The sequence below is a fragment of the Rufibacter sp. XAAS-G3-1 genome (assembly GCF_013623775.1).
Classification (GTDB): Bacteria; Bacteroidota; Bacteroidia; order Cytophagales; family Hymenobacteraceae; genus Nibribacter.
The window spans coordinates 403,701-461,371 of the sequence record NZ_JABFAM010000005.1; the positions used below are offsets into that span (position 1 = coordinate 403,701).

Annotated in this window: 40 protein-coding genes (1 of these 40 only partly in view); 21 read left to right on the top strand and 19 right to left on the bottom strand. The window is 52.7% G+C overall.

The window, feature by feature from the left end; all coding sequences use genetic code 11:
• Window positions 1–431 carry the 3' portion of a 2-C-methyl-D-erythritol 4-phosphate cytidylyltransferase gene (locus HHO50_RS06035; protein WP_181305092.1) on the top strand. It extends 268 nt beyond the left edge of the window, so 431 of the gene's 699 nt are visible here — the last part of the coding sequence; its start codon lies off the left edge, out of view; it ends in the stop codon at window positions 429–431.
• Between the two features lie 180 nt (window positions 432–611).
• On the opposite strand, the gene HHO50_RS06040 is transcribed toward HHO50_RS06035, so the two are convergent.
• The 4 genes from HHO50_RS06040 to HHO50_RS06055 form a co-directional block, all read right to left on the bottom strand.
• Entirely contained in the window at window positions 612–1,337 is a 726-nt protein-coding gene (locus tag HHO50_RS06040; protein ID WP_181305093.1) for an ABC transporter ATP-binding protein, read from the bottom strand.
• Window positions 1,338–1,416: 79 nt separating this feature from the next.
• On the bottom strand, window positions 1,417–1,638 hold the full coding sequence (locus HHO50_RS06045; RefSeq protein ID WP_022821757.1) for a DUF2795 domain-containing protein: 222 nt from the start codon (window positions 1,636–1,638) through the stop codon (window positions 1,417–1,419).
• Window positions 1,639–1,806: 168 nt separating this feature from the next.
• Window positions 1,807–2,595 carry an outer membrane beta-barrel protein gene (locus HHO50_RS06050; protein WP_181305094.1) on the bottom strand — a complete coding sequence of 263 codons (789 nt, stop codon included), beginning with the start codon at window positions 2,593–2,595 and terminating at the stop codon, window positions 1,807–1,809.
• A gap of 49 nt (window positions 2,596–2,644) precedes the next feature.
• A complete protein-coding gene (locus tag HHO50_RS06055) occupies window positions 2,645–3,961 on the bottom strand; it encodes a DUF349 domain-containing protein (RefSeq protein ID WP_181305095.1) in 1,317 nt (438 codons plus the stop codon).
• Between the two features lie 252 nt (window positions 3,962–4,213).
• Between HHO50_RS06055 and ettA the strand changes: the two genes are divergently transcribed.
• A complete protein-coding gene (gene ettA, locus HHO50_RS06060; protein ID WP_181305096.1) occupies window positions 4,214–5,881 on the top strand; it encodes an energy-dependent translational throttle protein EttA in 1,668 nt (555 codons plus the stop codon).
• Between the two features lie 182 nt (window positions 5,882–6,063).
• On the opposite strand, the gene HHO50_RS21220 is transcribed toward ettA, so the two are convergent.
• A complete protein-coding gene (locus tag HHO50_RS21220; RefSeq protein ID WP_255478614.1) occupies window positions 6,064–6,216 on the bottom strand; it encodes a hypothetical protein in 153 nt (50 codons plus the stop codon).
• Between the two features lie 1,364 nt (window positions 6,217–7,580).
• The gene (gene fabF / locus HHO50_RS06070) at window positions 7,581–8,825 is read right to left on the bottom strand and encodes a beta-ketoacyl-ACP synthase II (RefSeq protein ID WP_181305097.1); all 1,245 of its coding nucleotides are present in this window, start codon (window positions 8,823–8,825) and stop codon (window positions 7,581–7,583) included.
• 210 nt (window positions 8,826–9,035) lie between these two features.
• On the opposite strand from fabF, the gene HHO50_RS06075 reads away from it, so the two are divergent.
• Complete coding sequence (locus tag HHO50_RS06075; protein WP_181305098.1) at window positions 9,036–9,944, top strand: S9 family peptidase; 909 nt, start codon at window positions 9,036–9,038, stop codon at window positions 9,942–9,944.
• A 223-nt stretch (window positions 9,945–10,167) separates the two neighbouring features.
• Complete coding sequence (locus HHO50_RS06080) at window positions 10,168–10,803, top strand: hypothetical protein (RefSeq protein WP_255478615.1); 636 nt, start codon at window positions 10,168–10,170, stop codon at window positions 10,801–10,803.
• Window positions 10,804–11,003: 200 nt separating this feature from the next.
• Here the strand turns inward: HHO50_RS06080 and HHO50_RS06085 are convergent, their stop codons facing one another.
• Both HHO50_RS06085 and HHO50_RS06090 read right to left on the bottom strand, forming a co-directional pair.
• The gene (locus HHO50_RS06085) at window positions 11,004–11,708 is read right to left on the bottom strand and encodes a YceI family protein (RefSeq protein WP_181305100.1); all 705 of its coding nucleotides are present in this window, start codon (window positions 11,706–11,708) and stop codon (window positions 11,004–11,006) included.
• Between the two features lie 508 nt (window positions 11,709–12,216).
• A complete protein-coding gene (locus HHO50_RS06090) occupies window positions 12,217–14,820 on the bottom strand; it encodes a M1 family metallopeptidase (protein ID WP_370457529.1) in 2,604 nt (867 codons plus the stop codon).
• A 198-nt stretch (window positions 14,821–15,018) separates the two neighbouring features.
• Between HHO50_RS06090 and yjjX the strand changes: the two genes are divergently transcribed.
• From yjjX to HHO50_RS06115, 5 genes are read left to right on the top strand one after another with little or no spacing between them, the layout of a single operon-like run.
• Window positions 15,019–15,585 (top strand): inosine/xanthosine triphosphatase, encoded by a 567-nt coding sequence (gene yjjX / locus HHO50_RS06095; protein ID WP_181305101.1) that lies wholly within the window; start codon window positions 15,019–15,021, stop codon window positions 15,583–15,585.
• Window positions 15,586–15,642: 57 nt separating this feature from the next.
• On the top strand, window positions 15,643–16,374 hold the full coding sequence (pxpB, locus tag HHO50_RS06100; RefSeq protein WP_181305102.1) for a 5-oxoprolinase subunit PxpB: 732 nt from the start codon (window positions 15,643–15,645) through the stop codon (window positions 16,372–16,374).
• Complete coding sequence (locus tag HHO50_RS06105; protein WP_181305103.1) at window positions 16,364–17,365, top strand: biotin-dependent carboxyltransferase family protein; 1,002 nt, start codon at window positions 16,364–16,366, stop codon at window positions 17,363–17,365. The genes pxpB and HHO50_RS06105 overlap by 11 nt, the downstream gene beginning before the upstream one ends.
• Entirely contained in the window at window positions 17,362–18,132 is a 771-nt protein-coding gene (locus tag HHO50_RS06110; RefSeq protein WP_181305104.1) for a LamB/YcsF family protein, read from the top strand. Before HHO50_RS06105 ends, HHO50_RS06110 begins: the two co-directional genes overlap by 4 nt.
• 4 nt (window positions 18,133–18,136) lie before the next feature.
• Window positions 18,137–19,327, top strand: a complete 1,191-nt coding sequence (locus tag HHO50_RS06115) for an NRAMP family divalent metal transporter (protein ID WP_181305105.1) — start codon at window positions 18,137–18,139, stop codon at window positions 19,325–19,327.
• Window positions 19,328–19,917: 590 nt separating this feature from the next.
• Here HHO50_RS06115 and HHO50_RS06120 read toward each other — a convergent pair.
• Window positions 19,918–22,803: a M16 family metallopeptidase gene (locus HHO50_RS06120; RefSeq protein WP_370457533.1), complete on the bottom strand. Its 2,886-nt coding sequence runs from the start codon at window positions 22,801–22,803 to the stop codon at window positions 19,918–19,920.
• Window positions 22,804–23,827: 1,024 nt separating this feature from the next.
• Between HHO50_RS06120 and HHO50_RS06125 the strand changes: the two genes are divergently transcribed.
• Together HHO50_RS06125 and HHO50_RS06130 are read left to right on the top strand one after the other, a co-directional pair.
• Entirely contained in the window at window positions 23,828–26,623 is a 2,796-nt protein-coding gene (locus HHO50_RS06125; RefSeq protein WP_181305107.1) for an outer membrane beta-barrel protein, read from the top strand.
• A gap of 273 nt (window positions 26,624–26,896) precedes the next feature.
• The gene (locus tag HHO50_RS06130) at window positions 26,897–29,017 is read left to right on the top strand and encodes an ATP-binding protein (RefSeq protein WP_255478616.1); all 2,121 of its coding nucleotides are present in this window, start codon (window positions 26,897–26,899) and stop codon (window positions 29,015–29,017) included.
• Window positions 29,018–29,034: 17 nt separating this feature from the next.
• Here HHO50_RS06130 and HHO50_RS06135 read toward each other — a convergent pair whose 3' ends face one another.
• On the bottom strand, window positions 29,035–29,490 hold the full coding sequence (locus HHO50_RS06135) for a DUF1801 domain-containing protein (protein ID WP_181305108.1): 456 nt from the start codon (window positions 29,488–29,490) through the stop codon (window positions 29,035–29,037).
• Between the two features lie 285 nt (window positions 29,491–29,775).
• Here HHO50_RS06135 and HHO50_RS06140 point away from each other — a divergent pair, with 285 nt between their 5' ends.
• Window positions 29,776–30,696: a zinc-dependent peptidase gene (locus HHO50_RS06140; RefSeq protein ID WP_181305109.1), complete on the top strand. Its 921-nt coding sequence runs from the start codon at window positions 29,776–29,778 to the stop codon at window positions 30,694–30,696.
• A gap of 313 nt (window positions 30,697–31,009) precedes the next feature.
• Here the strand turns inward: HHO50_RS06140 and HHO50_RS06145 are convergent, their stop codons facing one another.
• From HHO50_RS06145 to HHO50_RS06165, 5 genes are all read right to left on the bottom strand, one after another.
• A complete protein-coding gene (locus HHO50_RS06145; protein ID WP_181305110.1) occupies window positions 31,010–32,404 on the bottom strand; it encodes an MATE family efflux transporter in 1,395 nt (464 codons plus the stop codon).
• A gap of 273 nt (window positions 32,405–32,677) precedes the next feature.
• The gene (locus tag HHO50_RS06150) at window positions 32,678–33,859 is read right to left on the bottom strand and encodes a serine hydrolase (RefSeq protein WP_181305111.1); all 1,182 of its coding nucleotides are present in this window, start codon (window positions 33,857–33,859) and stop codon (window positions 32,678–32,680) included.
• A gap of 83 nt (window positions 33,860–33,942) precedes the next feature.
• Window positions 33,943–34,329 (bottom strand): hypothetical protein, encoded by a 387-nt coding sequence (locus HHO50_RS06155; RefSeq protein ID WP_181305112.1) that lies wholly within the window; start codon window positions 34,327–34,329, stop codon window positions 33,943–33,945.
• 377 nt (window positions 34,330–34,706) lie between these two features.
• On the bottom strand, window positions 34,707–35,093 hold the full coding sequence (locus HHO50_RS06160) for a hypothetical protein (protein WP_181305113.1): 387 nt from the start codon (window positions 35,091–35,093) through the stop codon (window positions 34,707–34,709).
• Window positions 35,090–35,302, bottom strand: a complete 213-nt coding sequence (locus tag HHO50_RS06165) for a hypothetical protein (protein ID WP_181305114.1) — start codon at window positions 35,300–35,302, stop codon at window positions 35,090–35,092. Before HHO50_RS06165 ends, HHO50_RS06160 begins: the two co-directional genes overlap by 4 nt.
• Window positions 35,303–35,626: 324 nt before the next feature.
• Between HHO50_RS06165 and HHO50_RS06170 the strand changes: the two genes are divergently transcribed.
• Window positions 35,627–37,435, top strand: a complete 1,809-nt coding sequence (locus HHO50_RS06170; RefSeq protein ID WP_181305115.1) for a glycoside hydrolase family 15 protein — start codon at window positions 35,627–35,629, stop codon at window positions 37,433–37,435.
• A 30-nt stretch (window positions 37,436–37,465) separates the two neighbouring features.
• On the top strand, window positions 37,466–38,266 hold the full coding sequence (locus HHO50_RS06175; protein WP_181305116.1) for an SDR family oxidoreductase: 801 nt from the start codon (window positions 37,466–37,468) through the stop codon (window positions 38,264–38,266).
• 234 nt (window positions 38,267–38,500) lie between these two features.
• Here the strand turns inward: HHO50_RS06175 and HHO50_RS06180 are convergent, their stop codons facing one another.
• Complete coding sequence (locus HHO50_RS06180; RefSeq protein WP_181305117.1) at window positions 38,501–39,508, bottom strand: YhcG family protein; 1,008 nt, start codon at window positions 39,506–39,508, stop codon at window positions 38,501–38,503.
• A 468-nt stretch (window positions 39,509–39,976) separates the two neighbouring features.
• Between HHO50_RS06180 and HHO50_RS06185 the strand changes: the two genes are divergently transcribed.
• The 3 genes from HHO50_RS06185 (at window position 39,977) to HHO50_RS06195 (ending at window position 47,908) form a co-directional block, all read left to right on the top strand.
• Window positions 39,977–42,610 carry a glycoside hydrolase family 3 protein gene (locus HHO50_RS06185; RefSeq protein ID WP_181305118.1) on the top strand — a complete coding sequence of 878 codons (2,634 nt, stop codon included), beginning with the start codon at window positions 39,977–39,979 and terminating at the stop codon, window positions 42,608–42,610.
• 440 nt (window positions 42,611–43,050) lie between these two features.
• Window positions 43,051–45,066: a cation:proton antiporter gene (locus HHO50_RS06190; RefSeq protein WP_181305119.1), complete on the top strand. Its 2,016-nt coding sequence runs from the start codon at window positions 43,051–43,053 to the stop codon at window positions 45,064–45,066.
• A gap of 577 nt (window positions 45,067–45,643) precedes the next feature.
• The gene (locus tag HHO50_RS06195) at window positions 45,644–47,908 is read left to right on the top strand and encodes a TonB-dependent receptor (protein ID WP_181305120.1); all 2,265 of its coding nucleotides are present in this window, start codon (window positions 45,644–45,646) and stop codon (window positions 47,906–47,908) included.
• An 820-nt stretch (window positions 47,909–48,728) separates the two neighbouring features.
• Here HHO50_RS06195 and HHO50_RS06200 read toward each other — a convergent pair.
• Both HHO50_RS06200 and HHO50_RS06205 read right to left on the bottom strand, forming a co-directional pair.
• A complete protein-coding gene (locus tag HHO50_RS06200) occupies window positions 48,729–51,713 on the bottom strand; it encodes a pitrilysin family protein (RefSeq protein WP_181305121.1) in 2,985 nt (994 codons plus the stop codon).
• Window positions 51,714–52,134: 421 nt separating this feature from the next.
• Window positions 52,135–53,718 (bottom strand): serine hydrolase, encoded by a 1,584-nt coding sequence (locus HHO50_RS06205; RefSeq protein ID WP_255478617.1) that lies wholly within the window; start codon window positions 53,716–53,718, stop codon window positions 52,135–52,137.
• 310 nt (window positions 53,719–54,028) lie between these two features.
• Between HHO50_RS06205 and ruvX the strand changes: the two genes are divergently transcribed.
• The 3 genes from ruvX (at window position 54,029) to HHO50_RS06220 (ending at window position 56,269) form a co-directional block, all read left to right on the top strand.
• Complete coding sequence (gene ruvX / locus HHO50_RS06210) at window positions 54,029–54,451, top strand: Holliday junction resolvase RuvX (RefSeq protein ID WP_181305122.1); 423 nt, start codon at window positions 54,029–54,031, stop codon at window positions 54,449–54,451.
• Window positions 54,448–55,014, top strand: a complete 567-nt coding sequence (gene def, locus HHO50_RS06215) for a peptide deformylase (protein ID WP_181305123.1) — start codon at window positions 54,448–54,450, stop codon at window positions 55,012–55,014. Before ruvX ends, def begins: the two co-directional genes overlap by 4 nt.
• A gap of 742 nt (window positions 55,015–55,756) precedes the next feature.
• A complete protein-coding gene (locus HHO50_RS06220; protein WP_181305124.1) occupies window positions 55,757–56,269 on the top strand; it encodes a hypothetical protein in 513 nt (170 codons plus the stop codon).
• 7 nt (window positions 56,270–56,276) lie between these two features.
• Here the strand turns inward: HHO50_RS06220 and HHO50_RS06225 are convergent, their stop codons facing one another.
• Entirely contained in the window at window positions 56,277–56,519 is a 243-nt protein-coding gene (locus HHO50_RS06225) for a hypothetical protein (protein ID WP_181305125.1), read from the bottom strand.
• Between the two features lie 56 nt (window positions 56,520–56,575).
• On the opposite strand from HHO50_RS06225, the gene HHO50_RS06230 reads away from it, so the two are divergent.
• Complete coding sequence (locus HHO50_RS06230; RefSeq protein ID WP_181305126.1) at window positions 56,576–57,529, top strand: zinc dependent phospholipase C family protein; 954 nt, start codon at window positions 56,576–56,578, stop codon at window positions 57,527–57,529.
• Window positions 57,530–57,671: the final 142 nt, after the last annotated feature.

Sequence of the window (57,671 nt, forward strand, 5' to 3'; positions counted from 1 at the left end):
AGTCGGTGAAGAACGGGTTGGCGGCGTTAGATCAGGAAGAGGAAGGGGTAGTGGCAGTGCATGACGGGGTGCGGCCTTTTCTTGATAATGCTATTTTAACCACCGCCTACACCACCGCCGCCCAGAAAGGAACAGCCGTAGTAGCCGTGACCCTGAAGGAATCCATTAGGCGGGTGCGCGGCAGCCATTCCAAGGCCGTAGACCGAACAGCCTACCGACTGGTGCAGACACCGCAGTGCTTCAGGTTGCCCTTGTTGCGCCGCGCCTACGCCCAGCCAGAAATCTCCCTCTTCACCGATGACGCCTCGGTGGTAGAGAAGTTCGGGCACAAAATAGAGCTGGTGGAAGGAAGTTACCGCAACATAAAGCTCACCACCCCAGAAGACTTGATCCTAGCCGAAGCATTTTTGCGGCAGGAAGCCACGCAGTAAGGGCATTTAATGGAATATTTAGGAACAGAACCTTCCTAAATAATTATCATCTTCTTCTCTCCTTATCCTCCTGCAAGGATCTCGGTGGCGAACGGCAATGGCGTTTATTCCCAACTTTTCTAGTTCGCCCACAAGATCCTTTCAGGAAAACAAAATAGATAGTTTAACTTGCCCTGCTACTTAATAGGTGCTTACTGCTTTTTCCTCCAGAAAACGCTGTTGAGCCAATACTGTTTGGGGGGAGAGTTTTTCCAGGGTTGGCTGGGGTTGGGAGATGTTCAGGAGATAGCCTTCCAGCGGAAGCAAGTTCAGCAGGTCATGGGTAATGCAGAGCACGGTTTTCTGTTCTTCACGCACCCAGCTGGCCATCAAATCAAAGACTCTTTTCTTGTGGTAGACATCCAACTGCTGGGTGGGTTCGTCCAGTAAGGCGATGGGCGCATCTTGCAGCATGAGTTGTGCGAGCCACACCAGCTGTTGCTCTCCCCCAGATAAATCTGTAAAGGTGCGTTGGCCCAGGTGTGAAATGTGTAGACGCTCCAGCATGGCCTCGGCACGGGTGTAGTCAGAAGTAGTATAATGTTCCAGCAGACGCTTCTGCCGGAATAAGCCCATGACTACCAGCTCGCGTACCTTGATGGGGAAGGCCACGTTGTTTTTCTGCGGAAGGTAGGAGAGCGCGCGGGCAATGGCCCCGGCCCGCGCCACCAGTGGGCTGCCCTGTACCAGAATCTGCCCCTGGTAAGGAACCTGCCCGGTAAGGGTTTTCAGGAGGGTAGATTTGCCGCTGCCGTTATGCCCAATAATAGCCACCAAGGCAGGGGCTGGCACCAAAAAAGAAAGGTTGCGGAGAAGTACGCGCTCGTCGTATCCCGCAACCAGATTTTTTATTTCTAAAACAGCCAAGTTAATTAAGAATTAGGAATTGAGAATTAGGAATCAAAAAAGGCTGAGCCAATTCCTAATTCTCAATTCCTAATTAATATTAGTATTCGTCTTCGTTGAACATGAAGTCCTCTTTGGTAGGATAATCCGGCCAAACCTCTTCAATGCTCTCGTAGGGTTGACCATCGTCTTCCAGAGCCTGTAGGTTTTCTACCACTTCCATGGGGGCACCAGAGCGGATAGAATAATCAATTAATTCATCTTTGGTAGCGGGCCAAGGCGCATCTTCCAAATAAGAGGCAAGTTCAAGTGTCCAATACATAGTAAATTCGCTTTTAAAGTATAGCTATACAAACAAGTTGCAGAGGTAAACGAGCCGCAAAAATAAGATTTTGATTGAGAATTCAAATTTATCTTATGATTACAGTTCTCTTGCAATGCTAAAACACAACGCGCATTCCGGTAAAATGTTTAGTTGCGCCCTTATTTTTTACTCGCGGCGGGCGCGGCTGGTGCCGTCGCCGGTGTTGAAAAGGTAGTTTAGGCCTAGTTGCACTCCGGCTACCATGTTCTGGCGCAACACATAATAATCTGAGTCGCGGGATAGGTCTTCAATGTGCTCTTCTTTGCGGATGTTTACAAAATTGTAGCTGTACCTAAGGTTCGCCGTTAAAATCAAGTTGGTGCTGAGGCTGTATTCCACGCCGGTTCCCAATAAAACGCCCAGGTCATATTGGTTAAACTCGCCTACGTTGGAGTTGCTGCGGTCACTGTCCTGGGTGCTGGCCAGCAGGTAGTTTCCTTGGGGTACAGAGAACGTTCTCTCTTTGATCTGGTACGTGGCGGCGCGCGAAAAGCTGTTGTGCTCAGTGCCCTTCTGCAAGATGCCCAGTTGCGGCCCTACCTGAAAGTTGAACCGGACTTTGCCCGTGGTGGTGTACTTGAAGAGGAGCGGGATGTTGTAATAGACCAGGTCAATTTCCTTTTCGCCAGATTTACCACCATTTATGTCTATGAGGTCGAATTTCTGACCTTGGTGCGACCGGTAGATTTCTGCCTGTACGTTGTGGTTCTCGTTGAATTTATAGCCGGCTACAAACCCGTAAGGTGCCCACTTGGTGGTGGAGCGGTGTTTGTAGTTGACATCTTCGTACTGCTCGTCATTGATAACCCAGGTATTCTGGAATTGGGTAGTAACGCCCACGTAAGGGCCTTTGATGTTCTGGGACTGGGCCAGGAAAGGAAGGGAAAGGAAAAGGAGTAGAACGTATTTTCTCATCGCGTAAGCCGTTAGAATTTAGGACAATTTCTAACGGCTTACGCAGGATTTAGGCAATTTTGTTGCTCTGCACGCCAGACTTTTTGCGCAGGAGCTCTATTAATTCGTTTTTAGTCCTAATCTTACGGTTGAAGTTCTTGATCTTGCCTTCCAACATGGCCCTGAAGGTTTCATTGCCCGGATTTGGGTTTAACCTATCCAGGTTGTTTTCCAGCACTTCCAGTTCCTGCCTGTCATACTTGATGAAGTCGCGCAGGGCGTTAATGCGGGCGTGCAACTGATCATTCTCTGAGTTTTTGCCTTCGGGCAGCGGCCGCTTGCGCATGAAATGCTCCAGGCTGCTCAGTTCAAAAATCTTGTCGCAGGCTACCAGAAAGCTTTCCCACACAATGTCAGATTCTTCCTGTTTTACCGGGCCTACTTTTTTCCAGGCGGCCTGCAGTTCTTTGGCTTTGGGCACGGCCTGTTGCACGGGTTCGTCTAGCAAAGCCTCGGCCTGGGCCACCAGAGAGCGTTTCTTCTCCAGGTTGTCTTCCAGGTATTTGTCCTTAGATTCGTTTTTCTGGCTGTTGATGTGTTTTTTCAGGCGCTCAAAAAAGTGGTTATTGGCCGCCCTGAAGCTGTTCCAGAGGTCATTGGACATCTTGCGGGGCAGGGTGCCGCCAATCTCTTTCCACTGGTTTTGCAGGTCTTTCAGCTTTTTGCTGGTTTCTTCCCACACCTCAGAGTTTTTCAGGGCCTCAGACTGGGCAATAAGCGCTTTGTACTTGTCTACCGTGCGGGAGAGCATGTCTTTCTTGTCCTGGAAGAATTCCTTCTTGCGGGTGAAGAAAACCTCCACGGCCGTTTTAAAGCGCTCTTCCAGTTCGTCGGCCAGGGTTTTGTCTACCGGGCCGGTCTTGATCCAGTTCTGGCGCAGTTCCTTCAGTTTGTCGGTGGTTTCCTGCCAGTCAATGCTGGTTTGCAGGGCTTCGGCCTGTTGGATGAGCGTGATCTTGGTGGCCAGGTTTTTGTCGCGGTTGCGGGCAATGGCTTCCTTGATCTCCTCCTCAGCGGCAGAGAGACGCTGGTGCAAAGATTCAAAGTCGCCAATGGCGTCATACTTCTCAATCTGCTCCTTCAGGTGCAAGACCTTCATCAAGAAAGAACCCTTGTTCTCAGAGGTTTCTATCTTCTCCAGCAGGCTGTCTACCTTCTGTTTGAAGTTCTCGAATCGGTTTGCGAAGTAGTGCAATGATTCTTCGGGGACCTCCTTCACATCGCCTACCTGGCGCGCCGGAAAGTGCATAAATGGCTTCAACCACACCTGGTTACCCTCAATGTAGCCGTACTTATGGGCCTCCTCAGACAAATCTTTGGTTTCCATCAACTGGATAATTAACTGAAAAATTTAAAGTCTATTTTGGTACAAGTTTATGAATAAACGCCAATTTTCATAACCCCGCCGTGCCAAAATTTACGATATTTGTGCTTATTGGCAGAAAACGCGCGCACCCTGACCTTTGTTTGCATACTGATTTCAAGGCGCAAGGTTATCTGTGGCGTTTTGGGGCCGTTTTTCTGGAAACACCCCAAAAGGACGCAGGCCAGTACACAGACCAGAATCTATCCTATATTCATGAGCAACGAAACCATTATTTTCTCCATGGCGGGGGTAAGTAAGATTTACCCGCCGCAGAAACAAGTTCTCAAAAACATTTACCTCTCTTTCTTTTACGGCGCCAAAATTGGCGTGTTGGGTCTGAACGGCTCTGGTAAATCTTCCCTTTTAAAGGTGATTGCCGGGGTAGACAAGCAGTTCCAGGGCGAGGTGGCGTTCTCGCCGGGTTACAGCGTGGGTTACCTGGAACAGGAGCCGCAGTTAGACCCTGCCAAAACCGTGATGGAGATTGTGCAGGAAGGCGCCGCCGAAACGGTGGCGCTCCTGAAAGAGTACGAAGAAATCAACGAAGCCTTCGCAGATGAGAACGCTGATTTTGACAAGCTCATGGCCCGCCAGGGCGAAGTGCAGGAGAAGCTGGACCACTTGGGTGCCTGGGACCTGGACAGCAAACTGGAGCGCGCCATGGACGCCCTGCGCACACCGCCCGGCGAAGCCATTGTAGGCAACCTGTCTGGCGGTGAGAAGCGCCGTGTGGCCCTGTGCCGCCTGTTGCTGCAGGAGCCCGACGTGTTGCTGTTGGATGAGCCTACCAACCACTTAGACGCTGAGTCTGTACTGTGGCTGGAGCAACACTTGCAGCAATACAAAGGCACCGTGATTGCCGTCACCCACGACCGTTACTTCCTGGACAAAGTGGCCGGCTGGATTCTGGAACTGGATCGTGGCGAAGGCATTCCGTGGAAAGGCAATTACACCAGTTGGTTGGAGCAGAAAGCTGAGCGTCTGGCCAAAGAAGAGAAAACTGAAAGCAAGCGCCAGAAAACCCTGCAACGCGAGTTGGAGTGGGCCCGCATGAGCCCGAAAGCCCGCCAGGCCAAGAGCAAAGCCCGTTTAGGCAACTATGAGAAAATGGCCTCAGAAGACGCCAAGGAGAAAGAGCAGAAACTGGAGCTTTTCATCCCAGACGGTCCGCGCCTGGGCAACGTGGTGATTGAAGCCGAAGGCCTCACCAAAGCCTTCGGCGATAAATTGCTGTTTGAGAACCTGTCTTTCAGTTTGCCGCCTGCGGGCATTGTAGGCATTATTGGGCCAAACGGCGCGGGTAAATCTACGCTGTTCCGTCTGGTTACCGGCCGAGAAGCCGCCGATACCGGTAACATCACCGTTGGTCCAACGGTAGAAACTGCCTACGTAGACCAGCAGCACGAAAGCCTTGACCCCAATAAATCTGTTTTTGAAACCATCTCCGGCGGTACCGAGACCATGCTCTTAGCTGGCCGTCAGGTGAACGCCCGCGCCTACGTGAGCAAATTCAACTTCACGGGCGGTGACCAGGAGAAGAAAGTGGGCGTGCTCTCCGGCGGAGAGCGGAACCGCGTGCACCTGGCCATGACCCTAAAGCAAGGCGCTAACCTGTTGCTCCTGGATGAGCCCACCAACGACCTGGACGTAAACGCCATCCGGGCCCTGGAAGACGCGCTGGAGAACTTCGCCGGTTGCGCCGTGGTCATCTCCCACGACCGTTGGTTCCTGGATCGTATCGCCACGCACATCCTGGCCTTTGAGGGTGATTCGCAAGTAGTTTGGTTTGAAGGAAACTTCTCTGACTACGAAGAAGCCAAGAAGAAACGCCTGGGTGACGTAGAGCCCAAGCGCATCCGCTACAAGAAGCTGATGGACTAAGGCTGTTTTAGGCCTGGTTTTATGAAAAGAGCCCGGAAACGTACGTTTCCGGGCTCTTTTTGGTTTAAGGAGAATTGGATTGCAATTTGAGCCGCTTTAATAGGCTTGCTAACCAATTTGCCCCGCCGTTGTTGGTGTTCTCACCAACAACCCAAACTGCGGTTCTCTAGTCAAGGGGTTTCCTAGTCAAGATAGTGCGTTAAAAAGCCAAAGTCATCTTTGTTCTCCAAGTAAAACCTGGCGGAGGAATAATAATAGTCTTCCGGTAGCTCTGCCAGTTTCCACTTCTCCTGTGCCGGGTTTTGGTGGATGTAGTCCAACTTCTGCTCCGTCACAGCTACTGAGTAGCAAAGCACAGATAAAGGGGTTCCGCTCCCAAATCTGATACTGCCTGTCCTTTGCATCCACCCAGAACCGCTCTAAAACCGCCGGGTGGTTCTGTGCCAGATCAAACTTCAGCTGTTGTCCGGTGAACTTCATGAAATCCCGCTGCACGTCTTGGCGCCGATGCGGTTCTTCCATTTTCCAAAGCAGGTGCAAGTGGTTGGGCATAATCACGAATCCATAGACTTTCGCCCGCTTTTATTTCGCTAGAAACCGGAGGCTTTCTACAATTATACTCTTGTACTTATCAAGTTCCAGTAGGTATTTCCACTCCAGAATGGTGGCTGTGAAAATGACATGTGCCGATGCTCTTCCATGTTAAGTTGATTCCGGCTGTTATCCCTAAACGTTAAGGGAGTTTCAACCAGCTTTATACGAAAAGAGCCAGGAAACATTTGTTTCCTGGCTCTTTTCGGTTGGGGGATATGTGTCTCGTACAGTTGGTAGTAAACCAACAGAGGCAGTGGAATCTAGTATCTTATGCCCGGGTGCCCGGTAAGGGAATCAAATTCGAATGTTCCTAAAAAGTAGCCGTCCAGGACAAACCCATCTGTAAGGGGATTGCTCATAGAATCTACCGCATTACTGATAGAGGTTGCAGCGTAGTTTCTGGATGAAACAGAGATAATTTGGGACTTTTGCCCCCCAGGTTTCTTTGCAGTTGCCAAGCCAATGATAGATGGTGACTGTTGAGAAGTGCTATTTAGATGTAACCCGGTAGCGTTCATTTCCTTTTTCTCTTTATTATGATACAATATTACGGGGTATCTTGAGGAGAAAGTAGGAAACTAAGCCTTGGTTTATAACTATAACGTTTCTAATAAGCTGCATAATGAAAGGAAGTCGATGCGGTGCTAATGCTGCCGCAGGTGATCAAAACCGATATTCTCTATTTAAGAATGTGGGGTATAAAGTTAAAATCATATTAGTTGGGTAAATAAAATTTACGTGAGCGGTAATATCATTATTTTATAAAATACGTAAGGTGCTCATTCTACTGTGCTGGGCTTAGGTGTGCAGGAAGGAACTGCTGCCCAGTCATAGAAGCTCCTGTAACAGGGCGCAGGCAAAGGTTTTCGCTTCCGGTTAGGTGTTGCGTGTGCTGCGCTTCCATTCAAAATGAGGGCTGGTGAAAAGGTAATATGCCGTTGTTTTTCCATGTTTTGTTTGAGCCAGAATAGCAATGAAACATTTCCATAATATAAGAAGCAGTGATTGGGGTAAGGCCGTTTTAGGCTCCGTTTCATGAAAAGAGCCCGGAAACAACCTGTTTCCGGGCTCTTTTCATGAAAACGCATTAAAAACCAATCATGCCCTACGCGGTGAACTTCTTGAAGATAGCCGTGGCAATGTGGCCCCCAAACCCGAAGGTATTGCTCATGGCATACTTCACTTCCTTGGAAACCGCTCGGCCTAAGGTCAGGTCAAACTTCTGGCTGAGGGCAGGTTCTGGCTCATCTACGTTGATGGTAGGTGGAATGATGTTCTCCTGCACCGCCTTGATGCACGCAATGGCCTCAATGGCTCCGGCCGCACCCAGTAAATGGCCCGTCATAGATTTGGTGGCACTCAGGTGCAAGGTAGGGTTTAGGCCAAACACCCGCTCTACCGCAATCAGTTCGCTGGCGTCTCCTATAGAGGTAGAGGTGGCATGACAGTTCAGGTAGTCAATGTCAGCGGGGCTTAAATTGGCTTCCTCCAGGGCCTCCATCATGCCCAGGTACGCGCCCTCGCCTTCGGGGTGGGTGCCGGTGAGGTGGTACGCATCGGCGGCCATGCCTCCGCCCACTACCTCGGCCAGAATAACGGCGTTGCGCTGGATGGCGCTTTCGTAGCTTTCCAGGATGAGGGCTCCGGCACCTTCGCCCATCACAAATCCGTCCCGCTTCACGTCAAATGGGCGGCAGGCAACGGCTGGGTTCTCGTTGAAGGTAGACAGTGCCTTGAGCGCGCCAAAACCGCCTATGCCCGTTTCAGTGATAGAGGCCTCAGAGCCGCCGGTAATGATCATGTCGGCTTTGCCCCAGCGGATGTAGTTGAACGCCTCAATAATAGCCGAGTTGGAAGAAGCGCAGGCCGAGACAGTGGCGAAATTCACGCCCCGCAGTCCGTACTTCATGGAGATGACGCCTGCCGCAATGTCCACAATCATTTTGGGGATAAAGTACGGGTTAAACCGGGGCGTGCCATCGCCTTGGGCGAATTCTACGGCTTGATCCTGGAACGTGCCCATACCGCCGTGGCCGGTGCCCCAGATGACGCCAATCCGGTTGCGGTTCAGGTGCTCAAAGTTAATGTTGGCCATCTGCACCGCTTCGGCCACCGAGATAAGCGCGTATTGGGTGTAGAGGTCGTGCTTGCGGGCTTCGCTCTTGGGCATAAAGTCCAGCGGGTTGAAGTTCTTCAGTTCACAGGCAAACCGGGTTTTAAACTTAGTGGCATCAAACTTAGTGATAGGCGCCGCGCCGCTCACGCCATGTTTCAGCGCCTGCCAATATTCTGGTACTGTATTCCCTATGGGGGTTAACGCGCCCATGCCCGTAATGACTACTCGTTTCATCTTTAGTCTTTCGTAAATCTGTTTTGGAGGCGATTGGTGCCTCTTTTGCCTTGGTTTCTAGCTTCGTTCGGTTTTGCAACGGTGCTTTCCCGCTTGCCGCAGAAAGTAGCGGCAAGATACTCGTTCAAAAGTGAAAAGCCTCCCGTACCTTCATCCTCCCAAGTAGGGCCATTCCTGCTTTATCAACTTTAGAGCTTGTTTACTCCCAATATGAAGTTTTGTCTGTCTCTTCTGCTGCTTTGTTTTCTCTGCTGCACCAGCCCGCTCCAAGCGCAAGCTCCTCAACCCATCACCTGGCAAGACCTGCTGAAGCTGCCCGCCCCTGCCGCCGGAAAGCGCATTGCCTACGGCCCAGATTCTTTGCAGTTTGGGGAGTTGCGGGTGCCCGAGGGGAAAGGGCCTTTCCCCGTGGTGGTGGTCATCCATGGCGGCTGTTGGCTGAGCCAATTCAATTACCAGTACATGAACCACGTAAGTGCCGCGCTCACTAAAGCTGGTTATGCCACCTGGAACATCGAGTTCCGGCGGGTGGGGGATGTGGGTGGTGGCTACCCCGGCACGTTTCTAGATGTAGCCCAAGCCGTAGATTACGTGCGGGAGTTGGCCAAACAATACCCGGTATCCAGCCAAGAAGTGGTGGTGATGGGGCACTCGGCGGGCGGGCATTTGGCGTTGTGGGCGGCAGGCCGAAAAGAGCTGCCCCGCAGTAGTCCTTTGCATACCAAAAATCCGCTGAAAGTGAAAGGCGTGGTCTCCCTGGCGGGAATCCCAGATCTGGCCACGTACAGCACCCAGGAAGGAAGCTGTAATGCCGCCGTGGAAAAGCTGATGGGCGGTTTGCCCACGGCGGTGCCCCAGCGGTATGCCGAAGGAACGCCTTCGCCTACGCTGGCCTTGAAAATACCCGTTAGAATGGTGCAGGGCGGCCGCGATCCTATTGTGCCGGTAAGCCAGGCGCAGAATTTCGTCCATCATTCGCCAGGCGAAAAGACGAAGGCGCAACTGGTGCTGTTGCCGGAAGCCGGGCATTTTGATCTGGTGTCGCCTGCTTCGCCGGTGTGGCCGGCCATTGAAAAAGCCGTGCAGGAGGTACTGGAGAAGCGTAGTTCCGGAAAGTAATAACCGCGCAGCCGCGTTTCTGGCCTGTTTTTCATAAAAAGTGCCCAAAGCCAACTTTGGGCACTTTGGTATTATAAGCAGTGCCGTACATGGGGCATGTACAAAAAGCAGTACCTGATCTCAGAAAATAGCATCCATTTTCACAGCAATCCGTTTTCTAAAACAACTGTCCACTTGTTTTAAATAGACCATTATGAATATGTTGAGAGATTGTTTGAGAACTATGAAGTCACGGGTAGGATTGCTGTTCGTGTTGGCGGCGCTGGTGGGAGGGTGCGCGCCCGCCACCCAGATTACCGGTACCTGGAAAAGCCCCGAAGCCACCACTACTACGTTCAACCGGATAATTGTAGCGGCTTTGACAGATAACGCAGTGGCCCGGCAAACCATTGAGGCGCATTTGCAGACCCAGTTGCAGCAGCGCGGAATCACCGCTACCAAGAGCATTGACCTGTTTCCGCCGGCCCTCATGCGCGACGGCACCACCACCGGTGATGCCATCCTTGAAAAAGTCAAAGGCGACCGGCACGACGCCATCTTGACCGTAGCCTTGGTGAACACCGAAACCGAGACGCGCTATGTGCCCGGCAGCACTACCTACATGCCGGTGACCCGGTTTGGCTGGTACGGCACGTTTAGAGGGTATTATACCTACATGCGCCCCATGATGCTTGACCCAGGCTACTACCGTGAAGACAAGGTGTATTTCCTGGAGACCAACCTGTATGATGCTGCTTCTGAAAGGCTGCTCTGGTCTGCCCAATCAGAGTCTTACAACCCGGGCGGCTTACAGTCTTTCTCTGAGAAATTTGCGGAAATCACCGTGCAAAAAATGCAACAGGATAATCTGGTGAAGTAAGAAACCTGCTTAGAGTAGTTTAAAAGCTTATTTTCAGACTGATCCTCTGGCGCAAGCGTCCGCTTGTGTCCGCCCGCATTTCTGTTTTGCAGTGCATGCGGACGCTTGCGCCAGGAGACATCATTTCTGGCCTGTTTTTACCAAAAGAGCCCGAAAACGCATGCTCGTTTTCGGGCTCTTTTGGTAAAAACAGGCTCAATCTATTGAGCAGAGGCAGTAGCAGAGCCCTCTTGTCTTTTTGCTTCCAAATCCAGCTCTATGTTCACGGTTTCGGAGATGAACTTGTCGCCCAGGGTTTTATCATTGCCGTAGTTCATCTGCCACTGGCGGCGGTCAATGTTGAAGTTGGCTTCGGCCTCCAGGGTATTTTCATCCAGCTCAATGCGGGCCGGGAACGTGATATTCTTGGTCACGCCTTTCAGGGTGAAGTTTCCGCTCACGCTGAAGTTGGCGCCCGCTACCAAAGAGGTGTCTTTTCCGTCAGATTTGTAGGGCTCTACCTTCGTGATCTCAAAGGTGGCCGTCCCGAATTTCTCGGCGTCAAAAAAGTCACCGCTCAACAAGTGGGGCTTCAGCTTGGTCTCGAACATCTCTCCCTGTTCTTTCAGCGTCAGAGATTTGATGTTGATGGTAAACTCGCCGCCCGTAATCTGCTCATTGGCCACCGATACGGTGCCCGAAGTAAGTTGAAAGGTGCCCGGGTGGTTCTTGCCTACACCGTTACCGGTGAACTCTACCACGCTGGCCGCGGTATCTACCACAAAGGTTTGCCCCGTAGCACTAGCGGCCGACTTTTCATCGGTGATGGTGGCCTGGTCACCTTCTTTGGGAGCCTGGTTGCAGGAAGCCAAGGCCAACCCTGCTACCAAAGCCAGGCTAGCCGTATTCAAGATAGATTTTTTCATAGTTGTAAAAGTTGGTTAGGTTCCTGTAGATACATAAAGTATTCTTTGAACGCGGGAAGTCAGTATTTGTTCGCTGCGCGGAGTTTCTACCCATGCTGCCCCTGGTTCTTCCAAAGAAAGAACCAGGGGCAGCTGCCTGCATCAGTTTAGACCTCTGTTTTTAGGCTATTTCTTAAAAAGCAGTCTGAGAGCATGTTTAAAATTCATCTCAGGTTCTTGCTATGGCCAGTTGAGCTTGCCAATCCAAAATTTAAGCATGGAAGCCGTTTAGAGTTTTACGCCTGGTTTCATAAAAGTAGCCCAGAAACGGGGCTACAAGCAGATGCTTGCGGCAGTGCCGAATAAACCTCTTGTTTTTGGCCTGTTTTCGTAAAAGTAGCCTAAAATCGATGATACAAGCGGACGCTTGCCCTAGAGAAATTGCGATACAACTTGTTCATGAAGAACTCTAAACGGGTTCATGCTCTGAAAACAGAGGTGTCCAGAACATTATAGCCCGTTTTTAGGATTACTTCACCGGGTGCGCCAACTTCTCGGCTCTGAACACCCCATCTGCCGCTTGCAGAATCTTGCCTTTCAGCTTGGGGTTGTAGTCTGGGTGCGCCTGCAAGAAGGTGCGTACCGTATTGGCCGCTCCTGCGGTTTGGTAAGACCCCAAGGTGGCCGAAAGCCACGAGGCCGGGAAGAAGATATCGCCGGTCAGTTGGATTTCCTCCAGCAAATCAAGGCTTTCTTTCAAATACTTCTCTGAGGTAGCGGCCCGCAACGGATGGTGCAGGTAATTCAACGCCGCCAACACCCACGATTCCACCTCGCGGTTCTCTTCTTTTTTCAACGAGGCAAAAAAAGCATCCCGTTCCTTTACATTTCCTGACAAAGCAGGCACCATAAACTGCAAGCGCTTCTTGCGGTCTGGGTTAGGAATACGTGCCATTTGGCGGGCCAATATTTGTGGACTGTTTTGGTAATCGCGCACGGCCAAAGCTAAAGCCAATGAGGTGTAATCATCCTCGGACAACTTGATGCCGGCGGGGGCCTGTTCTTTGTCCCAGATTTGGTGCAAACGGTTCTGGGCAGCGGAACTTAAGGCGATGCTCTGGTAGGTTTTGAAAAGCAGCTTCTTCACGTTAGCAGCGGTGGCTTTCTCCATGGCCGTCCAGAGTTCCTGCTCCAGTTGCGGGGCCAGGGTGGGCCGTTGGGCGGCGGGAAGGAAACGCCAGAAGATATCGCTCAATTGGCCGGTGATCAGTTTCACGTTAAGTTCTTCCGTTTCTTTGGAAAGTCCGCCTCGGTAGAAATCCAGCAGTTGCTGCGGCGTGACGCTGCGGTCGTTCTGCATGTTCTCGTACAAGTTAATGTAAGCCGAGGCCCGCGCTACCGGATTCTTTAAACTATACAATCCGCTTAGCATTTGCGCGTCTACCGGGAACACGCCGTAGCCTTGGCCGGTCACATCAAACAGCACAAACAAAGGCTTCTCTTTGCCCATCGCTTCCGGCAGCGTCACTTCGGCCTGGTTCATGTTCACGGTCATTTCCTGCATGCGGTCTGGATACACTAAGGCAAGCTCAAAATGCTGCGGCCAGAAACGATTAGAGCCGTCTTCGCCTTTCTGCCGGATGGTAAGACTGGAAATCTTATTGCCTTCGGTTTGCAAGGTGTAATCAAACTGCGGACGGCCCGGTTCGTTCACCCACACCTGGTTCCAGGCTTGCAGATCGGCGGGAGTGAGATCGTCCAGAATCTGGATGAGGTCGGGCCAGGTGGCGTTGCCGTAGGCGTATTTCTTCAGGTACTGTTGCAAGCCTTTCCTGAACGCTTCTTCGCCCATGAGCCTTTCCAGCTGGCGCATCATCACCGGGGCTTTGTGGTAAATGATGTTGCCGTACATAGAGCCCGCATCCTGCAGGTTGTCCAGCTGCTGCCGGATGGGGTTGGCTCCGGCGGTACGGTCTACCCCATACGCGGCAGGCAAATGGTCTACCAAAAACTTGAGGTCGAAGTTAGAGGTAGGCATGGCCACCTGCGTGATTTTGTCGGCCATGAAATTGGCGAAGACCTCTTTCATCCAGACATCATTGAACCACGCCATGGTCACCAAATCCCCGAACCACATGTGCGCCGTCTCGTGGGAAATTAAACTGGAGCGGGAGATTTTCTGGTCTTGCGTCGCGCCCTCGTCCAGGAACAGCGTGGAGGCTTTGTACTGAATCGCGCCCACGTGCTCCATGCCGCCGTACTGAAAATCAGGGATAGCTACAAAATCGAACTTCTGGAACGGGTACTTGATGCCGGTGTATTGCTCCATGAACTGCAGCGCATCTTGGTGAATCTGGAAAATGGGCGAAAGGCTCTGTGCCAGCTTTTCTTGATCGGTTTCGCGGTGCAGAAAGTGCATGGTTCTTCCGTTGGCGGTTTGCGCCACATGGTCAAATTTTCCGGCCGCAAACGAGAACAGGTACGTGGGAATGACATCTGAATTCTGGTAATGGTATGTCTTCTGCCCCGCGCTTAGCACCGAGTCTTGCAGCGGTGCGTTGGCAATGGCTTTCCACTCCTGCGGAATGGTCAGGGTAAGTTTAAAAGTGGCTTTCAGGCTGGGTTGGTCAAAACAGGGGAAAACCGTGCGGGCGCGGTCGGGCACCAGTAGCATGTACAGAAAATCGGCTTGCCGGTTCAATGACAGATTGCCCGCCACGAAGTCAATCTCGACCTGGTTTGCGCCTTGTTTCAGAAATTGAGCCGGAATAAGCAGGTGTTCCTGCGTGTGTTCCACCGGCACCACTTGCTGGTTCACTTTTACCTGCTTCAGTTTATCAGCGGTTTCCTTGAAATCTAGCTGCAACGGCTGACCTTTTTCTTTCAGGTGAAAAGAAATGACTTCAGACGCCAGTACCGGTTCGTCTTTCCGGGCCGGAAGGATCAGGTGCAGGTCATAGGCAATCTTGCTCAGTTGCGAAATCCGGAAATCGGCTAATGGTTTGGAGACGCCGGGTATTACCGGAACAGAACTGCTGTTGGCAGGCGAAACTTGCTTCATACAGGAAACCGCTGAGGCGAAAAAGACAAAATAGAGGCCTTTCTGGAAAGCCCGAACGTGCTTGTTTTTCATTCTAGGTAAAATTATAAAAATTCGGTTATCTCGCCAGAAGTTTTAATTGTATTGCATTCCGTTTTTAAAAGCATTGTACTTTGGATATGGCTATTTTACCGGTATTTTTCTAAAAAAGGTACAAAAAAATTATTCATAGGGTGTGGTGTAGTAAAATGTAATAATTTTGCTTTACTTCGTGGTAAGAAAACATAAGAGATGAATAAAGTAGTACTAAAAGTAGTGGTGGGTTCCACCAATCCTGTAAAAGTGAAGGCGGTACATAGTGGGTTACAGGCCATGTTTCCGCAGCACGAATTTATAGTAGAATCTGTCTCTGTGCCCTCCGGTGTGGCCGACCAACCTCTGACAGATACCGAAACGCTGACCGGTGCCTTTAACCGGATGAACAACGCGTATGAGGCTTTTCCCGAGGCAGATTTCTGGGTAGGCATTGAAGGCGGGGTGCAGTCCTTGCACGTAGAACTGGCGGCCTTTGCCTGGATTGTGGTGCGCACCAAGAACTTGGTAGGGAAAGCCCGCTCCGGTATGTTCTTCCTGCCGCAGGCCGTAGCCGAATTGGTGAAGCAAGGTGTGGAACTCGGCGCCGCCGATGACCAGGTTTTTGGACAAACGAACTCCAAGCAAAAAGGCGGCGCCATTGGCATCTTAACCAATAACGTGGTAGACCGTCAGGAATTATACGAGCAAGCCACCAAATTAGCCCTGGTGCCCTTCAGAAACGAAGCCCTTTACAGCAGAGCCACCGAGAAGATGTTCGCGTAAGCGTCATGCGTTTCCAGCCTTTTTTCGCTACATTAAAGGCAAACTGGAAATGTACGTATGTCACTTCTGCGATCGTCCGTTAAAATATACCCGCTGGGAGAGGCGGCCATTGTGCTGCAACTGGGGGACGAGATTGCGGTAGAGACGCATAGGAAGGTAAAGGCCGTGGCGCAGTTTCTGGATCAGCATTCCTTTCCCGGAATGGTGGAGTACGTGCCCGCCTTTACCACCGTGACCCTCTACTATGACCCGTGGCTCGTGAGCGAAAAAGGGCAGCAAGACCCTTACGCGGTGGTGGAAGAAAACCTGCGCGAGATGCTGGCCCAACTGGAAATAACTCCCCAGATAGAAGCTCCTTCGGTCATAGAAATCCCGGTGGTGTACGGTGGCGAATTTGGGCCAGACCTGGCGTTTGTCGCGCAGCACACCGGTCTTAGCCCCAAGGAAGTCATCTTTATCCATACTCAGCCTGAGTACCTGGTGTACATGATTGGTTTCGCGCCCGGCTTCCCGTATCTGGGCGGCATGGACAGCCGCCTTGCCGCACCCCGCAAAGAGGTGCCCAGGAAGGTGATTCCGGCCGGGTCGGTGGGTATTGCCGGGGCGCAAACGGGCGTGTACCCCCTGGAAACTCCGGGCGGCTGGCAACTGATTGGCCGCACGCCGCTCTCCCTGTTTGACCCCAGCCGTGAGCCTCCAAGTCTGTTGCAGATGGGCGACCTGGTGCGTTTTGTGCCTGTTTCTCTGGAAACGTACTTAAAACGAGAGGGCCAGACGCATGAGCCTTAAGGTGGAGAAAGCCGGTCTGCTCACTACCGTGCAGGATTTGGGCCGCTACGGGTTCCAGAAGCAAGGCATGGTGGTCAGCGGTGCCATGGACGCCTACGCCTTTCGCCTCGCCAACCTACTGGTAGGGAATGCTGCAACCGAAGCGGCCCTGGAGATTACGCTAGTTGGCCCCAGCCTGCTGTTCCAGGAAGATTGCCTGATGGCCCTTGCCGGAGCGAACCTTTCGCCCAAACTGAACGGTAAATCAGTCCCCATCCATAGACCTATTTTCATCCGGAAGGGAACCTTGCTGGAGTTCGGGACACCCGCGCAAGGCTGCCGGGCGTATCTGGCCGTGGCCGGAGGGTTTGACGTGCCCTTGGTTATGGGCAGTGCCGCAACCTACATACGTGCCGCGGTAGGCGGATGGCAAGGAAGAGCCTTACAGAAAGGCGCCGAATTGCCTTTTAAAGGTATGCCCTTAGCACAACTTCAATCCTGGCAGCAGAAAAGTCCGGCACAAGAACCGTTCCTGGTTTCTAAATGGGGTATCTCCTCTGAACTGCTTCCGGCGTACGCCGAAAACCCAACGGTGCGCGTGGTGCCGGGGCCGGAATATAGCCTGTTTTCTGAAAATGTGCAGGAAACCTTCTGGCAATCTGAATTCAAGGTAACCAATGCCTCAGACCGTATGGGCTACCGGGTAGAAGGGCCCGCGCTGCCACTGAACAAACCGGAAGAGCTACTCTCCAGTGCCGTCACTTTTGGGACGGTACAGGTGCCATCCCACGGAAATCCTATTATCTTGATGGCCGAACACCAGACCACGGGCGGCTACCCGCGTCTGGGACAGGTCATTTTCGCCGATTTGCCGGTTTTGGCCCAAGTACGCCCTGGCGGTTCCATCCGTTTCCGGCAGGTTTCTCTGGCAGAAGCGCACGAGTTGTACTACCAGCAGGAGCGAACCATGGAACACCTGACGCGCGTTCTTCACCTTCAATTGAAAAGATGAATCCTACCTTTACCGTTGATTTAAACTGTGACCTGGGCGAGAGTTTCGGGGCCTACCAAATGGGCAATGATGAAGCCATTCTGCCCTTGGTGACCTCGGCTAACATTGCCTGCGGGTTCCACGCCGGAGACCCGGCGGTGATGAAGAAAACCGTGCGGTTAGCCTTGCGGCAGGGAGTGGCCCTGGGGGCGCATCCCAGTTTTCAGGATTTAGTTGGTTTCGGGCGGCGCGAGATGGCGGTTTCTCCCGAGGAAGCCTTTGATGTAACCGTGTACCAGATTGGCGCGCTCTCGGGTTTCATCACAGCCGAAGGCGGTGTGTTGCACCACGTTAAACCGCACGGCGCGCTCTACAACATGGCCGCCGTCAATCCGGCCCTGGCCGAAGCCATTGCCGAAGCCGTGTACAAAGTGAACCCAGAGGTGGTGTTGTATGGCCTGGCCGGAAGTGCATTGGTCAAAGCCGGAGAGAAGCTGGGCCTGAAAACCGCCCACGAAGTCTTCGCCGATAGAACGTACCAGCAAGACGGCACCCTCACTTCCCGTAGATTGCCCAACGCGGTAATCACAGATCAGCAGGAGGCAGTGCAACAGGTGGTGCGCATGGTGAAAGAAAGGAAAGTGTTGTCGCAGCAAGAGGTGGACGTGTCCATCAAAGCAGATACCGTTTGTATTCACGGCGATGGCGCGCATGCGGTGGTGTTTGCGCAGCTCATCCGCGAAGCGCTCACCCAGGAAAATATTACTCTTCAGGCGTTTTCGGGCTAGTTTTATGAAACAACCCAAAAACTGGGGTGTGCTCCTGGGTGCCGCTTTCCTGATGGCCACCTCGGCCGTAGGCCTTGGCTTCTTAACCCAAACCACCGTTTTTACCCAAAGCCTGGGTGCCAGCTTCGGGTTTGTGATTCTGCTTTCCATTTTACTGGACATTGGCGTGCAACTGAACGTGTGGCGGATCATTGCCATCTCTGAGAAACGGGCGCAGGACGTAGCCAACGCGGTGCTGCCGGGTTTGGGCGGCTTCATTGCTTTGTTGATTGTGCTGGGCGGTTTTGCCTTCAACATTGGGAACGTGGGGGGCGCGGGCCTGGGCCTGAATGTGCTCACGGGCCTTCCCGTGGAAACGGGGGCGCTTATTTCTGCCGCGGTGGCCATTGGCATTTTTCTGGTGCGCGAAGCCGGGAAACTGATGGATTTTTTTTCCCAGATTCTGGGAGCCCTTATGATTGGGTTGATTCTGTATGTGACCTGGGTTTCTTCGCCGCCCGTAGCGGAAGCGGCTATCAGAACCTTCGCGCCGGAACAGATTAGTTTCACGGCCATTATCACGCTGGTGGGCGGAACGGTGGGCGGTTATATCACCTTCGCGGGTGGGCACCGGTTGCTGGATGCGGGCATTAAAGGGAAAGCAGCCCTGGGGCAAGTGACTGCCAGCGCCGTGTCCGGCATTTCACTGGCCTCTATCATTAGAATCTTTCTGTTTCTGGCAACGTTGGGTGTGTTACAGCAGGGAAAAATACTGAACCCCGAGAATCCAACGGCCTCGGTGTTTGAACTGTCCGCCGGGGCGGTGGGGTATAAGTTGTTTGGGGTTGTGATGCTGTCGGCGGCGATTACCTCGGTGGTGGGTTCGGCCTATACCTCGGTCTCATTTATCAAGTCTTTTCATCCGCGCATCGCGCAAAACGAGAACTGGTTCATCATTGGGTTTATCGTGGTTTCCACGGCTATTTTCGTCTCCATCGGCAAGCCGGTGCTGTTGCTGGTGTGGGCTGGTTTGCTGAACGGCTTTGTGCTGCCCGTTACGTTGGGCACTATGCTGGTGGCGGCGCATAAGAAGAGTTTGATGGGCGAATACCGGCACCCAAAGCTGTTGACGTTGTTTGGGCTGTTGGTGGTGCTGGTTATGACTTGGATGGCGGGCGATACGCTGGTGCAGCAGGTAAAGGGTTTGCTGGAGTAGCAAAGAGGCGTTCGTTTTCGGGCTGTTTTTGCTAAATCAGCTTCAAAACGGAGGTGCTTGTCAAGAGGTGGGGAGCATTTGGCTGGAACTGGGTTCTTTAAGGGGGTTGGCAGGTGCATGCCTTACGTTGTTCCCTTGGCTTGTCCGCTTCTTGCGTGGGTGCAAGTGCTGCATTGTTCCATTTTTGGCGGTATGCGCTCACGGCCGCGGGGCCCCGTCTTCCCCTCTCGCACTGCCCTTTCGGCCTGAGAAGTTCCCTTCTTTTAGTAGCTGTTTATCCAGGGCCAAAAGCGAGGCGCGCTCGGGAAAGACTGGAACTGGGGAAAGTAGTATAGTGAGACGAGAGTCTCAAAGACGTTTGCTGATCTCGTAACAACAAGCAACCTCTCTTGCTTGAATCAGCCCTGTCTAGGAGGGGTAGCTTTTTACTCTCCACCATCTCCTTCTAAGGTGTACCATCATGTAATGGGGTAGTGCCTTCCCAAAACCGCAGAAAAAGAAAAAAAAGGCGTTTCCGGGGTCTTTTCCCGAAAACGCCTTTAAAACGTATTCCTCACGTGTGGATGATCGGCACTTGAAGGAAAGGTCAACTAGAAAATACGTCCTTCTTTCTTGGCTTTCCGGCCTTTCACTGGTTCTATTTTCTTAGGTTCTTCCGGCACGGCTGGTGTATCTGCTTTGGCAAGAACCGGTGCTCCGTCTGGGTCAAGCTCTACCACCTCGTAGCCCAGTTTTTCCAGGCCCGGCTTGATGGCGGCTTTGTCGCCCACTAGCATGATGCTCATTTTCTCTACCGGTAGGTATTTCTTGGCTAAAGCGTTGATTTCCTCTTTGGTGATGTTCTTCAGGATTTCGTTTTGCTTGGCCACGTAGTCGGCGTCCAGGTTGTAGCGCAGCATGTTGTTGAGGAAGTACGCTTTCTGGAAAGAAGTCTCATACTTGAGGGCATCAGACTGGCCGATGGCGCTCTTCATGAACGCTAGTTCTTCGTTGGTGATGCCTTCTTCCCGGAACCGCTTGATCTCTTTCATGAACTCTACCACAGAGCTGTCAGACACGTTGGAGCGAACCCCGGCGGCGGCGGTGAAAGGGCCGGCAGCCTCGGTGCCCGAGAAATAAGACCAGGCTCCGTACGAGTACCCTTTGTCTTCGCGCAGGTTCAGGTTGATGCGGCTGTTGAAGGCGTCACCCAGTACGTAGTTCATCAACGTGGCCTTGTAATAATCTCCGGTAGCGTCATACGGCAGCGCCATGTACCCGATTCTGATCTCAGACTGGGCGGCTTTCTCTTTGTCTACCACGTAGATTTTGGTCTTGTCAATAGTAGCCACTTTCGGCTCTGCCGGAATATTCACGGGTTTGGCGGCCCACTTGTTCAGGAAGGCCAGTTTGGGCATAACCTGGGCTTTTTCCACGTCGCCCACAATCACCAGGTTGGTCACTGAGGGGGAGAAGTAGGTTTGGTAGAATTTCTTCACATCGTCCAGGGCAATGCTTTCCACGGTAGCCGTAGTCCCCATCACCGGAATAGCCTTGATGTGGCCTTCGCCGTAGAGCATTTTGTTGTAGACGTTGTTGGCGACCACGGTGGGCTGCGTGCTCTGGTTTTTGATGGCCTCCAGGCGTTGCTTTTTCAGACGGTCGAAATCGGCTTGGTCAAAGCGCGGGTGCATCATGCGCTCTTCCAGCAGAGCCAGCGTCGCATCCAGATTTTTCACCTGGCTTTGCACCGATACCGTCATGGTCTCGGTGCCGCTCCCGAAATTGATGGAGCTTCCCAACTTCTGCAACTGGGTAGAAATGTCCTCAGCGGTGTACTTCACAGATGACTCATTGAGCATGGCCGCGGTTAAAGAGGCAAGGCCAGCCTTGGATGGGTCGTGCGCCTCCAGTTTGTGGCCACCCTGTAGGGTAAAGAGCATGGTTACGGTAGGCACTTCGTCGCTTTTAGCGCCAATCACCTTAATGCCGTTGGAGAAATTGTCTTTCCAGAACGGAGGCACGTTAATGGTTGGGTTAGATCCGGCGGACGGACGTTTGCTGCGGTCAAAAGTATCTTTCGCCTTCACATATGTTAGACCGGCGTATTGATCAGCGGGCGCTTTGTAGCCGCTTGGGTCAACGTTGAAGTTATCGGCTTTTGCCACCATCTCTGGTTTGCCTTTGGGCACCACACTCAGAATCACCGCCGGCTTGCCTTTGATGTATTGGTTATAGACGCGCAGCACATCGGCTTTGGTCACGGCCCGGTGCGCTTTCAATTGATTAGCCAGGAAATTGGGGTTGCCGGTGAAAGTCTGGTAAGAAGCCAGGGTAGAGGTTTTGCCAGCCACGCTGGACAGGCTGTTGATGATGTTGGCCTCATAAGAAGATTTGAAGCGCTCCAGGTCATCATCGGTAACGCCTCTTTTCTCAAATTCAGCAAAGGCGTTGCGCATCTCTTTCTCCATGTCGGCCAGGGTTAAGCCCGGGAGCGGCAGTACCGTTAACGTGAATTCGCCGGCCAGTTCTGAACACGGGTGCCCGGCGTTCGCCTGCACGGCTTTCTGTGCTTTGGTTAAATTCTGGTAGAGAATTGAGTTTTTGCCGCCGCCAATAATTTCTGAAAGCACATCTAACGGTACTTCATCTGGATGGTAGTTGGGCACCGTAGGGAACGTCATCTGTACCATAGGGAAACGGATGTTGTCCTCGTAAGAGATGTACCGGTCTTGGGTAAGCACCGGAGCCGCCAACTTCATGTTCTTCACCTCTGGCCCGCGCTGGATGGAGCCGAAGTACTTCTCGGCCAATTTCACTACTTGGGCCGGGGTAACGTCACCGCCTACGGTCAAGGTAGCGTTGTTGGGGCCGTACCAGCGCAGGAAGAAGTTCTTGAGGTCGTCTACGTTTACCCGGTTCAGGTCCTCAATGTAGCCGATGGTAGTCCAGGAATACGGGTGACCGAAGGGGTACAGGGCTTGGGCGTTCTTCTCGTACACTAGCCCATAGGGACGGTTGTCATAGTTCTGGCCGCGCTCGTTTTTCACGGTCTCGCGCTGTACCTCAAATTTCTTCTGGGTCACGGCATCCAGCAGGAAGCCCATGCGGTCTGCCTCTAGCCAAAGAGCGGTTTCTAGTTGGTTAGATGGAACGGTCTCAAAATAGTTGGTTCTATCGCGGTTGGTGGTGCCATTCAAATCACCGCCCGCCTCAGAGACAATCTTGAAGTGTTCCTCGTCGCCCACGTTGTCAGAGCCCTGGAACATCATGTGCTCAAAAAAATGCGCGAAACCAGACTTGCCAACCTCCTCGCGGGCTGAGCCAACGTGGTAAGTCACGTCCACGTGCACAATGGGGTCAGAATGGTCTTCGTGCACTACTACCGTGAGGCCGTTGGGCAACACATACTTCTCATAGGGGATCATCAGTTCGGAACCTTTGCGAGTCACTTTCTCAACCAGCTTGGTCTGGCCTGGCTTCTGCGCGGAAGCCATGGCCGCAACTGGTTTCTTGGTGGGGGAAGCTTTTTTGGAAGTCTGCGCCTGCGCCTGGGATAGCAGGGCGGCCGCCAGTAATACGGCTAAAGTACTCGTCTTTGACATACGCTTGATTTATTAGTGGGAGGATAGGGTTAAGTAATGTTACAAAATATTATTGAATTTATTACATATATTTTCTAAGCTTATTTAAGTTTAACATGTAAGCCTTAACAGATGCTAAGAAGGGCATGATGAAAAGGACAGAGCTTGTGGCATTATTGAATAATTGGTGTGCTTTAGGAGGAGCCGGTGAAGCGACAAAACCTACCCCAACCCCTCCCAGGAGGGGAATACGCCTTGGAAGGAGAAAGGAATGCGTTTGACCGGCAGGTGTAAACATCCCCCTTCGCCCCCTTCAAAGGGGGAGTATCTGCTTTAGAGGGCAAAAGTATCGAACTAATGAATATGGGCCCTACAACTTTCCCAGTTCCAGTCTTCCCCCAGCGCGCCTCGCTTTTGGCCATAGACAGGCAAAACTAAGAGCAAAGGACTTCTCAGGCCGAAAGGGCAGTGCGGGAGGGGAAGACGGGGCCCCGCGGCCGTGAGCGCTTAGCGGAAGCTATGAAACAACACAGCACTTGCACCCACGAGAAAAGCAGACAGGCCAAGGGAACAGCATATTGCGTGCACAAACTAATATCCAAGCAAAAGCGTCCAAGCCAAAGGAACTGCCCAGTCTCTTTACAGAAGCTAACTCCAGACAGGGGCTAAAAGGAACCAATAACGGTATCAAAAGACAAGCACATAGATACCAGTGAAAAGAAAGAGGTTCGCCTCTAAGGCACCACGCACTTCCAGGCAAAAATGCTGCTTCCAGTTTGCGCCTGTTTTTCAAAAAACGGCCTGTTAACGGCAGAAGTCAAATGTTAATCTTTGTTAAATCTCAAAAGCGGAAGACGCAGCTCTGGTATTATTTCCCTAACATTATACCAGTTACTATCCTGTAGCCCAACTTCCTATTCATCTTTCACCGGTACGTATGAAATCACTTCTACCCGCGTTTCTTCTCCTGCTGTGCCTCTGCTGTTCAACGGCCTCTTTCGCCCAAAACCAGAAAGGAGAGGTGAAAGGCAAACTCTGGGATGCCACCCACAAAGAGGCTTTGTCTTACGCTACTATTGCGGTCTACACCGCCCAGGATACCACGCTGGTGACGTTCAGGGTAAGTGATGAGAAAGGGAACTTCCGGGTACCGGGCTTGGCCTTGAACCAGCCGCTCCGGATTGTGATTACCATGACCGGTTTTAAAGTGTTCCGGAAGGAGTTCTCTTTGCCTTCTGGGAATTCTGAGCTGGATTTGGGGCAGATAAACATGGAGCAGGCAGACCACTTGCTGGACGAAGTGATTATCACATCTGAGGCCCCGCCCATCATTGTCCGGAAAGATACGCTGGAGTTCAATGCCAACTCGTTCAAAACCTTGCCCACGGCACTGCTGGAAGACCTCTTGAAGAAATTGCCGGGCGTAACGGTAGACGGCTCAGGAAATATTGCGGTGAACGGCAAAGCGGTGAACAAGATTCTGGTAGACGGGAAAGAGTTCTTCGGGAACGACCCCAAGGTGGCTTCGCGCAACCTGCCCGCCGATATGATTGACAAAGTGCAGGTGGTGAATGACCCAGACGCTTTGAGAAGAGACCCAGACCTTCCGGTGAACGAGATTCCGCAGGTCATCAACCTCAAACTGAAGAAAGGCATTAAGCAAGGGGCATTCGGGAAAGTGTATGCGGGTACGGGTTCAGGCAGCCGCTACGAAGGTGGCGGTATCTTGAACGTCTTCAGGGACACCACTCAAGTCAGCGTGCTGGGCTATTCCAACAACCTGAACAAGCCCGCCTTCGGTTTTGAGGATATTTCCAGAATTGGGGGCTTTAACCGCAGCGGCATGAACTCCATTATGGTCAGGAGCGACGGCGGTTTTGCCGTGAACGGGATTTCCTTTGGCGGTACCGAAGACGGCATCCAGCGGTCTTCGGGGGCGGGCGGTAACTTTAACACCCTGCTCAAAGGCGATGTGAAAGTGAACCTGCAATACTTCTTCGGGGGCATCAACGCCTACCTGAACCAACTGGTAAACTCTGCGCAGAGCCTGCAGAGCGACACCCTTGTCTCACGCCGTTCCAGAGACCAGAACAGCGAGAACCGCAGCCACAGAATTGGCGGCAGGCTGGACTGGAAGATTGACTCGGTGACCAACCTCAGTTTCTCGCCCAGTGTGGTGCTGGCGCAGAGTGCGTCTAACCAGGGGTTGTTTACCACTACGTTCCGGAGCCTCTCTGAGCCGCTCAACAGCAGCGATAACCAGCAGGTATTGGAGAACAACACCACTACCTTCTCGGGGAATCTCTCGTTTGACCGAAACTCCCGCAAAAAGAAAGGCCGTATCTTCAACTTCTATGGTTCCTACAACTTCAACGACGGCGATCAGGATCAGTATTACCAGGTGCTCAGCAATTATTACGGCCTAGATCCTTACTCTGAAACCCTGGATCAACTACGCGACAACGTAGTGGCCAATACCGCCATTAATACCTCCTATTCTTACACAGAGCCTTTCAGTAAGACGCTTAGTGGCGTTATCAGGCTGAATTCTGAGTATTTCAGAGATAAAAACTTGGTGAACACGTTTGACCTGACGGCCGAAGGAACAGAACCATTGCGGCGGCTACCGGAGCTCTCAGATAAAGTGGAAAGAAGCGGCTGGCGCAATTACCTGACCACTAGCGTGAAGTGGAAAATAAAGGAGTTAACGTTGCAGCCCGGCATCCGGTTTACCTTCTTGGATATTGACAATTCCTTCCAGAAACTGAGGCCCATCAAGCAGAATTACTTTTACGCGTTCCCGTCTTTGACAGCCAACTGGAAAGGGTTCAACTTCAGCTATAACGTGAACGTGCGCGAACCTTCGGCCGCCGATTTGCAGCCCGTAACAGACATCTCCAACCCGCTGTTTATCCAGTACGGCAACCCGGGGTTAACGCCCACCATCTCCAACTCGGTGAACCTGCATTACCGTAAGTTTGACACCAAACGGTCTATGAACTACTGGGCCTATCTTTCCGGGACTATCAGCAATGATGCCGTCACCCGGGCCAGAACCTTAAATGAAGCTACCGGCCAGCAGACCACCCGCCCCGTGAACACAGACGGTAACTGGCAGTTGAACGGCAACGCCGATGTCTCCAAAGACTGGAAGTTTGACGGCAAAAAGCAATTCTCCTTAACGGCTTCCATGTGGGTGAACTACGTGAAAACGCTGATTATTCTGAACGAGACCCGCAGCTACGGGCAATCCATTTCGTTTAACCCCAGCCTGAACGCGCGCGTGAACCTGAATGACAAGTTTGAGTTCAATGAGTCATTGACCTTAGGCCACCGCCGCAGCGTGTATGAAGACAACGCTTTCCAGGACATTAGCTTTTTCACCCGCACGTCCAGAACCGGAATAGTGGTGCGAATGCCCAAACGGATTGTGTGGGAAGCTAATTTCGACTATACCTACAATTCCAACATTGCACCCGGCCTCCGGAAAGACATTAGCCGCCTGAACGCCGGGGTGACGTTCCTGTTCATGAAAAACGACCGGGCGCAGTTGAAGCTGTCTGTCTATGACTTGCTGGATCAGAACATTAGTGCGTACCGCAGCATCAGAGAAAACTTTGTGGAAGATTTCCAGACGCAGGTGCTCACCCGTTACGCGCTGCTCACGTTCACCTACAACATCCGCAACTTCGGCGGCAAGGTAGGCGGCACCAACACCTTCTTCCGGTTTTAAGGAACAGACGTAAGGCAGAAATGCTTTTTGGAGCCGGTGTTTTATTGGGAACGGTGTAACTGTTTCTGACGTATTCTTGTAAAAGGAGCCCTAAAACATAGCGCTCCTTTTTGTTTTTTACGCTTATTCATTAGAAGGACTATACACCTACCTTAAGACTATACCCCTACCTTTGTGCCGTGTGCGCCATTTCTGCTATGGCCCGTATAAGTACCCAGTAAAGTCGCCCATGGGGCTTCAGTAAACCCAATAGATCTTCATACTACTTTCAATATGCCCCATTCCTTACAAGATGAAACCACCTCAGACGCACTCAGTATTTTTAAAGGGGGCGGAGAAATGGGAGCGTTGATGCGCAAGTATGACTGGGAGAACCATCCGCTGGGTAGTCCGGCCCATTGGCCCCAAAGCTTTAAAGCCAACATCCGGCTGTTACTCAACTCGGGCTTCCCCATGTTCATCTGGTGGTCAGAGGGCTTATACGCATTCCACAATGATGCCTATCTGCCAGCCCTGGGGAAAAAGCATCCGAGCGCGTTAGGAACCCCGGCGCGCGCGGTATGGGCCGAGATATGGGCCAATGTAGGAGGCATTGCCGAGGATATCTTAGCGGGCGGAGAACCCTTCTATGCCCAAGGTCTGCTCCTGTACTTAGAACGAAAAGGCTTTAAGGAAGAAACCTACTGGACATTTTCCTACAGCCCGGCCTTTGATGACGAAGGAAAAGCGGCCGGGGTGTTTTGCGCCTGTTCTGAAGAAACCAGCACCATTCTGGGCCAGCGCCGCCTCAAGGCCCTCAAAGACATTTCTGATGCGCTGCCTCAGATTCAGACCCTGAACCAAGCCTGCCAAACCACCTGCAACCTACTGGCCCAGAACGAAAACGATATTCCCTTCAGCCAGATTTACCTTTTAAACTGGGATCAAACCGAGGCTGCGCTGTTGGGCCAATCTGGAGACGTGGTGCCGCAGATGGAACCGTTGGTAGTGCTCCAGGAGCAGGGGGCCAAAAGCCAGTGGCCTTTTGGGGAGGTACTGCGTTCCAAGAAAAGCCTGGTGCTGGAAGACCTGCAAGCGTTTGGCTTTCCGTCGCACCAGAATGGGGGGGAGCTGGCTCCTACACAGGCGGTCATTGTTCCCATCTTCCGGCCGGGCCAGGATCAGCTCATCGGGTTCTTTGTTTCGGGCATCAGCCCCCGGCTGGAATATGATACCGATTACCAGAACTTCCATGAACTGCTGGCCGGGCAGATAGCCATGTCCATCTCCAGCGTGCGGGCCCGCGAAGAAGCCACCCGGCAGCAGGCTGAGCTGCGCGACTTGTTCAATCAGGCCCCGGTGGCCATCTGCATTCTGCGGGGGCCAGAGTATGTGGTAGAATTGGCAAACCCGGGCATTTGTGAACTCTGGGGGAAAAAGCAGGAAGACGTGCTGCGTAGGCCGTTGCTGGAGGCTTTGCCCGAAGTGAAAAACCAGGGAATAAAGGAACTGCTGGACGGCGTTTACTACACGGGCGTTCCGTACGTGAACAATGAGCTGCCTGTTTTGCTGGAACGGAACGGCAAACTGGAGCCGGTGTACTTCAATTTTGTGTACCATCCCATGCGTGATGAACGCGGTGCCATTACCGGGATTATTGCCGTGGCTACTGGGATAAATGAGCAGGTAGAAGCCCGGCGGGAGATTGAGATGATGAACGCTGAGCTGCGCGCCATCAACGCCGACCTGGACAATTTCGTGTACTCGGCGTCACATGACTTGAAAGCACCCATCTCCAACATTGAGGGGCTGGTGGAAACCCTGATAGAGTATTTACCGGTGGAGATTCAGCAGCAGGAATTGGTGCAGCGGGTGCTGCAAATGATGGATGCCTCGGTGAGCCGGTTCAAGCGCGCCGTGGCAGATTTGACCGAAGTGGCCAAAATCCAGCGCGAAACCGATGAAGACATTGCTCCCATTGATTTAGCGGGGGTAGTGGCTGATGTGCAACTGGACTTTGAACACCTGATCAAAGGATCTGGCGCCCAGATAGAAACCTGCATCGCCCCCGGTTCTACCGTCAAATTCTCAGCGAAGAACGTGCGCAGCATTGTCTACAACCTGTTGAGCAACGCCTTGAAGTACCGCTCAGAAGAGCGTCCGCTGGAAATAAAGATAACCACCCAGCACGAGCCCGGGTTTATCGTCTTCTCTGTCTCAGACAACGGTTTGGGCATGAAACCACAGGACAAGGCCAAAATCTTTACCATGTTCAAGCGCCTGCATGACCACGTAGAGGGCACCGGCATTGGCCTTTACATTGTGAAGCGCATTGTAGAAAACGCGGGTGGCTCCATTGAGGTGGAAAGCGAATTAGGCAAAGGCTCTACCTTTAGGGTTTTCTTTAGGCAGTAGGCTCTAGAAACTGGCTTTTATTTCTTGAACTGTGTTTCATAGAATTCCATCCAAGCCTGCGGCGTGATTTTAGAAGCCAATTCGCCCAGCAATTCCAGCGGAATCTGTTCGGGCTTTTTGAATCTGACGCAGCTTTTACCCATGTCCAGCTTAGTTTTGCTGTGCTTGGGGTATTCTGCCGTAAACCAGGCCAGCAGCTCAGGATTGGCATACAAGCCCATGTGGTAGAAAGAGATAAAATTCATCTGCGACGCAAATCCTATAAACGGCAAAGGCAGCTTGGGGTCGCAGTGGTAACCTGCCGGGTACAGCGTGTGCGGCACCACGTACCCCACCATGCCGTAGCTCATCTGCTCAGAAAAGCCGTGGGGCAGGTTTTGCAAAAGCACTTCCCGCAACGCGGCAAGAGCCTGTTTCCGGTCTTCAGGAAGCATCTCTATATATTCTTGCGGACTGAGCGCGGTAGACTGCATAGGCTAATGCATTGAAATGGACGTAAGAAAAACCACCAGCCAAAGCCAGGAAATCTGCCGGGGCACCTTTCAAAGGTAGCAGAATCTGCACAGCAACCAAACGCCTACTTCCTATAGAATTGTCTTGGCCCAAATGTTCTGTTTTTGGCCCGTTTTTCTTAAAATAGCCGCAATCCGGTTTCTGGAAGAAAGACATTTCCGGCTCATCAATTTCACGTCTACCACTAGCTTTACTCCACTGCGGCGGCAGGCATCTTTCTGGCCTTTTCCACGTTGGAAGCGTCTATGGGAATGTTTGCTTTGATTGTATTCACAGTAGTGGTGTGTGTGGTGTTTTACCGGTGGGCCACCCGTAAGAGCCGGCGGCGGAAGAAGGTGTTGGCGCAGGAGTTTCCGGCGGAGTGGCGCAAGGTGCTCACCAACCGGGTAGGGTTCTACCATACCTTGAAAACCGATGAAGAGAAACAGCGCTTTGAGAAGATGGTGCAGTTGTTCTTGTCTGAAAAACGCATTACCGGCATTGAAGTAACCATTGACACCACCACCAAAGTACTGGTAGCCGCCAGCGCCATTATCCCCATCTTCGGGTTGCAGGACTGGGAGTACCAGAACCTGGGTGAGATCCTGATTTTCCCCGGAAGCCTGGAGCGTTACAAAGACGAAGACAGTGAGGCCGTCTCAGAGGTGCTGGGCCGCGTAAACCCTTTCCAGAACGACCATTACGTCACGCTCTCCAAGCCCGCCCTGGAACGCGGCTTCAACGACATGGGCGACCGCCAGAACGTGGGCATCCATGAGTTCGCGCACATGCTGGACCAAGCCGATGGGGAGATTGACGGTACGCCCGCCGCCTACCTGCCCGATGAACTGGTAAAACCCTGGGAAGAACTGCGAGACCGCAAGATCAAGGAAATCAGGAAAGGGCAATCAGACATTAACCCGTACGCGGCCACCAATGAAGCCGAGTTCTTCGCCGTCTCCACTGAATATTTTTTCGAGAAACCCGGCCAGTTGTCTGAAAAGCACCCTCGGCTGTACGCCATGCTCACCAGAATTTTCAAACAAAACCCCAAACGCCGCTTCGGGCTTAATTTCAGGGAACTGCTCAACCCCTACGGCAAACGCCTGGGCCGCAACGAACCCTGCCCCTGCGGCAGCGGCAACAAGTACAAGCAATGCTGTCTGCCCAAAAAGTCAACTGCCTGAGGGCAGATTTTCCGGTACTCGGAGGTAGCGTACGCGCTCTACGCCTCTTTTGCGGTGCGTAGAGGTAGCGTAAGCGCTCTACGCACCAAAGGACAGCCAATCTCCTGATTGGCGAGTTATCGGCACAGACCTCGTAGTGTGCGCAGCTCCTACGAGGCCTGTGGAGTAGCCGGTATTGCGTGTATCCAACTTTAGGAGGGGTGTTTTGATTATCACGCATCGCCGTGGGCGCTAGTCTAGAAGCCCGCGCCAGCTTTTCTGATTTGGTTTTGAGGCTACTTTCTACAAAACAGCCTCAAAACGCCTGCTAGCCTTAGATCTTCACCGTCTTCCATCTGCCTTTTCTGAACAGCCACCAACTAATCAGCGCGTGTAGGGAGTGGCAGAAAGCGATGGTCACAAAGATGCCGGTTTGGGCGTAGCCCAGGTGAATGGCCAGCAGGTACGCCAGCGGAATTTCCAGCAGGCAGAGCACTACAATGTTGATAAAAGCCGGGGTTTTGGTGTCACCGGCCCCGTTGAAAGCCTGTACCATGACCATGCCCAGCCCGAAGAAAATGTAGCCCAGCGTAATGATTTTCAAGGCAGACGAAGCAATGGAGATGACGGCCGGTTCCTGGGTGAAAAGGCCCGCCAGATGATCTCCGAAGAAAAAGAAAGCGGCCGTAGCCAAGCCCAGAAAGAACATGTTGTAGCGGGCGGTCAGCCAGACAGAAATCTCGGCCCGGCCGGGTTTGCCGGCGCCCAGGTTCTGGCCTACCAACGTAGCCGCCGCCGAAGACAAGCCCCAGGCTGGCAGCAGCGTGAACGTAATGACCCGGAAGGCAATGGTGTAGCCCGCCAATGCATTGTTGCCGAACTCGGCCACAATCCTGGTCAGGAAAATCCAACTGGCAGAGTCAATCATGAACTGGCCCATGCCGCCCAGAGAAACCCGCAGAATGCGTTGCACAACCTTGTAGTGGAGCGCCATGTTCTCACGGGTAATCATGAGGAGGTGCTTCCCGTTGAGCAGATGGTACAACTGGTAAATAACGCCAATGCCCCGGCTGATGGTAGTAGCCCAGGCCGCGCCCTCCAGCCCCAACGCAGGTACCGGGCCCAGCCCAAAGATGAGAAGCGGAGCCAGTAGAATATTGATCCCGTTTGCTAACCATAGCGTGCGCATGGGCAAGTGCGGCAGTCCGGCCCCCCTGAACGCCCCGTTGAGGAGGAAAAGCAGGATAATGATGAGATTACTCCCGAAGATAATGCGCGCGTAGCCCACGCCTTTGGCGATGACCTCGGCATCTGCCCCCATCAACCGGAGAATGTCTGTGGCGAAGAGAAACGTGAGAACGCTGGTGACCAGGGCTAATACGCCACCGGTGACCAACAACTGATACGTGATGGTGCCCGCCTGCTGGTACTTCTTCTCACCAAACCGGCGCGCCACCATGGCGGTACCGGCCATGCTCAGGCCCATGCCCACTGAGTACACAATCATCAGGATAGACTCTGTAAGACCTACGGTCGCCAGGGCGTAAGAACCCAACCGGCCCACCAGAAAGATATCCACCACGGCAAAAAGCGACTCCATGAGCATCTCCAGAATCATGGGGGTGGCCAGCAGCACAATGGATTCTTTCAGCCCCAGGCGGGTATAATCCTGCTCTTTGCCTTTCACGGCCGCCCAGATCAGGTGGAAGAACTCTTTGCGCGAATTCATGGGTGAAGTAAGTGGTTGAGACGTAAATCTACATTTCCCGTCCCTAAGAAAGAGGGTGCAAAACCGACAACGTGGAAGGGTGTTTGCGTCAAAAGGAGGGCAATCTGTAGTTGGTAAGTGTTAGTACAGGCGAGTTGAGGCGTTCGCCTCACGGGAGTTGCAAATTTCAGGTCATATTGAGTCCAGGTTGAAAGCTTGAACCATAGTCTTTAACGAGAAAATGTTACTGGTACGCTCAAAAAAATCAACAGGATGTAGAGGCTTTGCTTTGTCTTACTTCTGCGTGTAAGGAATGTAATTCTCCCAATACCAGGGCGTGTAAGAGTCTTTGATGGCGTATTCCAGCAGTTCCTTGAAGATGCTTTCGGTGTTGTCACTGTTGCCCATGAGCAGGATGCCAGTGCCGGTCTCGGGGAAGAGGATGGAGTAATGCTGGAAACCGTCGCCGTGACCTTCTTTGAACGCGCCCGTGCCGTACGGCGATTGCAGAAGCACCCAGCCCAGGCCGTAACTTAACTGGATGCCGTCATTGGCGGTGGAATCGCGCAGGCGCAGCGGCCCCAACTGCTGGACAGACCTGATCCTTATTTGCGGACGGAACATGGCCTTGGTAGTGGCGGGTTTCAGAAGTTTGTTTTGCAGCACGGCCTGGGTGAACAGGGTATAGTCTTGCAAGGTGGTTTCCAAGGTGCTGGCAGCACGGGCCTCGTTGTCTTTGTCTTTCTGGTACGGTGTTCCGTTTGCTTGGTGCCCTAGGCTGTAGTCTTTCTCAAACCTAGGCTGCCAAGTATACGAAGAATTTACCATGCCCGCCGGGCCGAACACTTTTTGCCGCATCATTTCTTCTAGGCTTTGGGCCAGTAGTTTCTCCAGCACCACCTGCAAGTACACCAATCCTTCACCAGAATAGCTGTATTGGAGGCCCGGCGTAAACAGCGGGCGTAGCTTCTCATCTGGCAAGTCCCAGCGCCAATTAGGAAAGCCCGACGTGTGCGCCAGGCACATGCGGGCGGTTATTTTCTGGTACAGGGTGTCTTGTTTCAGGTCTTGGTAATGGTCATGCCATTTGGTGGCGGGGGTATAGGTGTAGATGGGCTTTGGAAGATAGCTTTGCAGCGGTTTGTCCAAGTCCAGCTTGCCTTCTTCCACCAGCTTCATCACCAATACTGCAAATACTGCTTTGCTTAAGGAGGCACCGTAAATGTTGGTGGTGGGGGTGAGAGGTTCTTTGGTGAGGGCATTCTTGTACCCGAAGGTTTTCTGGTACACCGGCTGGTTCTGGTTGAACACCGCTACCGCCAGACCATGCACCTGCGCCGCCCGCATGAGCTGCTGAATCTTGGCATCTAGAGCGGCCGTTGTGATTTTGCTGTTATCCAGCCGGGTAATGGCTTGCCCTATGGCTGACCAAGTGAGGCAAAGACAGAAGAAAGAAGAGAGTAGATGTTTCAGCATAGAAACAGGGCTTTGGTAATCGTCTTACTAAAAAAGCAGAGGCAAAGCAGCAAGGCATGAAAGACCTTCTCAGGAGGTCATGTTCAGTTCCCCATCAAGTGCACGCGTACCCGTTTGGGAGTTTCTTTTTGTAAAATCTGCCGGTATTCTTCGGTGACAGAGTTCCCAGTGGTGTCTTGTAAGTGAAGTGCCAGGTTAATATAAAGATTTTTCTGTAGACTCCTGGCTAAGGTGAGCGTGTCTTCCGTTTCCCTCACTACGGGGTAGTAGAAGTTATACTTCAGCATTTGCGCAAACTGGTCTGCCAGAGCGATCACTTTGCCCTTGCTTAGAAGATTTTGGTGTGGATCATACAGTTGGTACGAGACCGAGTCCAATGCCCGGTACTGTGCTGAAAAAGTGTTCACGCTGAAACGAAGCAGGTAGTTTCTCCTATCTACGGCCACTATCAGAAACGGGAGCGGAATCATGCGTTGCTTTTTGAGTACTTCTACGTGTACCCAAGGCTTGGTTGTACCGGTGCTATCCCGGACAACAGATATTTTGCTGTTGGAGGGAGTTGCCCACCGCGGATTATTCCCGATACTGGTGTGTATGCAGCTTTGGAACCCTGTGGCCAGAAGGAAGAGACAAACTCTTCGCCAAAAAAGATTTCCAGATAGATGATCATTTTTTAAGAGGGAAAGGCACAAGTGCATAAAAGCATCTGGTTTCAGGTGATTAAGAGAGAACTGTTTTACCCCTACTTTCCTAAAAACAGAAGAGAAATGCCCTGGCTAGGAAACATGAATCTGAGTGGATAAAAGCAGGTTCCTAACGCTCAAAACCACAAAACAGGCTTATGCCTCTATTCTACTTTCTCATATACCACAATGATGTTCAACTTTCGCCAACCGTTGATCTGGTAGTCATAATACTGCTTAGTGACGTTCGCTTCCAAGCGGTTGGAGCCTTGAACGGTAAGGGTATTCCATCTGCCCCACTCTTCCTCCGTTTGCTGGTGGTTAGCGCCCCGAATGATTTCTATGGCTTTTGTTCGCTCATCATAAGCATAGGTGTAGCCAGCACCATTAAGAGAATTATTAGTGTGTAAAACGATTGTCTGAGAGTTTGAGGCAGTATAGGGTGTGAGATTTGGATGGGGGAAAGAAAATACCAATGAGTTTGAAACTACTGGCAGTATTAAATTTAGTGGGCCGGAGTTCAAGTCTGGCGCTTGGGTACTGAAAGTCATAATCCTCTATTTCTTTCATTTAAGTTGGTAGAGGCTCGTCCGTCCTTATTCAGATCAACCGCTGTGGCAGACATTACCAATACAAATTGGTAGAGGCCTGCAATACTTGGTGCCCGTTCTTCAGCAGCAGCATTGGTCTGGCAGGAGGAAGCAACAAAGCAAGTGACAAAGAGGGAAAAAGCGGCTAGCTGTTTTAGGCTGTTTCTCATAAGATAGATGTTTGACATTGCCTTCCCCTGTGTGCCGCAGAGACTATTCGGAAATCGCTTTATCGCCTATAGAGAATCAAGTTAAGATACAATTCAGATTTCCACAAGGTTAAGGCCCAGGTGCGTTCAGAGCTTGTCTGGTTTCTTTAAAACCAAAGGGGCCAAGGACTACCGTTTTCGGGCTCTTTTTGTAAAATCAGGGCAAGAACAGACCTTTCTCTCAGGCAGAAATCATTTGAGTAGGAGAACACTTCCGGGGCATTGGCAGTATTTACTAGCACCTGTTGGCCTTCCTGGCCCAGATCACCTTCTATCCTTGCCTGAATGAGTTACCAGCCCATAGAGAATTACGGAATCATCGGAGACCTGAACACGGTCGCGTTAGTGGGCCTGAACGGCTCCATTGATTTCATGTGTTTCCCCAACTTTGATTCGCCCAGCATCTTTGCCGCGCTGCTGGATGCTGAAAAAGGCGGCAGTTTCCAGATTGAGCCTCTTTTCAAGGAAAGGAAAACAAAGCAACTCTACCTGCCAGACACCAACGTGCTCATGACGCGTTTTCTATCGCCGGAAGGCGTGGGGGAGATCATTGATTTCATGCCCGTTGAGGCACTGTACAGCGGCAAGGAACTGGTGCGCCGGGTCACTTCCATTAGGGGCGAAGTCACTTACCAGATGAAGTGCCGGCCCCGGTTCAACTATGGCCAAAGCGGGCACACCGTGCAGCGGGTGTCAGAGAAAGAGGTGCTGTTTGCCGGCCATGACCCAGATACCACCGTTTTACGCCTGGTAAGTTCGGTGCCGCTGCAGGTGACCGGCACTGATGTAGGGGCGGAGTTTACCTTAGGGCCTACCCAATCTGCCGATTTCATTCTGGAACACGTAGACCGGGAACACGCCAAAGGGCGGGACTTTGAAGCGTTTGTGACCACCAGCTTGTTTGAGACCGTGAACTACTGGCAGAACTGGATTGCCCAATCCACCTATACCGGCCGGTGGCGCGACACGGTCAACCGGTCGGCGCTGGTCTTGAAACTGTTGGCTTCCCACAACCATGGTTCCATCATAGCCGCGCCCACGTTCAGCCTACCCGAGAACATTGGCGGCGGCCGAAACTTCGATTACCGTTTTACCTGGATCAGGGACGCTTCCTTCTCTGTGTACGCCTTGATCCGGTTGGGGTACACCAAAGAGGCGGGTGCCTTTATGCATTGGGTGGAAAAAGTGTGCCAGGAGATCAAAGGGCAAGGCCGCTTGGGCATCATGTATTCGCTTGACGGGCACCAAGAGTTGGAGGAAAAAGAGCTGACCCATTTTGAAGGCTATAAAAAATCATCGCCCGTGCGCATTGGGAACGATGCCCACGCCCAGTTGCAACTGGATATCTATGGCGAACTCATGGATTCTGTGTACCTCTCAGACAAATACGGTGACCCGATCTCGTACGATTTCTGGGAAAGCCTTGGAAAACACCTGGACTGGCTGGCCCTCAACTGGGATCAGCCCGACGAGGGTATCTGGGAGGTGCGCGGCGGCCGGAAGAAATTCCTGTATTCACGCCTGCTCTGCTGGGTAGCCTTTGACCGGGCCATTAGAATAGGCACCAGACGGTCTTTCCCCTTGAAAGAAGCGTGGCGCACGGAGCGGGACAAGATCTACAGCAGCATCTTCACCGAGTTCTGGGACGAGGAAAAGCAGTCGTTTATGCAGTACCCCGGGGCCCAGACCGTAGATGCGGCTACGCTGCTCATGCCGCTGGTGCGGTTTATCAGTCCCAAAGACCCGCGCTGGCTTTCCACCCTTAAACGGATTGAAGAAGAACTGGTGTCAGACTCACTGGTGTACCGCTATCGGCAAGATCTGGCCGCGCCAGACGGGTTCGTGAGCCATGAGGGCACCTTCTCTATGTGCTCGTTCTGGTACGTAGAATGCCTATCCCGGTCGGGGCAGGTAGAGAAAGCCCGGTTCTACTTTGAGAAGATGCTGGGTTACGCCAACCACCTGGGTCTGTACGCCGAGCAACTGGGTTTCCAGGGCGAGCATCTGGGCAACTTTCCGCAGGCCTTCACCCACCTGGGCTTGATCAGTGCCGCCTACAACCTGGATAAGCAACTAGACAGAAACCAAAAATAAGAGAGTGCATCCACTATAAACACGATGACCATGTCAACAAAGACCACCCAAACCGTTTTAGTCACCGGGGCCAGTTCGGGCATCGGGCAGGGAATCGCCATCGCCTTCGGGCAGCAGGGCGCCAACGTCATCATCAATTACCACGGCGATGAAGAGAGTGCCCGCAATACGTTGCAGCAGGTAGAAGCCGACGGCGGCAAAGGCATTATCTGCCAAGCCGATGTGGGCAAAGAGGAAGACGTGACCCGCATGTTCCAGGAAGCCGTAGACACCTTTGGCACCGTAGATGTGCTCGTGAGCAATGCCGGTATCCAGAAAGACAATGCCTTCGCTGAGATGACCCTGGAGCAATGGAACAAAGTGATGACCACCAATCTCACCGGCTACTTTTTGTGCGCCCGCGAAGCCATCAAAATATTCGACAAAAAAGGTGACGTTGGGCCCGAGGGAAAAGCCAAAGGGAACATCATCTTCATGAGCTCAGTACACGACATCATTCCCTGGGCCGGGCACGTGAACTACGCCTCGTCCAAAGGCGGTATTCTCATGCTCATGAAGTCACTGGCCCTGGAAGTAGCCCCCAAAAAGATACGCGTGAACGGCATCTCCCCGGGTGCCATCGCTACGGACATCAACGCCGATGTGTGGCAGGACGAGGAAAAGAAAAAAGAACTGATGAAGCTGATCCCGTACCAGCGCATTGGCCTGCCCGAAGACGTAGCCAAAGTCGCCACCTGGCTGGCCTCGCCCGACAGCGACTACATCACCGGCACCACCATCTACGTAGACGGCGGCATGACCCTGTACCCCGGTTTCGTGGACAACGGTTGATGCCGTTTTTAGGCTGATTTTTGAAAAGGAAGCGCCAATCGCCTCATCAGATGTACTGGTGAGGCGATTGGCGCTTTTTGCAAGAAGGAGAGTAGAGACGGTTTTAGGCTTGTTTTTAGCAAAGTAGAGTAAAATAAGGCTTATGTGAGTTGAAGGTGGTTGCTGAAAAAGGCTCTATTGATTTACTTGTATCTGCATACGGAGGATAGCCAGACAGGTAAGTAGGGGGTATAGTTAGTCTGTATCCTCTTCCAGCAACTTCCCCAACTCTGCAGAAAGCAACGCTTTGTCTGGAAGGTAGAGTTGGTATTTGCTTACAAAAAGCTGGTTGCTGATGTTCTCCGTGGCGTATTCAACTAAAACTTGGTCTTTGTAAGCGCCCAATACAATCCCGATGGGCGGGTTGTCGCCTTCCACGTTTTCTTCTTTGGCGAAATAGTTCAGGTACAGGTTCATCTGCCCAATGTCGTGGTGCTCTATCTCGCCGCGCTTGAGGTCTATCAAGACAAAGCATTTGAGAATGCGGTGGTAAAAAACCAAGTCCACAAAGAAATGCCGGTTTGCCAGGCTGATTTTATATTGGCGGCCGATGAACGCAAAGCCTTTGCCCAGCTCCAGCAGAAACTCCTCTAAATTCCGGATCAGTTTTTCTTCCAGTTCGCCTTCTTTGTACTGGTATTGCTGCGGAATGCCTAAAAACTCAAACACGTAGGGATCTTTAATGATATCGGCTGGCTTTTGGACGTCGGCCCCCTGTTCTGCTATTTGCAGAACGCCAGCTTTGTCTTTGCTTAAAGCCAACCTATGAAACAGCATGCTTTTCATCTGGCACTTCAGCTCGCGCACGCTCCAGTTTTCTTTTTCGCATTGCTTGGCATAAAAGCTGATCTCTAGGTTATTATCAGCTTTCAGGATTTCAAAGTAGTGGCTCCAGCTTAATTGGTGAGACAGTGTCTCACTATTTGGAAAAGCCTGGTAGAGCTTCCGCATATAGAAGAGGTTGGAGCGACCAAACCCCTTTCCATAACTGAGGGTCAGGTCTTTGGATAGCCGGTCTAACAGCTCAGATCCGTATTTGGCTTTCGCTTTTCCGCCCTGCTCAAACTCTACAAGATGTTTGCCAATCTGCCAATAGGTTTGCACCAGAATGGTATTGATGGCCCGACCCGCCTGGGTACGTCCGGCTTCCAGCAATTCACCAATTTGCTTAACCCGCCCGTTATATGGTTGCAGTTCTTTCATTCAGCTTCTTCGCCCAGTTTTAGAAAGAGAATAAGTGGAAAGTTTTCATTAACGGGCTCATCAATTGTTGCTGGTTGGCCTTCATCGCTGAATATAGATAATTGGTGGGTATTCTCCACTAAAAACCGGCACATCTTCTATTCAGGGTAACAAGATGGCTTTCGCTGCCCTGCCGAAACTTCTGGTATTACGTCTCTGCCAAAGCAGTAAGGACGTATAAGTCGTTTTAAAGGCAGACCAGTTTTCATTACGTCCAATGCAAATATCCTCCCAAGTGAGCACCATGAACCCCACTGTTTTAGGCCTGATTTAAAGAAAACAGGCCTAAAACAGAAAACGCCCACCCGAAGGTTTTTAAGGAAAGCAGCCCGTAAAAGGGGCAGGCTCGCCTAATACTTGCCGCTTTGCCACGGAAATGTTGAAAATTTTCCCCAATTTAGACCGCACAACCACTTTTTGCTTGAATCCATGAAAAAAGTCTATGTTCTACTCTCTTTCTGTGCCATCGTTGGCATGTTGGCTTTCAAGTCGGCGGAAAAAGAAGAAAAATATGCCTATCCGTTCCAGAATCCTTCGCTCACCATTGAAGCCCGGGTAAATGACCTGGTGTCGCGCCTTACCCTGGAGGAAAAGGTGGCCCAGATGCTGAACGCCGCCCCCGCCATTGACCGCCTGGGCATTCCCTCTTATGACTGGTGGAACGAGGTGCTGCATGGCGTGGCCCGTACGCCCTACAAAGTCACCGTGTTTCCGCAGGCCATCGGCATGGCCGCTACCTTTGACACCACCTCTTTGCAGCAAATGGCCGATTTTTCGGCCTTGGAAGGACGGGCCATCTACAACAAAGCCATCCAGGACGGCAAAAGCGGGCAGCGTTACGTGGGCCTCACGTACTGGACACCCAACATCAATATCTTTAGAGACCCTCGCTGGGGACGCGGACAGGAAACCTACGGCGAAGACCCGTTCCTGACCGCCATGCTGGGCCGGGCGTTCGTGCGCGGGTTGCAGGGCGATGACCCCAAATACCTGAAGGCGGCGGCCTGCGCCAAGCACTACGCCATACACAGCGGCCCCGAGCCGGAGCGCCACGTGTTTAACGCCACCGCCTCTAACTATGACCTGTGGGATACCTATCTGCCCGCTTTCGAGGAACTGGTGGTGAACGCCAAAGTAGCGGGGGTGATGTGCGCCTACAACGCCTTTAGAGGGCAGCCTTGCTGCGGGTCAGACGTGCTCATGAACGACATTCTGCGCAACCAGTGGCAGTTCACCGGCTATGTAACCTCAGACTGCTGGGCCATAGATGACTTCTTCAAGAACCACAAAACGCACCCAGACGCCGCCTCGGCCTCAGCCGATGCCGTCATGCACGGCACCGACATTGACTGCGGTACCGATGCCTATAAAGCCCTGGTGCAAGCCGTAAAGCAGGGAAAAATTGAAGAGCGCATGATTGACGTATCAGTGAAGCGCTTGTTCACCATCCGGTTCCGGTTGGGCATGTTTGACCCGGTGGCCATGGTGAAATACGCGCAGACCCCGGTAAGCGTACTGGAAAGCGCCCCGCATAAAGCCCACTCATTAAAGATGGCGCAACAGTCTATGGTGCTTTTGAAGAACGACAAGAACACGCTGCCGCTTAAAAAGAACCTGAAGAAGATTGCCGTCATAGGCCCCAACGCCGATAACCCAATTGCGGTTTTAGGGAACTACAACGGTTTGCCGTCTGAGATTGTGACCGCCTTACAGGGCATCAAAAACAAAGTGGGGGCCGGTACAGAGGTGGTTTATGAACGTGCCTCCACCTTTACCAAAGACACCCTGCTGGTGTACACCAACATTGCCCCGCAGTTGAGTTTTGAAGGCAAGCCCGGGGTGCAGGCAGAGTATTTCAACAACATGGAACTGAAAGGCCAACCCATAGCCACCCGTCAGGAAGCCGGGGTGAACAATTTCTGGCAGGAAGGCGAAACCGTCATAGGCAACATGAAAGCCTACAACTTCTCGGCCCGCTACACCACTGATTATACCGCTTCTACCACCGGCTCTATCACCTTTGAGGTGGACGGCGATGACGGCTATAGATTTTTGGTAGACGGCAAAGAACAGTTGAATGCCTGGACTCGCAACCGTTGGGGCGCGAAAAGCTACAAGCTGCCTACCAAGGCTGGTCAGAAATACCGTTTGGTGGTGGAATACAACCAGGACGGCGGCAAAGCCTCTATCCAACTGCGGGCCGGTAACTTCGCCAAGTCAGATTTCAAAGCCATCGCTAACCGCGTGAAAGACGCCGATGCCATCATCTACGTGGGTGGTATCTCGCCACAGCTGGAAGGCGAGGAAATGCAGGTAAACGAACCTGGCTTCAACGGCGGCGACCGTACTTCCATCTTACTGCCCCAGGTGCAGACTGATCTGATGAAGACGCTCAAAGCCACCGGCAAGCCTGTGGTATTTGTGATGATGACGGGCAGCGCCATTGCCATGCCGTGGGAAGCGCAGAACATTCCGGCCATTGTGAACGCCTGGTACGCCGGGCAATCGGCGGGTACGGCTATCGCCGATGTGCTGTTCGGCGACTACAACCCGGCGGGCCGTTTACCGGTTACTTTCTACAAAAGCGACAAAGACCTGCCTGCCTTCGGCGATTATTCCATGGACAACCGCACGTACCGCTACTTCAAAGGCCAGCCGCTGTATGGTTTCGGGCACGGCCTGAGCTACACCACCTTCACGTATGACAAACTGGATCTGCCTAAAAACAGCGTGGTGAACAGCCCGGTACAGGTAAGCGTACGGGTAACCAACTCCGGCAAGATGGACGGCGAAGAAGTGGTACAGTTGTACCTCACGCGTCAGCAGAACGGGTTTAAAACGCCGGTCAGAGCCTTGAAAGGTTTCGAGCGCATCGCCCTGAAGCGTGGCGAAAGCAAAGTAGTGACCTTCACCCTGCGTCCGCAAGACCTTAGCTTGATTGCCGAGGACGGTACCGCCAAGCACGTACCGGGCCATATTACCATCAGCGTTGGCGGTGCCCAGCCCGATGCCCAGTCCAAGAAGAGCAAGAAAACCGTGGAAGGAACCTTGGCGTTGAAGTAAAGGAATTGCTTGAAACCTCCCCCACTCGGTTTAAATAAATTGACGCGGGACTGAAATGACCTCGAAGCCAAAAGTGCGCGCCGCTGCCTCCCTTTTGGTTCTTCGAGGTCATTTCTTTTCCAAAAGCCTATATCGCAGGTACCCCACCTTGCCGGAGGCGAGCGAGTGCTTTTTCGTTTATCCTTACTTGTAGTGGACTACCGAATAACGGCTGCATAGTGTTTCAGGCTGTTAATACAGATACAATGCTCTTCCTGCTACCAGAAAGGCATTCCTTCTTGCGGTTTTTACCCTGTTTTCTGAAAATGTACTGAGAATAGGGAATGGAAGGGCAATTGCCAGAACTAGTTCATCTGTTTCAAGTAAGGGCAGGGGAATGCAGGAACATCCGTTCAGATGCATCGTACCTGGTTGTACTCTATTCCTTGATCTATACTTTAATGGTTTTATTGTCCCCGTCGCTGTTCCAGCTTCCTATCCAAGACCCGGTGCTGGTGTTTGCGGTCATCCTGCTGGTGATCCTGTTTTCGCCCATGCTTTTCAACAAGATGGGGATTCCGGGTATTTTGGGCCTTATCCTGTCCGGGGTGTTGCTGGGGCCGCACGGCTTGGGCGTGCTGGAGCGCGATGAAAGCGTGGTGTTGTTCAGTACCATTGGGTTGCTCTACATCATGTTCCTGGCCGGCCTGGAGATGGACATGGATGATTTTAAGCAGAACAAGAACAAGAGCATTGTTTTTGGGGCGCTCACATTCATCATTCCGCTGATCCTGGGTTTTCTGGGCGCGCATTATATTCTGGGGTATAGCCTGCTTTCGTCTTTTCTGCTGGCCAGCATGTTCTCCACGCACACGCTGGTGGCCTACCCCATCATCGGCCGTTTGGGCATTACGCAGCACAGAACCGTGACCCTTATTTTGGGCGGTACCATCATCACAGATGCGGCCGTGCTCATCATTCTGGCGGTGGTCACCAATCTGCAGAAACCAGATTTGTCGCCTTTGTTCTGGGTGCAGTTTGTGGCTTCATTGGCGGTGTTTGTGTTGGTGGTGCTGTGGGGCGTGCCGCGGCTAAGCCGATGGTTTTTCAGGGCACTGGAGGGCGAGGGCAACGCGCAGTACCTGTTCGTGCTGGCGGTGGTGTTCTTGTCCGGTTTTCTGGCGCACGTAGCCGGGGCCGAGCCGATCATTGGGGCGTTCCTGGCGGGGCTGGCCCTGAACCAACTTATCCCCAAAGCCTCGCCGCTCATGCACCGCACCGAGTTTGTGGGCAACACGCTGTTCATTCCGTTCTTCCTCATTAGTGTGGGCATGCTGGTAGACGTGCGGGTGCTGCTGGAAGGCCCCGAGGCCTTGTTTGTAGCGGCTGTGATCATCCTCATTTCATTTGCCGGTAAATGGCTGGCGGCTTTTCTCACCCAGAAAATCTACGGGTTTGACGCCAATGAACGGAACCTGATCTTTGGGATGAGCAGTGCCCACGCGGCGGCCACCATTGCCGTGGTGCTGATTGGGTATAACCTGAAGATCCTGGATGAAAGGGCATTGAACGGCACCATTCTCCTGATTCTGGTTTCCTGCCTCATCAGTAGCATTGTGGCCGAAAAAGCCGGTAGGAAGATTGCGATTGCCATGGCCGATAAAGTCCCCGAGGGCACCGAAGGCGATGAGCGTATCCTGATTCCGGTAGAGAACATGGAGCACCTGAAACGACTGCTGGACTTTTCTCTGCTCATCAAGAATCCCATCTCGGTAGAACCCTTGCTGCCGCTGGTGGTGGTCTCAGAGCATCACAGCCCCGAGGATAAGATCAAACTCCACCAGCGCGATGTAGCCTCCGTCATCCAGGAAGTGACCGAAGATGCAGAGCAGATACGGCCGGTGTACCGGGTAGACATCAACGTGGGCAACGGGATCATCAGGGCGGTGCGGGAACTGCGCATCACCCAGATTGTGATGGCCTGGAACGGCAAGCTCAGCACCCGCGAGTGGTTTTGGGGCAGCATCCTGAACCGGGTGGTGAACCACACTTCCGTGCAGACCATCTTCTGTAAGTTCTGCGACCCTCTCAATACCATTCAGACCATTATAGTGGTGGTGCCCCGGAACTCTGAACGCGAGGCCGGGTTCCCGTTCTGGGTGAACACCATTCTGCAATTAGCCAAAGGGGCAGGCGCCAAAATCAGAATCCTGGGCGCGGCCGGTACATTGAAAACCTTAGAAGCCTTCGTGCAGAACCAAGACCGCTATACCGTGAACATCAGCTACGAGCTTTATGAGAACTGGGACAATTTCCAATCCCTGGCCAAAGACATCACCAAGAACGATTTGTTCACGGTGGTACTGGCGCGGCCGCACACGGTATCTTACCGCCCCGAGTTCAACGTGGTTCCCCGCTACCTGTCCCGCTATTTCCAGGAGGTGAGTTACGCGATCCTTTACCCCCAGCAAAAGTAAGTAGCGTCTAATTCCCGGCGAGTCTGGACACTCCCCTCACCCCAAGTCACGAGACAGGAGACTCGCGCCAGTACTTATTAAACCTGTGAGGCCTTGGAGACCTCACAGGTTTCCGCGTTTTGGGCCATTTTCCGCTAAACCGCCTGTCCCAAAGACCTCGTAGCGTCTAAAAGACCTGCGAGCGTCGGTACCAATGCCGTTTCCAGCCTGTTTTCCCAAAAACAGCCCTAAAACGCTGGGGCGAGAGGAGCATGCGTTGCTGTTCGGGATTGATAAATCTGAAAGAGCGGGTAGCAGTACTTCTGCCGTTTCCAGCCCATTTTCGGCAAACCAGCCCCAAAACGCATCAGCAAGGCTCCCCTCTCCGTGGGAGAGGGGCTGGGGGTGAGGTTTCTGCGAAAGGTCTTTTTTCTTAGGTTTGTACCGTCTATTTACCCCAGAACTCGTAAGCAAACCCGGCAGACGCAACCAAAAAGAAGCTACTGGGTTTGTCTAGCCAGTTAGCCAAGGGTTTGGGTACAGAAGCGGATGCCGTTTTTCCTAGTAAACACAGTTGGCTCTCTTGCCATTACTTCTCATGAAATACCTATTTCTTTTCCTTTCTGTGATTTCCTTTTTTCCCGCCTTCGCGCAGGTCACCGTGAACGGACGCGTGCTGGATGCCCGTTCCCAACAGCCGCTGGAAGGAGCGGTGATAAGTGAAGCAACCACCGGGAACCAGGTCTTGACAGATGCTTCGGGCCAGTTCCGGATGGTGCTGGCTTCGCGCTTTGATACCTTGGTGGTGCAACGTGTCGCCAGCCACCGCTTGCAGAAACTGGTGCCGCCGCAGAGCCGAAAACAGGTGGTCATCTTGTTGGAGCCGCTGGCCGTGAATCTGCAGGAGGTAGTGGTGAGAGGCTACGAGACCCGCCGCCCCTTGCAGAAAACCGCCGGGGCCATCGGGCTGCTCTCCACCCGCGACTTGGAACGGTTTTCCCAAACCACCTTGGTGCCCGCGCTCAACACGTTGCCCGGCGTGCGCATGGAAGAACGGGCCACCGCCAGTTACCGCATCTCCATCAGGGGCAGTTCTCTGCGCGCGCCGTACGGCGTGCGCAACGTGAAAGTGTACCTGAACGAAGTGCCGCTGGTGGAAGCCAACGGCACTATTCCGCTGAACATGCTGGATGCCGCCACCATCAGCAATATTGAAGTTCTCAAAGGCCCGGCCGGAAGTGTGTACGGCGCGGGAACGGGCGGTACTATTTTGCTGGAGACACTGAAGCCCGTGGAAAGTAGTGTGATGGCCGGAGCCCAGGTAGGTTCTTTTGGCCTGCGCCGGGGATTTGCGTCGGCTAGTGTGGCTTCTGAGAAGTCGAATTTGCTGCTGCGTTTTGACCGGCAGACGCTGGACGGCTACCGCGAACAAAGCGCCTTAGACCGCAAGACCGTGCTCCTTTCGGGGCAGTTTTTTCCAAACCAGAAGCAAACCTTCTCGTTCCACGCCTTGTACTCTGACCTGTTCTATGAATTGCCCGGCGCGCTTACCCGCGAACAGTTTGCCGCCAATCCGCGCGCGGCCCGCCAACAGAACAAAGACCAGAACGCCTCGCTCAACGTGGAAGGCCTGAACCTGGGCTTTGTGCACAACTACCAGTTCAATGAACGCTGGAGCAACACCACGTCTCTGTTTGGCGTGTTCAGCTTCCTCAACCATCCCTTCGTGACCGACTATGAGCGCAACGTGAACCAAAGCTTCGGGGGCCGTACGCGCACCACGTATAGAACCCAGATAGGTTCACTGCCAACCCGTTTCACCTTGGGTGCCGAGGGCCAGCGCCGGTTTGTGAATGCCCGCCAGTACGTGAACAAGGCCGGTACGCCCGGTGCTTTGAATTATGACGATGAGGTGACCGTGCAAGAAGGCTTTGTTTTCGGCCAGGCCGAAGTGGACTTGCCCTCTGATTTTCTGCTCACCGTAGGAGCCAGCCTTAACTCGTTGCGCTATGACATTGCCCGGGTTTCTGAAGCCGCCGCCAATCCCAACTATGAGCAAACCCGCAGCATTGATGCCCAGTTCTCGCCCCGCGTAGGCTTGGTGAAAGTACTCTCGCCCACGCTATCGGCGCACGCCAGCGTGAGTGCCGGGTTCTCGCCGCCCACTGAGGCCGAGGTGCGTCCTTCAGATGCCAGCATCAACCTTGCTTTGCAGCCAGAGCGCGGGGTGAATTACGAGGCTGGTTTTAGAGGAAGTTTGTTCAATCAGCGCTTTACCTTTGATGTGGTAGGCTTCCATTTCAAGCTGAAAGAAACCATTGTGAGCCGCACCACACCATCTGGCGTAGCCGTGTTTGCGAACGCCGGGAGCACAAAGCAACAAGGGGTGGAAGTAGCGGCTGGGTATGCGTTTGTGCAGGCACCGGCAAAAGCATTTAGTTTGCTTCGGCTTTGGGGCACGTACACCTATACTCATTTTCGGTTCCTGAACTACCAGCAGAACGAGAATGATTTTTCGGGCAACCGCCTTACCGGTACCGCGCCGCACGTAGCCGTGGCCGGCCTGGACGCGGAAAGCCGTCTGGGGCTGTACCTCAACGCCACCGCCAATTACTCGGCAGAAGTCCCGCTGAACGATGCCAACACCGTCTACGCACCCAACTACTTTGTGGTGGGTGCCCGCGCCGGGTTCCGCCGCGCCTTCGCGCAGACCTGGCACCTGGACTTGTACGCCGGCGTAGACAACGCCACTGACCGCGACTACAGCCTGGGCAACGATTTAAACGCCTTCGGGAACCGCTACTTCCAGGCCGCACCGGGCCGCAACTTCTACAGCGGCGTACAACTGCGGAAGCGTTTTTGAGAAAGAACCTGGTTCGCGTTGTTTTTAGTTGGGGCCTACTGCCGGGCCACCAAGAGCCTTGCGGAAGGGTAAAGACAAGAAGGTGGCTTTATTCTTGGCTTCGTGCTTACCATTTAGCCCCGAGGCGTTTTCAGCCTGTTTTTCTGAAAGCAAGCCGAAAACGCATTTGTCTCCGTCCTTGGTAAACCTACCTCTACCAGGGGGGATTCTTCTGGTAGAGTTCTTTAAAAAACCTTACTGCCTTGCTGTTCGGGAGTTCTACTCCCGAACTTGTCTGCTGCGGAGTTCCACTCCGCTGTGAACTATGGGCAAAAGAAGGGGAGTAGAACTCCCCGGCAGGCTGCTTCCGGAGTGGAACTCCGAAAGAGCTGTAGGGGCTCCCAGGAGGGAAATTCTTCTGCCAGAATCCTGTATTGATTTCGCGCGGAAAGGCGCATTGTTCCTTCCAAGTAGAGCCTCTTGTTTAGGAAGGGGGCAAGAAAAAAGGCGTTTCCGGGTTGTTTTCCCGAAAACGCCTTTAAAACAGGTTCACCTTACTTTATTGACCTTCGCAATCCTGTTGGTGGCTCCCGGCGGGTCTGGAGACTCGCCTCATCCTTAGTCACGAGACTGGAGTCTCACGCCAGTTCTTTCTAACCACCTGCTTCCGTGATGCTGCCTGCTTCAAAGACCGTAGTGTGCGCAGCTCCTACGAATGTCTCTGCCAAGGCCGTTTAAAGCCTGTTTCCCGCAAAACAGGCCTAAAACGCGTCAGCGGGGTTCCCCTCTCTGTGGGAGAGGGGGCAGGGGTGAGGTACTAAACAAACCGGCTGGAAAGAGCTTAGAAAATGCGGCCTTGCGCTTTGGCTTTGCGGCCTTTTTTCACGGGTTCTTCTGACTTCACCTCCGGCGTGGCCGGGGCATCAGCTTTCGCTAAGACCGGGGCGCCGTCTGGGTCAAGTTCCACCACGTCGTAACCCAGTTTCTCCAGGCCTGGTTTGATGGCGGCTTTGTCGCCCACCAGCATGATGCTCATGTTATCTACCGGCAGGTACTTTTTAGCTAACGCGTTGATTTCCTCTTTGGTGATGTTCTGCAGGATCTCGTTCTGCTTGGTCACGTAGTCAGGCGTTAGGTTGTAGCGGAGCATGTTGCTGAGAAAGGCTGCTTTCTGGAACGAGGTCTCGTACCGGCGGGCATCAGACTGGCCGATGGCGTTCTTCATGAAAGCCAACTCGGCATCCGTGATTCCTTCTTCCCTAAAACGTTTGATCTCTTTCATGAACTCCACTACGGAAGCGTCAGAAGCGTTAGAGCGAACCCCGGCTGAAGCGGTGAACGGGCCTGCTTCCTCGGTGCCAGAGAAGCCGGAACGCGCGCCGTACGTGTAGCCTTTGTCTTCGCGCAGGTTCAGGTTGATGCGGCTGTTGAAGGCCCCACCCAACACGTAGTTCATCAGGCTGGCTTTGTAATACTCGCCGGTAGCGTCATACGGCAGCGCCATGTACCCGATTCTGATCTCAGACTGGGCGGCTTTCTCTTTGTCTACAAGGAAGATCTTGGTCTTGTCAATACCAGCGGTTTTGAAGTCGGCGGGCATGGTCACTGGCTTGGGAGCCCACTTGTTCAGGAACGCCAATTTAGACATGATTTGATTTTTTTCCGTGTCACCTACCACCACCAGGTTAGTCACAGATGGCGAGAAGTAGTTCGCGTAGAATTTCTTCACGTCATCCAGCGTGATGCTTTCCACGGTTTGGACAGTGCCCACCACCGGAATGGCGCGGATGTTGCCTTCACCGTACAACATTTTGTTGTACACGTTATCAGCGACCACCGTAGGCTGCGTGCTCTGGTTTCTGATGGCTTCCAGACGCTGTTTCTTGATACGGTCAAACTCAGCGGCGTCAAAACGAGGACGGAACATGCGCTCTTCCAGCAAGGCCAGGGTGGCATCCAGGTTCTTCACCTGAGACTGCACTTGCACGGTCATGCTTTCGGCACCGCTGCCAAACCCAATGGAAGAACCCAGTTTCTCCAGTTCGGTGCTGATTTGCTCAGCGGTGAATTTCTGGGAAGACTCGTTCAGCATAGAAGCCGTCAACGAGGCAATGCCGGCTTTGGATGGATCGTGGGCCTCCAGTTTGTGGCCGCCTTGCAGGGTGAACAGCAAGGTTACGGTAGGCACCTCATCGTTTTTAGTTCCTATGACTTTAATGCCGTTGGCCAGGCTTTCTTTCCAGAACGGCGGTACGGTGATGGCAGGAACCGCGCCCGCACCCGGACGTTTGCTGCGGTCAAAAGTATCTTTCGCCTTCACGTACTTCAAGCCAGCGTATTGGTCAGCCGGGGCTTTGTAGCCAGATGGGTCTACTTTGAAGTTGTCGGCTTTGGCAATCAGCTCAGATTTGCCTTTCGGCACCACGCTCAGGATGACGGCTTTTTTGCCTTTGACGTATTGGTTGTACACGCGCAGCACGTCTGCTTTGGTGACCGCGTTAACCGCTTGTCTTTGCTTTGTAATAAAGTTGGGGTTACCAGTCATGAATTGGAAGGCAGCCAAGGTAGAGGTTTTGCCAGACACGCTGGACAATCTGTTGATGATGCTCGCCTCAAAAGAAGCCTTGTAACGGGCAAGGTCCTCATCGGTCACGCCTTTTTGCTCGAATTCGGCTATGGCATCACGCAGTTGCTTTTCGGCATCAGCCAGGCTTTGGTCTGGAAGCACCCGGGCCGACAAGGTGAATTCTCCGGCTAGTTCTGAGGTAGAATGGTATGCACCCGCCTGGTTGGCTTTCTGCGTTTTTACCATGTTTTGGTAAATGATAGACGTTTTGCCACCGCCAATAATATCGGAAAGCACGTCTAACGCTACTTCATCTGGGTGATTGGCCGGAACGGTAGGCAGTGTCATCTGCACCAATGGGAAGCGGATGTTATCTTCGTAAGAAATGTAACGGTCCTGGGTAAGCACCGGAGCCGCCAGTTTCATGTTCTTCACCTCTGGCCCTTTAGGAATAGAGCCGAAGTACTTCTCGGCTAGTTTCACCACCTGGGCAGGCGTTACGTCACCGCCTACGGTAAGCGTGGCATTATTAGGGCCGTACCAGCGCAGGAAGAAGTTCTTGAGGTCGTCTACGTTTACCCGGTTCAGGTCCTCAATGTAGCCGATGGTAGTCCAGGAATACGGGTGGCCGTAAGGGTACAGGGCCGCTGAGGTTTTCTCATACACCAAGCCGTACGGACGGTTATCATAATTTTGCCCGCGCTCGTTTTTCACGGTCTCGCGCTGCACCTCGAATTTCTTCTGGGTCACGGCATCCAGCAGGAAGCCCATACGGTCAGCTTCTAGCCACAGGGCGGTTTCCAGTTGGTTGGAAGGAACGGTCTCAAAGTAATTGGTGCGGTCACGGTTGGTGGTACCGTTCAGGGTTCCGCCGGCCTCAGAGACAATCTTGAAGTGTTCCTCATCGGCCACGTTGTCTGAGCCCTGGAACATCATGTGCTCAAAGAAGTGCGCAAAGCCCGATTTGCCTACCTCTTCACGGCCCGAGCCAACGTGGTAAGTCACGTCCACGTGCACGATGGGGTCAGAATGGTCTTCGTGGACAATCACGGTGAGGCCGTTGGGCAACTGGTATTTCTCGTAAGGAATCACCAGTTCACCGCTCTTACGGGTAACAGTCTCCAGTTTTCGGGTGCCTTGCTGGGTTTTGGCGGCAGTGGTGGCTTTTTTGGCCGGGGTGGTCTTTGGCTTGGTCTGCGCTTGTGCCTGCGTGAGCAGGGCGGCAGCCAATAAAATGGCCAGGGTGCTCTTCTTTGACATGAACTAGTTTGTTTGGGTTTGGTGAAAGCGGGTTAAAAGGATAATACCAAGGAATCTATTGCACAATTCTTGGCTAGAAAAGGTTCATTAACTTATTGGAAAATAATTGCTTAAGCTTTTGGAAAGCGAGTTTGCCTGGGCTTGTAGAAGGAACTACTACCTATAAGTCGGTGCAGGCGGGGAATTATTACAGAAATCTCTGTTTTTAATCTGTTTTCTGGATTATGCCCCTTAACCAGTAAGCCTTACCTGATTTAACTGACAAGGCTCCCTGTGTTCCATTAGTCCTAACTATGGCGCGGATTTACTTTCGTGACCCAAGATTACCTGAACAGCAAGCCGCGGAAGTAAATCTGCGCCATGAGGGGTTTTTAATCTGATTTCCAAAATATACCCCTTAGACAGCGTAGATGGTCTCTGGTTATTTCACCCGGCTGAATTCCAGTTCTGAAAAGTGGAAATCTGGGTTGTTGGCATCTAAGCGCAACTCATCAATGGAACCATCTGGGCCGGGCAGAAACCGGGCTTTGGTAGGCGTGAGTAACGCAAAGCTGTTTTTCCAGGCCAGGTCAAAGATATCGGGTTGCCAGAGCGAAAGTTCACCGCCCAAGGCTGGGGCAGCGGCCAGGCTCAAGACCAATTTGTTTTTTTGCACCGTTACTACCGCATTTCCATACAGAGGGCTGTGGTAAGTGCCGGCATAGGCGTTTAGGTCACGGGTGAGTTTGACTTTGGAAGATTTTCCCTTTGAGGCTTTGGCCTCAACCGTTTTTTTGGCCTCTCTGGTTTCAGCGGCTGCCTGTAAATTAAACTGGCTCCAGTCGCGGCCGTTGGTGATGCCCATGAACTGGTCTATGGTATAGTTGGCGATAGGGGCCATGATGCTGCTCATGCTGTTGGTCAGGATGATGATGCCCAGCTTTTCTTCGGGTACTAAAACGGTGCGGCTGTTCATGCCTTCGTGGCCGCCGCCGTGGGCTACTATCTTCCGGCCCTGGTAGTCGTTTAGCATCCAGCCCAGGCCGGCTCCGCTGAAATGGAGGGAAGGCGTGGTTTTTTCCATCTCCTTCGCCACTACCGTAGGGTTATGCATCGTCCACATGGTGTGCGCGGCCGTTTCAGAAAACAGGCGCTGGCCTTGGTAGGTGCCTCGGTTCAATTGCAGTTTCAGCCATTTGGCATCTTCGTTCACGCTGGTGAAAATTCCGGCGGCCGGGTTCCAGTTGTCCCAGGCGGTGAGCACGGTGGGTACCGGTTTGCCGTTTTCAGCGGTTGGGTTGCCGTGCGGCGTGGCTACATTCTCTATTCCTTTCAGTTGGTTTACGGACGTATAGGAACGCGCCATACCCAGCGGCCTAAAAATGCGCTCCTGGATAAACTGCTCCCAAGGCTTGCCAGAAATGGCCTCAATCACTTCGCCCGCGGCGATGAACATGAGGTTAGAATAGCCATAACCGCTTCTGAACGGGTAGGTGGGCTTCAGGTATTTGGCACGTTCCAAAATCTCTTTGCGGCTGTAGGTGGTGTGGTACCAAAGCAAATCGCCGGAGAACGTTTGCAGGCCCACGCGGTGGCTCAACAGGTCTCTGATGTTCAGGTGCTGGGTCACGTACGGGTCATATAGCTGCAGGTAAGGCAGGTATTTGGTCACGGGGTCATCCCACTTCAGTTTGCCTTCGTCTACCAACATGGCCAGCGCGGCGGCGGTATAGGCTTTGGTGTTAGAGGCAATCCCGAAGACGGTGTTGGCATCCACGGCCCCGCCTTTCTGTAGGTCGCGCACGCCGTAGCCTTTGGCGAAAACCACGGAATCATCCTTGACAATGGCGATGGCCATGCCGGGTACGTTCCAGTCTTTAAGGGCCTTTTGGTAATAGGTGTCTAGTTTCTGAAAATCTACCTGGGCAAAGACGGGAAGGGAGAGGCTCCACAGCAGCGCCAGAAAAGTGAACCGGAGAGACCGGCCAGAAGAAGTAAAGGACATGAGTGAGAGATTTGTTTCCATCCCCAAGGTACGTAAAAGTGCGCTCGGTTAAAACAGGCAACCAGTCTTAGGAAACGGTTCTCAGAATTATGCGCTACCTTTGCCCTGTTTCTGAAAAGCCGCCTGTTTTAAGGCTTCTTTCAGGAAAATGACGTAAGAGCATGTTTACACTTCATCTTTGCACTACAAACGGCCATAGCAAGAACCTGCGTTCGCCTTTTTTTCGCGCCGTAGCGCTGCTACGCCGCTCAAAAAACACTTCCGCAGAACCTTTCTCTGGCTGCTTTCGCCAGCAAACCTGAAATTCAAACAAGCTCTAAAAACGGAAACCATGGGACGCATATTGGCCATAGATTACGGCGTGAAGCGGGTGGGGCTGGCGGTCACAGATCCGTTGCAAATCATCGCCTCGGCGCTGGATACGGTGCACAGCAAAGATGTGCTCGCGTTTCTGGCCCAGTACTGCCAGAAAGAGGAGGTAGATGCCTTTGTGGTGGGCATGCCCAAGCACCTGGACAGTTCAGACACCAACAACACCCAGCACGTGGTAGGCTTTGTGCGGCAACTTAAGAAGCAGTTTCCCGGTAAAAAAGTAGTCACCCATGATGAACGCTTTACCTCGCGCATGGCGTTCCAGACCATGATAGACATGGGCCTGAACAAAAAAGCCCGCGCTGACAAAGCCACCGTGGACAAAATCAGCGCCACCATTATTTTACAGAGTTATTTAGAGAGCAGAGAATACCAGTTATGATTTACCCTATAGTTGCCTACGGCGATCCGGTGCTGCGCACCAAAGCCCAAGACATCCCCCTAAGTTCCGAGGAGTTGCCTAAACTCATTGAGGACATGTTTGAAACCATGTACCACGCCCACGGCGTAGGTCTGGCCGCCCCGCAGATTGGCAAAAGCATCCGGCTGTTCGTGATTGACTCCAAGCCGTTCCTGGACGAGGGCGAAGAAGAAAAAGGCGTGAAAAAAGCGTTCATCAACCCTACCATTCTGGAAGAGTCTGGCGAGGAGTGGGGTTTTGACGAAGGCTGCCTGAGCATTCCCGGCGTACGTGAGGAAGTGTGGCGCCAAGAACGCATCAAGATCAAGTACTATGACCTGGAAGGCAAAGAATACATGGAGGAGTTTGATGACGTGACCGCCCGCGTGATCCAGCACGAGTATGACCACATTGAAGGCATCCTCTTCACCGACCATTTATCTGCCCTGAAAAAGCGCCTCCTCAAAGGCAAACTCACCAAAATCTCCAAAGGCGACGTAGACGCCGATTACCGCATGAAATTCGCAACGGTAGGCAGACGGTAGTTGGCCACTAGCGAGTTTTTTAAACCTCACAGGTCTACCAGACCTGTGAGGTTTTCTGTTTTTAGGCTATTTTATTAGAAGGAGGCCTAAAACGTGGCGGCCGTTGGCGCAGACGCTCACAGGTCTGGCAGGCGCTACGAGGTCTTTGGGGCAAACGGTATAACGCAGGCAACCAAAAACTCCCCACCTACTTTAGGAGGGGTGTCTGAAGGGAAAAATGAGTGGTTATTTATTTCTGTTTCCAAAAGGTTCCAGAGAATCAAACCGCTCTTTCGGAGTTCCACTCCCCTTCTTTCGCCCGTGGCTCCCGGCGGAGTGGAACTCCGCTGCAGGCAGGTTCGGGAGTAGAACTCCCGAACAGCAAAGAAAGGTCTTTTCCCTACAATATTAGCTTTAGGAGGGGTGTCTGAAGGGCGGGGTGGTAAAAGGCGGTTGCCCAAGTAGCAGCCTTATATTATTCTGCAACCCCGCTTGGCTACTTTGCGGTGAGGGTTTCAGAGACTACCCATCATCCGTAGGCACGAGTCTGGCAATTCGCGATACCTATCCTTTTATCATGGACACAAATCAAGAGTTCTGCCGTTGTTGGTGTTTTTACCAACAACGGCAGAACTGCGGCTCATCTAAAAATGGCGTTTCCCATTATAAATAGTAGCTTCTGCTTTGTATTGAATCTTTCTGCTTTTAAATTAAAGAATAATGATGTATCTTACTATCAGTCAGTTGATGTCAGCTAGGTAGTATGAAACAGCTCGTTCTATATCCGGTATTTATGTTGTTCTCCCTTTCCTGCGTGGGGCAAGGGCTGAACCTTGACCAACTCCTGAAACTGCAGGGCATGGGCAAGCAGGAGATCGCCCTTTTCCTGCAAGGCAAAGGCTGGGTAGCCAAGTCTGATGCGGCCCCCGCCGAAGCTAAGATGGGAAAAGCCGTGTGGGCGTTCAATCCCGAAGGGGAGGGGGCCGATGCCTGGTGTATTCTCTATTATAGTGACACCAGCCCCAACCGCATCCTCTATAACGCCCAGGGCGGCCCAGCCTTCGACAAGATCAGGAGAAACGTGAAACAGCGCGACATGGCCCTGCTGGAGGAAGGCGAGCAGATAGAAGGGCTGGACTTTGTAGACGCCTACTCAGACTACGCCGATGAACAGATTGTGGCCCGCCTCTATGACTACAAGCAAATCAACTACTACGGCATCAAGATTTTCAAAAAAGAAGATTACCTGCAGGCTAAGAAGAACGCCCGGCTCTAACGCTGTTTTAGTTCTGTTTTCCTAAAAGAAGGCCTGAAACAGCTGTTCCTGTAGAGCGTTGCCCCACTTCCGCTTTTGGCAGTACTATAGCAAGTACGCTACCTGAAATGTAGAGACGCACTACGTTGCGTCTTGGCTCTAGGGAACGCTCGTGCACGCCAGACGCAAGGTATTGTGTCTGACTACAAAAAGGCCATTCTTTAACCATCATGCCTTCTCTGCCACTATCCCGTTTTTCGCCTGTTTTCATAGAAAGAGGCCTGAAATACAAGAACTTCCGGTCATAGGTTGTGCGTATACAAACCCATGCGAAAACGGTTTCTGTTCCTGCTGCTGCTTTTGGGGCTAGGGCGTGTTGCCCTGGGCTGGGGCTTCTACGCGCACCAACGCATCAACCAGCAGGCGGTGTACACGTTAGCGCCCGAGATGATCGGGTTTTACAAGCAGCATCTGCCGTATCTCATTGAGCAGGCCGTGGCTCCGGACAAAAGACGGTATGCCGTGCCCGAGGAAGGCCCCCGCCATTTCATTGACCTGGACGTGTACGGCGACAGTGCCGCGCACAAACTGCCCCGTTTCTGGGAAGAAGCCGTTAAGCAGTTCACCCTGGACACCCTGCAACGGCACGGCATAGTGCCCTGGCACATCGGGTTGGTGCAGTACCAACTCACCCAGGCCTTTCAGCAACATGACGTGCCCCGTGTCCTGCGGCTTTCCGCCGAATTGGGCCACTACCTAGCCGATGCCTGCGTGCCGCTGCACACCACCCGCAACTATAACGGGCAGTTTACAAACCAGCGGGGCATTCACGGGTTATGGGAGAGCCGGTTGCCGGAACTTTGGGCCTCGGAATATGATTTCTTTATAGGATCGCCGCAGTATCTTGAGAGTCCCAACCGCACGGCCTGGGAAATAGCGGCCCGGTCACATGCCGCTTTGGACTCTGTGTTTTCCGTGGAGAAACAGCTCTCCCGCACCTTCTCTGAAGACAAAAAGTACAGCCTGGAGGAGCGCGGGGCCACTACGGTCAAAGTCTATTCCCGGGAATTCAGCCAGGCCTACCACCGGGGGCTGCACGGCCAGGTAGAACGGCAGATGCGTCTGGCTATCCATTTGGTGGCCAGTTACTGGTTTACGGCCTGGGTAAACGCCGGCCAGCCCGATCTCAAGCAAATGGCGCCGCTTACCCCAGAGCAAAAGCAACAGCTTGAACTGGAGAAAACCGTGTTCCAAACCGGGGAGCATGAGGCACGGGAATAGCGGCAGGCAGCGTTTTGGCCCTGTTTTGTGGAAAACAGAGCCAAAACGCATCTTGTGAAAAGTATTTGGGAGAAGCGTATTTAGATTTCAGGTCACCCGGCCAAAATGACCAGAACAACGCTTCGGCAGGTTCTTTTTTGGT

Excerpts from the sequence above, each read along its gene's own strand:
- HHO50_RS06130 (WP_255478616.1), top strand. The coding sequence starts at position 26,897 with ATGCCCCATTCCTTACAAGATGAAACCACCTCAGACGCACTCAGTATT.
- HHO50_RS06125 (WP_181305107.1), top strand. The coding sequence starts at position 23,828 with ATGAAATCACTTCTACCCGCGTTTCTTCTCCTGCTGTGCCTCTGCTGT.
- HHO50_RS06090 (WP_370457529.1), bottom strand. The coding sequence starts at position 14,820 with ATGAAAAACAAGCACGTTCGGGCTTTCCAGAAAGGCCTCTATTTTGTC.
- HHO50_RS06170 (WP_181305115.1), top strand. The coding sequence starts at position 35,627 with ATGAGTTACCAGCCCATAGAGAATTACGGAATCATCGGAGACCTGAAC.
- def (WP_181305123.1), top strand. The coding sequence starts at position 54,448 with ATGATTTACCCTATAGTTGCCTACGGCGATCCGGTGCTGCGCACCAAA.
- HHO50_RS06225 (WP_181305125.1), bottom strand. The coding sequence starts at position 56,519 with ATGAAAACAGGCGAAAAACGGGATAGTGGCAGAGAAGGCATGATGGTT.
- ettA (WP_181305096.1), top strand. The coding sequence starts at position 4,214 with ATGAGCAACGAAACCATTATTTTCTCCATGGCGGGGGTAAGTAAGATT.
- HHO50_RS06165 (WP_181305114.1), bottom strand. The coding sequence starts at position 35,302 with ATGAGAAACAGCCTAAAACAGCTAGCCGCTTTTTCCCTCTTTGTCACT.
- HHO50_RS06160 (WP_181305113.1), bottom strand. The coding sequence starts at position 35,093 with ATGACTTTCAGTACCCAAGCGCCAGACTTGAACTCCGGCCCACTAAAT.
- ruvX (WP_181305122.1), top strand. The coding sequence starts at position 54,029 with ATGGGACGCATATTGGCCATAGATTACGGCGTGAAGCGGGTGGGGCTG.
- HHO50_RS06115 (WP_181305105.1), top strand. The coding sequence starts at position 18,137 with ATGAAACAACCCAAAAACTGGGGTGTGCTCCTGGGTGCCGCTTTCCTG.
- HHO50_RS06175 (WP_181305116.1), top strand. The coding sequence starts at position 37,466 with ATGTCAACAAAGACCACCCAAACCGTTTTAGTCACCGGGGCCAGTTCG.
- pxpB (WP_181305102.1), top strand. The coding sequence starts at position 15,643 with ATGTCACTTCTGCGATCGTCCGTTAAAATATACCCGCTGGGAGAGGCG.
- HHO50_RS06080 (WP_255478615.1), top strand. The coding sequence starts at position 10,168 with ATGAAGTCACGGGTAGGATTGCTGTTCGTGTTGGCGGCGCTGGTGGGA.
- HHO50_RS06110 (WP_181305104.1), top strand. The coding sequence starts at position 17,362 with ATGAATCCTACCTTTACCGTTGATTTAAACTGTGACCTGGGCGAGAGT.
- HHO50_RS06075 (WP_181305098.1), top strand. The coding sequence starts at position 9,036 with ATGAAGTTTTGTCTGTCTCTTCTGCTGCTTTGTTTTCTCTGCTGCACC.
- HHO50_RS06085 (WP_181305100.1), bottom strand. The coding sequence starts at position 11,708 with ATGAAAAAATCTATCTTGAATACGGCTAGCCTGGCTTTGGTAGCAGGG.
- HHO50_RS06105 (WP_181305103.1), top strand. The coding sequence starts at position 16,364 with ATGAGCCTTAAGGTGGAGAAAGCCGGTCTGCTCACTACCGTGCAGGAT.
- HHO50_RS06045 (WP_022821757.1), bottom strand. The coding sequence starts at position 1,638 with ATGTATTGGACACTTGAACTTGCCTCTTATTTGGAAGATGCGCCTTGG.
- HHO50_RS06200 (WP_181305121.1), bottom strand. The coding sequence starts at position 51,713 with ATGTCAAAGAAGAGCACCCTGGCCATTTTATTGGCTGCCGCCCTGCTC.
- HHO50_RS06050 (WP_181305094.1), bottom strand. The coding sequence starts at position 2,595 with ATGAGAAAATACGTTCTACTCCTTTTCCTTTCCCTTCCTTTCCTGGCC.
- yjjX (WP_181305101.1), top strand. The coding sequence starts at position 15,019 with ATGAATAAAGTAGTACTAAAAGTAGTGGTGGGTTCCACCAATCCTGTA.
- HHO50_RS06140 (WP_181305109.1), top strand. The coding sequence starts at position 29,776 with ATGGGAATGTTTGCTTTGATTGTATTCACAGTAGTGGTGTGTGTGGTG.
- HHO50_RS06120 (WP_370457533.1), bottom strand. The coding sequence starts at position 22,803 with ATGGCTTCCGCGCAGAAGCCAGGCCAGACCAAGCTGGTTGAGAAAGTG.
- HHO50_RS06205 (WP_255478617.1), bottom strand. The coding sequence starts at position 53,718 with ATGGAAACAAATCTCTCACTCATGTCCTTTACTTCTTCTGGCCGGTCT.
- HHO50_RS06145 (WP_181305110.1), bottom strand. The coding sequence starts at position 32,404 with ATGAATTCGCGCAAAGAGTTCTTCCACCTGATCTGGGCGGCCGTGAAA.
- fabF (WP_181305097.1), bottom strand. The coding sequence starts at position 8,825 with ATGAAACGAGTAGTCATTACGGGCATGGGCGCGTTAACCCCCATAGGG.
- HHO50_RS06135 (WP_181305108.1), bottom strand. The coding sequence starts at position 29,490 with ATGCAGTCTACCGCGCTCAGTCCGCAAGAATATATAGAGATGCTTCCT.
- HHO50_RS06180 (WP_181305117.1), bottom strand. The coding sequence starts at position 39,508 with ATGAAAGAACTGCAACCATATAACGGGCGGGTTAAGCAAATTGGTGAA.
- HHO50_RS06150 (WP_181305111.1), bottom strand. The coding sequence starts at position 33,859 with ATGCTGAAACATCTACTCTCTTCTTTCTTCTGTCTTTGCCTCACTTGG.
- HHO50_RS06220 (WP_181305124.1), top strand. The coding sequence starts at position 55,757 with ATGAAACAGCTCGTTCTATATCCGGTATTTATGTTGTTCTCCCTTTCC.
- HHO50_RS06185 (WP_181305118.1), top strand. The coding sequence starts at position 39,977 with ATGAAAAAAGTCTATGTTCTACTCTCTTTCTGTGCCATCGTTGGCATG.
- HHO50_RS06195 (WP_181305120.1), top strand. The coding sequence starts at position 45,644 with ATGAAATACCTATTTCTTTTCCTTTCTGTGATTTCCTTTTTTCCCGCC.
- HHO50_RS06190 (WP_181305119.1), top strand. The coding sequence starts at position 43,051 with ATGGTTTTATTGTCCCCGTCGCTGTTCCAGCTTCCTATCCAAGACCCG.
- HHO50_RS06155 (WP_181305112.1), bottom strand. The coding sequence starts at position 34,329 with ATGATTCCGCTCCCGTTTCTGATAGTGGCCGTAGATAGGAGAAACTAC.
- HHO50_RS06230 (WP_181305126.1), top strand. The coding sequence starts at position 56,576 with ATGCGAAAACGGTTTCTGTTCCTGCTGCTGCTTTTGGGGCTAGGGCGT.
- HHO50_RS06055 (WP_181305095.1), bottom strand. The coding sequence starts at position 3,961 with ATGGAAACCAAAGATTTGTCTGAGGAGGCCCATAAGTACGGCTACATT.